This is a genomic window from Acinetobacter sp. 226 (genome assembly GCF_048147925.1).
GTDB lineage: Bacteria > Pseudomonadota > Gammaproteobacteria > Pseudomonadales > Moraxellaceae > Acinetobacter > Acinetobacter pecorum.
The window spans coordinates 57,672-115,342 of record NZ_JAYWYX010000008.1; the positions used below are offsets into that span (position 1 = coordinate 57,672).

Annotated in this window: 58 protein-coding genes and 1 pseudogene (2 of these 59 cut by a window edge); 17 read left to right on the top strand and 42 right to left on the bottom strand. The window is 43.2% G+C overall.

All coding sequences use genetic code 11. The features are described 5' to 3' along the window. The 4 genes from VXP95_RS05120 to VXP95_RS05135 form a co-directional block, all read left to right on the top strand. On the top strand, positions 1 to 534 hold the 3' portion of the coding sequence (locus VXP95_RS05120) for a LysR family transcriptional regulator (RefSeq protein WP_416711601.1). 357 nt of this gene lie to the left of the window's left edge; the window shows 534 of its 891 coding nt (coding positions 358-891); its start codon lies off the left edge, out of view; its stop codon occupies positions 532 to 534. A gap of 89 nt (positions 535 to 623) precedes the next feature. Then, positions 624 to 1,601, top strand: coding sequence for a transaldolase (gene tal / locus VXP95_RS05125; protein WP_064102706.1), 978 nt, complete (start codon positions 624 to 626; stop codon positions 1,599 to 1,601). Positions 1,602 to 1,676: 75 nt separating this feature from the next. After that, complete coding sequence (leuE, locus tag VXP95_RS05130) at positions 1,677 to 2,336, top strand: leucine efflux protein LeuE (RefSeq protein ID WP_416711602.1); 660 nt, start codon at positions 1,677 to 1,679, stop codon at positions 2,334 to 2,336. Between the two features lie 109 nt (positions 2,337 to 2,445). Beyond that, positions 2,446 to 3,621, top strand: a complete 1,176-nt coding sequence (locus VXP95_RS05135; RefSeq protein ID WP_064096669.1) for a benzoate/H(+) symporter BenE family transporter — start codon at positions 2,446 to 2,448, stop codon at positions 3,619 to 3,621. A gap of 39 nt (positions 3,622 to 3,660) precedes the next feature. On the opposite strand, the gene VXP95_RS05140 is transcribed toward VXP95_RS05135, so the two are convergent. Further along, the gene (locus VXP95_RS05140) at positions 3,661 to 4,005 is read right to left on the bottom strand and encodes an SMR family transporter (RefSeq protein ID WP_004645439.1); all 345 of its coding nucleotides are present in this window, start codon (positions 4,003 to 4,005) and stop codon (positions 3,661 to 3,663) included. 88 nt (positions 4,006 to 4,093) lie between these two features. Continuing rightward, positions 4,094 to 5,080 carry an alpha/beta hydrolase gene (locus VXP95_RS05145; RefSeq protein WP_416711603.1) on the bottom strand — a complete coding sequence of 329 codons (987 nt, stop codon included), beginning with the start codon at positions 5,078 to 5,080 and terminating at the stop codon, positions 4,094 to 4,096. A 267-nt stretch (positions 5,081 to 5,347) separates the two neighbouring features. Between VXP95_RS05145 and VXP95_RS05150 the strand changes: the two genes are divergently transcribed. Then, positions 5,348 to 5,791, top strand: a complete 444-nt coding sequence (locus VXP95_RS05150) for a universal stress protein (protein WP_064096545.1) — start codon at positions 5,348 to 5,350, stop codon at positions 5,789 to 5,791. Between the two features lie 146 nt (positions 5,792 to 5,937). Further along, positions 5,938 to 6,384, top strand: coding sequence for a universal stress protein (locus tag VXP95_RS05155; protein WP_064096546.1), 447 nt, complete (start codon positions 5,938 to 5,940; stop codon positions 6,382 to 6,384). Positions 6,385 to 6,422: 38 nt separating this feature from the next. Here the strand turns inward: VXP95_RS05155 and VXP95_RS05160 are convergent. Beyond that, positions 6,423 to 6,631, bottom strand: a pseudogene (locus tag VXP95_RS05160) (hypothetical protein). A gap of 207 nt (positions 6,632 to 6,838) precedes the next feature. Then, a complete protein-coding gene (gene pepN / locus VXP95_RS05165) occupies positions 6,839 to 9,445 on the bottom strand; it encodes an aminopeptidase N (RefSeq protein ID WP_416711627.1) in 2,607 nt (868 codons plus the stop codon). A gap of 360 nt (positions 9,446 to 9,805) precedes the next feature. Between pepN and VXP95_RS05170 the strand changes: the two genes are divergently transcribed. From VXP95_RS05170 to thiM, 3 genes are all read left to right on the top strand, one after another. Then, on the top strand, positions 9,806 to 10,063 hold the full coding sequence (locus VXP95_RS05170) for a hypothetical protein (RefSeq protein ID WP_064096549.1): 258 nt from the start codon (positions 9,806 to 9,808) through the stop codon (positions 10,061 to 10,063). Positions 10,064 to 10,223: 160 nt separating this feature from the next. Beyond that, a complete protein-coding gene (locus VXP95_RS05175) occupies positions 10,224 to 11,384 on the top strand; it encodes a hypothetical protein (RefSeq protein ID WP_416711604.1) in 1,161 nt (386 codons plus the stop codon). Positions 11,385 to 11,416: 32 nt separating this feature from the next. After that, on the top strand, positions 11,417 to 12,265 hold the full coding sequence (gene thiM / locus VXP95_RS05180) for a hydroxyethylthiazole kinase (RefSeq protein WP_416711606.1): 849 nt from the start codon (positions 11,417 to 11,419) through the stop codon (positions 12,263 to 12,265). A gap of 570 nt (positions 12,266 to 12,835) precedes the next feature. Here the strand turns inward: thiM and VXP95_RS05185 are convergent. Beyond that, positions 12,836 to 14,359: a TerC family protein gene (locus VXP95_RS05185; protein WP_416680696.1), complete on the bottom strand. Its 1,524-nt coding sequence runs from the start codon at positions 14,357 to 14,359 to the stop codon at positions 12,836 to 12,838. 746 nt (positions 14,360 to 15,105) lie between these two features. On the opposite strand from VXP95_RS05185, the gene VXP95_RS05190 reads away from it, so the two are divergent. After that, positions 15,106 to 15,570: a MarR family winged helix-turn-helix transcriptional regulator gene (locus VXP95_RS05190; RefSeq protein WP_416680698.1), complete on the top strand. Its 465-nt coding sequence runs from the start codon at positions 15,106 to 15,108 to the stop codon at positions 15,568 to 15,570. Between the two features lie 78 nt (positions 15,571 to 15,648). On the opposite strand, the gene VXP95_RS05195 is transcribed toward VXP95_RS05190, so the two are convergent. From VXP95_RS05195 to VXP95_RS05215, 5 genes are all read right to left on the bottom strand, one after another. After that, entirely contained in the window at positions 15,649 to 16,311 is a 663-nt protein-coding gene (locus VXP95_RS05195; RefSeq protein ID WP_416711608.1) for an SOS response-associated peptidase, read from the bottom strand. Between the two features lie 92 nt (positions 16,312 to 16,403). Continuing rightward, complete coding sequence (locus VXP95_RS05200; RefSeq protein ID WP_416711610.1) at positions 16,404 to 17,852, bottom strand: aldehyde dehydrogenase family protein; 1,449 nt, start codon at positions 17,850 to 17,852, stop codon at positions 16,404 to 16,406. A gap of 127 nt (positions 17,853 to 17,979) precedes the next feature. After that, a complete protein-coding gene (locus tag VXP95_RS05205) occupies positions 17,980 to 20,145 on the bottom strand; it encodes a malate synthase G (RefSeq protein WP_416711612.1) in 2,166 nt (721 codons plus the stop codon). A 365-nt stretch (positions 20,146 to 20,510) separates the two neighbouring features. Beyond that, a complete protein-coding gene (zapE, locus tag VXP95_RS05210; RefSeq protein WP_416711614.1) occupies positions 20,511 to 21,662 on the bottom strand; it encodes a cell division protein ZapE in 1,152 nt (383 codons plus the stop codon). Positions 21,663 to 21,746: 84 nt separating this feature from the next. Next, the gene (locus tag VXP95_RS05215; RefSeq protein WP_416680702.1) at positions 21,747 to 22,754 is read right to left on the bottom strand and encodes an AraC family transcriptional regulator ligand-binding domain-containing protein; all 1,008 of its coding nucleotides are present in this window, start codon (positions 22,752 to 22,754) and stop codon (positions 21,747 to 21,749) included. A 144-nt stretch (positions 22,755 to 22,898) separates the two neighbouring features. Between VXP95_RS05215 and VXP95_RS05220 the strand changes: the two genes are divergently transcribed. Further along, entirely contained in the window at positions 22,899 to 24,395 is a 1,497-nt protein-coding gene (locus VXP95_RS05220) for a flavin-containing monooxygenase (protein ID WP_416711616.1), read from the top strand. A 67-nt stretch (positions 24,396 to 24,462) separates the two neighbouring features. Then, complete coding sequence (locus tag VXP95_RS05225; protein WP_064096557.1) at positions 24,463 to 25,371, top strand: lysine exporter LysO family protein; 909 nt, start codon at positions 24,463 to 24,465, stop codon at positions 25,369 to 25,371. Positions 25,372 to 25,774: 403 nt separating this feature from the next. Here VXP95_RS05225 and pyrF read toward each other — a convergent pair whose 3' ends face one another. From pyrF to VXP95_RS05365, 28 genes are all read right to left on the bottom strand, one after another. Continuing rightward, positions 25,775 to 26,455 (bottom strand): orotidine-5'-phosphate decarboxylase, encoded by a 681-nt coding sequence (gene pyrF / locus VXP95_RS05230; RefSeq protein WP_416711617.1) that lies wholly within the window; start codon positions 26,453 to 26,455, stop codon positions 25,775 to 25,777. A gap of 249 nt (positions 26,456 to 26,704) precedes the next feature. Further along, positions 26,705 to 27,070 carry a lipopolysaccharide assembly protein LapA domain-containing protein gene (locus VXP95_RS05235; protein WP_064096559.1) on the bottom strand — a complete coding sequence of 122 codons (366 nt, stop codon included), beginning with the start codon at positions 27,068 to 27,070 and terminating at the stop codon, positions 26,705 to 26,707. Positions 27,071 to 27,091: 21 nt separating this feature from the next. Next, positions 27,092 to 27,397, bottom strand: coding sequence for an integration host factor subunit beta (locus tag VXP95_RS05240; RefSeq protein ID WP_064096560.1), 306 nt, complete (start codon positions 27,395 to 27,397; stop codon positions 27,092 to 27,094). 163 nt (positions 27,398 to 27,560) lie between these two features. Then, the gene (gene rpsA / locus VXP95_RS05245; RefSeq protein ID WP_064096561.1) at positions 27,561 to 29,237 is read right to left on the bottom strand and encodes a 30S ribosomal protein S1; all 1,677 of its coding nucleotides are present in this window, start codon (positions 29,235 to 29,237) and stop codon (positions 27,561 to 27,563) included. A 110-nt stretch (positions 29,238 to 29,347) separates the two neighbouring features. Beyond that, the gene (gene cmk / locus VXP95_RS05250; RefSeq protein WP_144723781.1) at positions 29,348 to 30,031 is read right to left on the bottom strand and encodes a (d)CMP kinase; all 684 of its coding nucleotides are present in this window, start codon (positions 30,029 to 30,031) and stop codon (positions 29,348 to 29,350) included. A 17-nt stretch (positions 30,032 to 30,048) separates the two neighbouring features. Continuing rightward, the gene (locus tag VXP95_RS05255; protein WP_416711618.1) at positions 30,049 to 30,480 is read right to left on the bottom strand and encodes an SRPBCC family protein; all 432 of its coding nucleotides are present in this window, start codon (positions 30,478 to 30,480) and stop codon (positions 30,049 to 30,051) included. Between the two features lie 60 nt (positions 30,481 to 30,540). Continuing rightward, complete coding sequence (gene tadA, locus VXP95_RS05260; protein ID WP_064102717.1) at positions 30,541 to 31,056, bottom strand: tRNA adenosine(34) deaminase TadA; 516 nt, start codon at positions 31,054 to 31,056, stop codon at positions 30,541 to 30,543. Positions 31,057 to 31,062: 6 nt separating this feature from the next. Continuing rightward, positions 31,063 to 32,184 (bottom strand): enoyl-CoA hydratase/isomerase family protein, encoded by a 1,122-nt coding sequence (locus tag VXP95_RS05265; RefSeq protein ID WP_416711619.1) that lies wholly within the window; start codon positions 32,182 to 32,184, stop codon positions 31,063 to 31,065. After that, positions 32,181 to 32,894, bottom strand: a complete 714-nt coding sequence (ung, locus tag VXP95_RS05270) for a uracil-DNA glycosylase (RefSeq protein ID WP_064102719.1) — start codon at positions 32,892 to 32,894, stop codon at positions 32,181 to 32,183. Before ung ends, VXP95_RS05265 begins: the two co-directional genes overlap by 4 nt. A gap of 46 nt (positions 32,895 to 32,940) precedes the next feature. Next, complete coding sequence (locus tag VXP95_RS05275) at positions 32,941 to 33,537, bottom strand: 6-pyruvoyl trahydropterin synthase family protein (protein ID WP_416680708.1); 597 nt, start codon at positions 33,535 to 33,537, stop codon at positions 32,941 to 32,943. 151 nt (positions 33,538 to 33,688) lie between these two features. Beyond that, entirely contained in the window at positions 33,689 to 34,660 is a 972-nt protein-coding gene (gspK, locus tag VXP95_RS05280) for a type II secretion system minor pseudopilin GspK (RefSeq protein ID WP_144723776.1), read from the bottom strand. A gap of 12 nt (positions 34,661 to 34,672) precedes the next feature. Beyond that, the gene (gene gspJ / locus VXP95_RS05285) at positions 34,673 to 35,308 is read right to left on the bottom strand and encodes a type II secretion system minor pseudopilin GspJ (RefSeq protein WP_191730584.1); all 636 of its coding nucleotides are present in this window, start codon (positions 35,306 to 35,308) and stop codon (positions 34,673 to 34,675) included. Next, positions 35,305 to 35,823, bottom strand: a complete 519-nt coding sequence (gene gspI / locus VXP95_RS05290; RefSeq protein WP_225215720.1) for a type II secretion system minor pseudopilin GspI — start codon at positions 35,821 to 35,823, stop codon at positions 35,305 to 35,307. Before gspI ends, gspJ begins: the two co-directional genes overlap by 4 nt. Continuing rightward, entirely contained in the window at positions 35,813 to 36,364 is a 552-nt protein-coding gene (locus VXP95_RS05295) for a type II secretion system protein (protein WP_144723775.1), read from the bottom strand. Before VXP95_RS05295 ends, gspI begins: the two co-directional genes overlap by 11 nt. Before the next feature lie 9 nt (positions 36,365 to 36,373). Then, the gene (locus VXP95_RS05300) at positions 36,374 to 36,988 is read right to left on the bottom strand and encodes a TetR/AcrR family transcriptional regulator (RefSeq protein ID WP_064102723.1); all 615 of its coding nucleotides are present in this window, start codon (positions 36,986 to 36,988) and stop codon (positions 36,374 to 36,376) included. 40 nt (positions 36,989 to 37,028) lie between these two features. Then, positions 37,029 to 37,802, bottom strand: coding sequence for a TatD family hydrolase (locus tag VXP95_RS05305; RefSeq protein ID WP_416711621.1), 774 nt, complete (start codon positions 37,800 to 37,802; stop codon positions 37,029 to 37,031). 27 nt (positions 37,803 to 37,829) lie between these two features. After that, on the bottom strand, positions 37,830 to 38,171 hold the full coding sequence (locus tag VXP95_RS05310; RefSeq protein WP_004645468.1) for a PilZ domain-containing protein: 342 nt from the start codon (positions 38,169 to 38,171) through the stop codon (positions 37,830 to 37,832). A 15-nt stretch (positions 38,172 to 38,186) separates the two neighbouring features. Further along, positions 38,187 to 39,167, bottom strand: coding sequence for a DNA polymerase III subunit delta' C-terminal domain-containing protein (locus VXP95_RS05315; RefSeq protein ID WP_416711622.1), 981 nt, complete (start codon positions 39,165 to 39,167; stop codon positions 38,187 to 38,189). Positions 39,168 to 39,181: 14 nt separating this feature from the next. Then, positions 39,182 to 39,943, bottom strand: a complete 762-nt coding sequence (kdsB, locus tag VXP95_RS05320) for a 3-deoxy-manno-octulosonate cytidylyltransferase (RefSeq protein WP_191730583.1) — start codon at positions 39,941 to 39,943, stop codon at positions 39,182 to 39,184. A gap of 12 nt (positions 39,944 to 39,955) precedes the next feature. Next, positions 39,956 to 40,960: a tetraacyldisaccharide 4'-kinase gene (gene lpxK / locus VXP95_RS05325; protein ID WP_280560451.1), complete on the bottom strand. Its 1,005-nt coding sequence runs from the start codon at positions 40,958 to 40,960 to the stop codon at positions 39,956 to 39,958. A gap of 3 nt (positions 40,961 to 40,963) precedes the next feature. Further along, the gene (gene msbA, locus VXP95_RS05330; RefSeq protein WP_064096576.1) at positions 40,964 to 42,691 is read right to left on the bottom strand and encodes a lipid A export permease/ATP-binding protein MsbA; all 1,728 of its coding nucleotides are present in this window, start codon (positions 42,689 to 42,691) and stop codon (positions 40,964 to 40,966) included. Then, entirely contained in the window at positions 42,691 to 43,113 is a 423-nt protein-coding gene (locus VXP95_RS05335) for an ExbD/TolR family protein (protein ID WP_064096577.1), read from the bottom strand. Before VXP95_RS05335 ends, msbA begins: the two co-directional genes overlap by 1 nt. Before the next feature lie 10 nt (positions 43,114 to 43,123). Further along, a complete protein-coding gene (locus VXP95_RS05340; RefSeq protein ID WP_064096578.1) occupies positions 43,124 to 43,762 on the bottom strand; it encodes a MotA/TolQ/ExbB proton channel family protein in 639 nt (212 codons plus the stop codon). 32 nt (positions 43,763 to 43,794) lie between these two features. Beyond that, the gene (locus VXP95_RS05345) at positions 43,795 to 44,682 is read right to left on the bottom strand and encodes a ParB/RepB/Spo0J family partition protein (RefSeq protein WP_416680718.1); all 888 of its coding nucleotides are present in this window, start codon (positions 44,680 to 44,682) and stop codon (positions 43,795 to 43,797) included. Continuing rightward, positions 44,679 to 45,461 (bottom strand): ParA family protein, encoded by a 783-nt coding sequence (locus tag VXP95_RS05350; RefSeq protein WP_416680720.1) that lies wholly within the window; start codon positions 45,459 to 45,461, stop codon positions 44,679 to 44,681. The genes VXP95_RS05345 and VXP95_RS05350 overlap by 4 nt, the downstream gene beginning before the upstream one ends. A 24-nt stretch (positions 45,462 to 45,485) precedes the next feature. Beyond that, positions 45,486 to 46,118, bottom strand: coding sequence for a 16S rRNA (guanine(527)-N(7))-methyltransferase RsmG (rsmG, locus tag VXP95_RS05355; protein WP_064096580.1), 633 nt, complete (start codon positions 46,116 to 46,118; stop codon positions 45,486 to 45,488). Positions 46,119 to 46,203: 85 nt separating this feature from the next. Beyond that, positions 46,204 to 46,893 carry an N-acetylmuramate alpha-1-phosphate uridylyltransferase MurU gene (gene murU, locus VXP95_RS05360; protein WP_416680722.1) on the bottom strand — a complete coding sequence of 230 codons (690 nt, stop codon included), beginning with the start codon at positions 46,891 to 46,893 and terminating at the stop codon, positions 46,204 to 46,206. Beyond that, positions 46,894 to 47,907, bottom strand: a complete 1,014-nt coding sequence (locus tag VXP95_RS05365; RefSeq protein ID WP_416711623.1) for an aminoglycoside phosphotransferase family protein — start codon at positions 47,905 to 47,907, stop codon at positions 46,894 to 46,896. A gap of 121 nt (positions 47,908 to 48,028) precedes the next feature. Between VXP95_RS05365 and VXP95_RS05370 the strand changes: the two genes are divergently transcribed. Continuing rightward, positions 48,029 to 50,482 (top strand): LPS-assembly protein LptD, encoded by a 2,454-nt coding sequence (locus VXP95_RS05370; RefSeq protein WP_064096583.1) that lies wholly within the window; start codon positions 48,029 to 48,031, stop codon positions 50,480 to 50,482. Next, positions 50,482 to 51,789, top strand: coding sequence for a peptidylprolyl isomerase (locus tag VXP95_RS05375; protein ID WP_064096584.1), 1,308 nt, complete (start codon positions 50,482 to 50,484; stop codon positions 51,787 to 51,789). The genes VXP95_RS05370 and VXP95_RS05375 overlap by 1 nt, the downstream gene beginning before the upstream one ends. 120 nt (positions 51,790 to 51,909) lie before the next feature. On the opposite strand, the gene hfq is transcribed toward VXP95_RS05375, so the two are convergent. From hfq to tsaE, 4 genes are all read right to left on the bottom strand, one after another. Next, positions 51,910 to 52,377, bottom strand: a complete 468-nt coding sequence (gene hfq / locus VXP95_RS05380) for an RNA chaperone Hfq (protein WP_416680726.1) — start codon at positions 52,375 to 52,377, stop codon at positions 51,910 to 51,912. A 90-nt stretch (positions 52,378 to 52,467) separates the two neighbouring features. Further along, on the bottom strand, positions 52,468 to 53,412 hold the full coding sequence (miaA, locus tag VXP95_RS05385) for a tRNA (adenosine(37)-N6)-dimethylallyltransferase MiaA (RefSeq protein WP_416680727.1): 945 nt from the start codon (positions 53,410 to 53,412) through the stop codon (positions 52,468 to 52,470). Positions 53,413 to 53,418: 6 nt separating this feature from the next. Further along, positions 53,419 to 55,386: a DNA mismatch repair endonuclease MutL gene (mutL, locus tag VXP95_RS05390; RefSeq protein WP_064096587.1), complete on the bottom strand. Its 1,968-nt coding sequence runs from the start codon at positions 55,384 to 55,386 to the stop codon at positions 53,419 to 53,421. After that, a complete protein-coding gene (gene tsaE, locus VXP95_RS05395) occupies positions 55,376 to 55,855 on the bottom strand; it encodes a tRNA (adenosine(37)-N6)-threonylcarbamoyltransferase complex ATPase subunit type 1 TsaE (protein WP_064096588.1) in 480 nt (159 codons plus the stop codon). The genes mutL and tsaE overlap by 11 nt, the downstream gene beginning before the upstream one ends. A gap of 126 nt (positions 55,856 to 55,981) precedes the next feature. Between tsaE and VXP95_RS05400 the strand changes: the two genes are divergently transcribed. From VXP95_RS05400 to VXP95_RS05410, 3 genes are all read left to right on the top strand, one after another. Then, complete coding sequence (locus tag VXP95_RS05400) at positions 55,982 to 56,890, top strand: pseudouridine synthase (protein ID WP_064096589.1); 909 nt, start codon at positions 55,982 to 55,984, stop codon at positions 56,888 to 56,890. Positions 56,891 to 57,004: 114 nt separating this feature from the next. Then, entirely contained in the window at positions 57,005 to 57,352 is a 348-nt protein-coding gene (locus VXP95_RS05405; RefSeq protein WP_064096590.1) for a type II toxin-antitoxin system RelB/DinJ family antitoxin, read from the top strand. Between the two features lie 96 nt (positions 57,353 to 57,448). Continuing rightward, positions 57,449 to 57,671, top strand: partial view of a GNAT family N-acetyltransferase gene (locus VXP95_RS05410; RefSeq protein WP_064096591.1) — the 5' portion only. It continues 221 nt past the right edge of the window; 223 of the gene's 444 nt are visible here — the first part of the coding sequence; it begins with the start codon at positions 57,449 to 57,451; the stop codon falls past the right edge of the window.

The following is a 57,671-nucleotide window of genomic DNA, read 5'->3' on the forward strand; positions in this document are numbered from 1 at the left end:
CCCTCACTGCAAATCAATGTCTTTAGTGCACCTCAGGAAGATGCACATCGTATGCTGTTTGAAGGTTCAGCACAGCTGGCCCTGATGTTTGAACGCGAACAACTGGAAACCCGTGAACAGTTTGTGGAAGTAAAGCGTGAGGTGCTGGTCGCTGTAGTCGCCAAACAGCACCCCTTAAGTCAGTTTGCTCAAGTCAGCTATGAACAGATTTTGCAAAACAGGCAGATTGTGGTGGCCAGTCGCGATCGCACCATCAAGCCAGAACTGCTCTTTTCAAGAAATTACTGGCGCACCGACAACCATCACTCGGCTTGCAGCATGATTCAGCAAGGACTGGGCTGGGGGGTTCTGCCACTCGAGATGCTGAATGAGCAGCCACATTTGCAAGATCAGTTACAGGTTTTAAACCTGCTCGATTTCACGCCAAAGTTTGCATATTTTGTTGATCTGGTCTGGAGCCGGGAAACCCGACTAAGCACAGCTGCTCATTTTTTGATTGATCACTTGCGCAAACAACGTCAAATCGGGCATTAATCACAGAAATTCAACGACAGTCTACTTGGTTAACCGGCTATTTATGATATATAAGAATGCATAAGCAATAACCATAGAACTAGATCGTAATGACATTAACTGCGTTAAACCAATTAAAAAACTTGACGACCATTGTGGCAGATAGCAGTGATTTAAGTGCAATTGAAAAATTTCGCCCTCTGGATGCGACGACCAATCCATCGCTGATTACTGCAGCAGCGAAACAACCTGAAAATCAGGCTTTAATTGAAGCTGCTTTTGAGCAGGCCCAGCAAGAAGGTTATGTGGATAATGCCCTGATCGAACGTACCATTGATATTTTGACGGTCAAATTCGGGGTTGAAATCTTAAAACTGGTTGAAGGCCGTGTTTCGACAGAAGTCGATGCTTCGCTCTCCTTTGATACCGAAGCTACGATTGCCAAAGCCAAAGAACTGCTGGCACTTTATGCACAATATGGAATTGATTCAGACCGCATCCTGATCAAGATTGCCTCTACCTGGCAAGGTATCCAGGCAGCAAAAGCGCTGGAAGAAGAAGGTATTCATACCAACCTGACTTTATTATTTGGCCAGCACCAGGCCCATGCCTGTGCGGATGCAAAAGTAACCTTAATCTCGCCTTTTGTCGGCCGTATTCTGGACTGGTACAAAAAAGCTGAAGGTGTTGAAGCTTACCCGATTGAAAAAGATCCGGGTGTACTTTCGGTCAAGCGTATTTATGAATTCTACAAGGCACACGGTATTCAGACTGAAATCATGGGGGCCAGCTTCCGTAGTATTGACCAGGTTTTAGGCTTGAGCGGCTGCGACCTGCTCACGGTAGCACCAAACCTGCTGGCCGAACTGGAAAATGATCAGCGTGAAGTGCAAGCGCAACTCTCAGCCAAAGATATTCAAGTTCAAGGTGAACTCAGTCCAATCAGCCATGCCGATTTTGATGCACAATTGAAACAGGATCCGATGGCCAGTGAATTATTGCAAGGCGGCATTGATGGTTTCATTAAAGCACGGGAACAACTGGCTGCTTTATTACGTGAAACTTTCCTGAGTACCACTGAAATTTAAAGAAAATTTAGCCAGTTTCTCCAAGCCGATGTTGCTATAATGCCGCATCGGCTTTTTTGTTCTTGCGAGCTTTTCGTGTTTGGTATCACAGATCTAACGACCTTTATCATTGGAACTACGTTGATTGTGTTACTGCCCGGACCGAACTCCCTGTATGTCATGTCGATTGCCTCTCGTTTTGGCATTAAAACAGGTTATATGGGCGCATTGGGGGTATATACAGGCGACCTGATTCTGATTATATGTACTGCACTGGGTGCGGCCTCGCTTCTACATGCCTTTCCGGTACTGTTTATCGCCCTGAAAATTATCGGAGCGATCTATCTTAGTTACCTCGGTATCAAACTGATCATTGCAGCCTATCAGACTTTCTTTCCGGCAAAATCGGCACAACGCGTCCAGATTAAAAAAACATCTTCCGATACTACTGAATCAATTAAGCCCTTTCGTACCGCGCTTACCATTAGCATCTTAAATCCCAAAGCAATTCTGTTTTACCTGTCTTTTTTTGTGCAATTTGTCGATCCTGCCTATCCTTACCCTGCCCTGACATTCACGATACTGGCTGTGATCCTGCAATTGATCAGTATGACCTATCTTTCAATCCTGATTTTTTCTGGTGTAAAACTGGCCTCTTATTTCAACCAGAATTATAAAGTGACCGCCAGTTGTGTGGCTGCAGTTGGGATCCTGTTTTGCGGTTTTGGCCTTAAACTGGCGACTTCAACTTTCTAGCAATGACCGGCTTCAAGCCAGCAGACCTCTGGATAAAATTGTTAAAAACATTGTTTTGATACATGAAAAGCGTATGATTTAAACGCATTTAGAAATAGTGTCATGGATGATGCCTAAACTTTTACAAGATCTCTCCTTTCCTGCCATCATGGCCGGTTTTATTACCTGCATGATTGGTATCAGTGTTTCTGCCGTACTGGTCATTGAAGCTGCGCAAAGTCTGGGTGCCAATGCTGCGCAAATCAGTTCTTGGTTATGGGCACTGGGTATAGGTATTGGAGTTTCCGGGTTTCTGCTTTCCTGGAAATATCGCTATCCAATTTCAACCGCCTGGTCAACTGCCGGGCTGGCACTGGTCATTGCTTCTGCCGGCCATTATAGTCTGGGTGAAGCAATTGGCGCTTTTCTGATTTCTGGTATCCTGATTGCCTGTTTGGGATTTTTTGGAATTTTCGAGCGAATTTTCCAGTTTATTCCACAGAGTTTGACCAGTGCCATGCTGGCAGGTGTGCTATTAAAATTTGGCATCTCGGTCTTTGGCAGTCTGCAACAGTCCTGGCCATTTGTACTTTGTGTACTGGCAGTTTATCTGGTTTCCAAAAAACTGAGTATGCGTTATAGCATCGTGATTACTGTCTTGATGGCTATCCTCCTATGCCCTTTCTTTATTGATTTCACTATTCCTGCACTGAACTGGAGTATTGCCCAGCCGGTCTGGACTACGCCTGAATTTAGCCTACAAGCCCTTTTAGGCTTGGCCTTACCCTTATTGGTGATTAACCTGGCATCGCAATACCTGCCCGGCTTGGCTGTGATTAAAAGTTATGGCTATCCACCCAAGGTCAATCCGATTTTAGGCTGGACGGGTATTACCCAGGCAATGTTGGCACCCTTTGGCTGTTTCAGTGTCAACCTTGCCGCAATCAGTGCGGCAGTCAGTCTGGATGCCCAAGCGCATCCTGATCCGGCCAAACGTTATATTGCAGGGATGAGCTGCGGCCTGTTTTATATTTTGATGGGTTTTTTTGCTGCGACCTTGACCAGTGTACTGATGACTTTTCCGGGGATTCTGATTACCGTCTTAGCAGGAATTGCCCTGTTTGGCACCATTGGCCACAATATTGCGCTGGCTTTTCAGGACAGTCACGACCGTGAAGCGGCACTGATGACCTTCCTGTTTAGTGCATCCAATATCCAGTTTTTTGGAATCGGTTCAGCTTTCTGGGGACTGCTACTTGGTTTGACGGTTTATTTGCTATTTAAACTTAAACCGCAAATGGCATAAGCTTATTGTAGAAATGAGGCAGCTACTTTGTCTGCCTTTTTAATGCCCTGCAGTTTGGGAAAACAGGTTAATCACCACCACACCGGAAATGATCAGTGCAATCCCGATAAAAGCTGGCAAATCCAGCGCCTGTTTAAATATGACATAGCCTACAATTGCCGTAAGAACGATACCTACTCCCGCCCAGATCGCATAGGCAATGCCTAAAGGAATTACTTTAATCACCTGAGAGAGTAAATAAAACGCAATACAGAATAAAATGACCACAGCTAGAGAAGGCCATAATCGGGTAAAACCTTCCGACTTCACCAGAAATGTAGATCCAGTTACTTCTGCAATGATGGCCAAAGCCAACAATAAATATGCCCACGAGACAGGATTCATCTCTTAAACTCCAAACTATTTTTTAATGATTTGTCGGGGCTATTGACTAAAACTAAACATAAGAAATTCATCCTGCTTAATCCCATCTTTAAGGGGAAAGCTGATGTAAAAAATCCAGCGTCTTGATAAAAGTTTCCTGACTTTCTTTCTTGCCCATAAAAAACTGATATTCATGAATCAGCCAGGCTTTAGATTCCGGATAAAACACTGCAGTCACCGGAATCTGCTGCTCCTTTAAGGCTTTCACAAAAGGCAAAGACTGGGTATCGGTCAGAAAGTCCTTATTGCCTCCACTGATGAACACCGGTGGATAAGACGGCGTAATATACTGAATCGGAGAAATATGCTTTAAAAATGTCGCATCATTCTTGCGCTCACCCGTATAAGCCTGAATCAGGTTATATACCCCCCACTCCACAATTTTCATTTCTTCAGGTGCAGTGCTGGCAAATGCTTCCAGATCATATATCCCGCAGTGCAGAATCAACCCCTTAAGCTGCCCGGGTTGCAGATAAGGCTGAATACCAGATTGCTCGGCAAATGCGGGATTAGTCAAAAGTGCGGCATAATGACTGGCGAGATTGGCTCCGGCAGAATCCCCGGCCAGATATAAGTTCTGGGCATCAATATGGTAGGTGTCTGCATAGGTATCTAGAAATTTGAGTGCCTGATTGATCTGGTGTAGCTGGCTAGGATAGGTAGCTTTAGGCGCAAACTGATATTGTACGGAGACTACATTATAACCTTGAGCGGCCAGAAGCTTGAAATATCCCCGCGCATGTTCTTTAGAACCTGAAATCCAGCCTCCCCCATGAATCCAGACAATAGTGGGGCGTGGGCCAATACTGGCAATATTCTGTGGCTGATACAAATCCAGAGACAAGTTTTGCTGCGGCGCATAGACAATATTTTGCTGCACGATGACAGCACCAGGCGCATAACGATCCATCACTTTTTGCTGCAAGCCCGTGGTCAGGTTAAAAGCACTGGCAATAACTTTACTGTTCTGTACAGTCTGGCAACCGGAGAGGATGACTGAACTTATTAGCAAAAGCTGAATAGCGAAAAACCTCAACACTGTCTCCTCTATATATGATCTAAAAACAGGCTACAGCAGTCTAAACCATCCTTGTGTAAACGAGGACCATTCATCCACTTTTTTTTAATCATTAAAACTGCTATCCCGAGTTTTTTACTCTGTTTTTTTCATTACTTTTACATTAAAAATATTTGTAATTTAATGAGTTTTTTCAATTTTACCGCTTTTTTGCAATTGCACCTATTACAGCACTATGCTATCAATAAACCAAGGCAAAAATTAAACAACCTGCGGAGAAAAGCCATGACCTATCAACATATTTTAGTCCCAGTGGACGGTTCAGAAATTTCCTTTTCTGCAGTAAGACATGCTGCCAAAATTGCCAAGGCATTCGGTAGTCAGCTTTCTCTGATCAGCCTGATTGCAGAAGATCCTTTTACCGAGGCTGATTTTTATTACAGCTCTTCTATCATGAAAGAATATTTTGTCGAGGCACATGCCAATGCCAAAAAGGCATTGAAAGAAGCTACTGCCATCGCAGCCGCTGAAGGTATTGAAGCAGATTCCCGCATTGTCACAGGTTTAGTCAATGCAGAGCATATTGCGCAAACCGCCAATGAAGTAAACGCGGACCTGATTGTCATGGGTTCTCATGGCCGCAAAGGCTTCCAGAAAATGATTCTGGGCAGCTTTGCACAGGATGTTTTGGGTGCAAGTGAAATCCCGGTATTGATCGTGAAAAAATAATCCAGTTACTGCGCATCTTCAAGATGCGCAGTACTTATTCATTTAGCTTTTCAGTTATTTTTGAAGTTCAAACAAGACATCCTGTAGCGATTGATTCGCTCAAGCCATATTTTCCCTTAGCACCATAATAAATATGAGGAAGCACCATGAATAACTATGATCATATTCTCGTAGCAGTCGATGAATCCCCGATTTCATATGCTGCCGCAGAGCATGCCCTCGAGCTGGCCAAAGTTTTTCATAGCCATGTTACTTTGCTCAGTGTGATTGCAGTGGACCCCTTCACCGGCGTAGATTTCTACAAAGTTGCTCCGGCAGTCACAGACTACTTTATGCATGCAGAACAAAATGCTCTTGATCGTTTAAACGAGCTAAAATTGAACTTTGTTCGTGATGGCATAGAGGTTACAACAAAAGTCGTACATGGCATGCCACCCTCAGAAGGCATTATGCAGGCTGCAGATGAATCATCAGCTGATCTCATCATCATGGGCTCACATGGCCGTAAGGGCCTGCAAAAACTGATGCTCGGCAGCGTAGCTCAGAATGTTCTGGCAATTTCTCCAATACCTGTACTCATCGTCAGACAATAATAGTACTGATCAAAGCAGAGCCTGCGTCATGCAGGCTTTTAACGGAGCTTTTGATTGAGTTCATTTAAGAAAATTTCAGCATCAAGTTGGCTTTGAAATACTTTTTGTATTCTCCGACCTGCTGAACAGAATGCGGCGTATATTGAATAGAAATTCCAAATAAACCATTTTCAGGATTCTTGCTGACATGTATGGCAATAATATGCTGGCTATTTAAATAAAAACCATCTTCAATTTTCACTAACATATCTTGGACAACCTCTAGTAAGCGAATCTGTAGATCCCTTTACCTAGCTTACAGCTTAATAAACAAATACTCTTTTCCGTATAATCATACTGTAACACCCTTTGATACTTAACTCGGCCTTTAGGGAAATTCAACTGTATTTAAAGACAGCATTTGAAAAAGTAAAAAAAACCGGATCATGTCGATCCGGTTTTTTAACAAGAAATATTATATGCTGAGCATACTATTAAGTGTCTCAGACACATTTTTAGATTTGACCAGTGGCTTTAAGGTTTCAAGTTGAGCTTTTACTTCACTACGTTGTGGTTCCGCCAAGGTATACCAGCGTGACAATACCTGTAGCAAACGTGAGCCTACAATCGGGTTTTTCTCATCCAGATATTTTGCCAGACCAATAAAATGCTGTACGCCAAAGCTCCAGGTATTGACTGGGTTGGCATTCAAACCGCCACTGACTGCACGAATACGGTTAGGCACCGCCAGATCATAATCCGGATGTTGGGTCAAATATGCAATCGTTGCATCCGTTGCTTTTGGATGTGCTGCCTGAACCATAAACCATTGATCCAAAGACAAGGCTTCGTCTTCAAAACGGCTGTAGAAATCGGCTAGCGCTTCTGGTGCTTGTGGCGCATCATTCCAGACCAAAACTTTCAGCGCCCCTAAACGTTCAGACATATTGCCTGTATGATACTGCTCATAGGCCAAGTCAAAGACAGATGCATCTCCCTGACGAGCCATCATCGTCAGCATGATGTTTCTCAGGGCACGCACCCCCATTGCTTGCGAGAAATCAGATTGCAAATCTGGATCCAGACTCAGATAAGTTTCTTTCGCTGTTTCTCCAAAGGCACGGGCCAGAGTATGCAGTAAAGCCTCACGCTTTTCCTGAATCATGGCTGGCTGATAATCCTGATCAATACGGCTGCCCAAGTAACCTTCAGATGGTACATCAAATAGACGCGATGCCAGCAGTGGATCTTTCTCGATCATATCCGGCAAGGTCTTAAGCATGGCCTGAATATAGATCTCGGCAGGTTGATCATCCAGCAGGATACGTTCAAGTAAGGTTTGGGTCGCCTGCCACTGGTTAAAACCATTGGTCTCATATTGCAACAGGAAAGCCAGTTCTTTTTCTGAATAGTCAAAGTCCAGATTTACCGGTGCAGAGAAATTGCGCAGCAAGGACACTACTGGTTTCGCTGCAACACCACTAAACTCGATCGTTGCCTCATCCTGATCAAACAGATACATACCATCCTTAACGCCATTTTCAAAGAGCGCCTTAGAATTTAGCGTTAGCTGTTCACCGCTTTCAGCATCAAACAGTGCTAAAGCAACTGGAATTGGAACTGCTTTCAGATTCGGGTATTTGGCATGCGGTTTCAGGCTTTGCTTGAAGTGAAGGCGATAGATTTGGGTCTCTACATCGTACTCAGCTTTTACTTGCAGTTTAGGCGTACCGGGCTGGTTGTACCAGGTCAGGAAGTTTGAAAGATCCACACCTGAACCTGCTGTAAGTGCGGCTACCCAATCCTCAACCGTTACCGCCTGACCATCATGACGGCGGAAATATTCATCAGTTCCTTGACGGAATTTTTTCTTGCCAAGCAAGGTCGCCATCATGCGGTTAATTTCCGCACCTTTTTCATAAACAGTGGCAGTATAGAAGTTGTTAATTTCTACAAAATGATCCGGACGCGGTGGATGTGACAATGGTCCTGAATCTTCCGGGAACTGATGCGCTTTCAGAACCGCCACATCATCAATACGCTGTACCGCAGCCGACTGCAAATCTTCCGAGAAAGACTGATCACGGAATACAGTCAGGCCCTCCTTAAGACATAACTGGAACCAGTCACGACAGGTAATCCGGTTACCGGTCCAGTTATGGAAGTATTCATGGGCAATGACTGACTGCACCCGCATGATGGCGGCATCAGTAGTGTACTCTTCATCGGCCAGCACGCATGAAGTATTGAAGATATTCAGACCTTTATTTTCCATGGCACCCATGTTGAATGCACTGGTCGCCACAATCATGTAGTTATCCAGATCATAAGGCAGACCATAATGCTCCTCATCCCAGCGCATGGAATGTTTGAGCGCTTCCATGGCGATTTTGCATTTTGGAATATCTTTTTCTTCTGCATAGATTTCCAGAGCCACATTGCGGCCTTCCGAAGTAACATAATGATCTTTCATCACGGCCAGATCACCAATCACACAGGCGAACAAATAGCTCGGTTTCTTGGTCGGATCCTGCCACACGGCATAGTGACGATTGGCATCTACTTCACCGGTTTCTAGCAGGTTACCATTCGCAAGCAAGACCGGATATTTCTTGTCTGCCTCTACACGCGTCGTAAAGACCGACAACACATCAGGACGGTCTGGATAGAAAGTAATTTTACGGAACCCTTCTGGTTCATTTTGGGTCACAAACAGATCTGAGCTGGCCTGATATAAGCCTTCCAGCATCGTATTACTTTCAGGATGGATTTTAACCACAATTTCAAGTGATACCTGATCAGGTGCATTGGCAATGACCAGCTGTTCAGCATCCAGGTGGTAGTCACTGGCATTCAGGGGTTGACCATTTAACCGGATCGATTGCAGTTCCAGATCACGGCCAAGCAGAACCAGATCGCCAGCTGTCTGACGCTGCATCTCGAGCTTGCTGCTGACCAGACTGTGGTCACTGTAGACTTGAATATTCAGGTCTACAGAATCGACGACAAAGGAAGGTTTTTGATAGTCTTTTAAATAAATGGTTTGATCCGCCTCGATCACCGGGTTTGCCGCAATATTCATGTCCTGTCCTAATCTTTTATCGTGTTCGACATTGTTCATGTCAAAATCATACGCCAAGTTTGAAACGCTGTCTGTGCATTTGTATTGTCAGATCTAATATGGGCATTTCATGCACCACTTTCAATGCATTCTGCCTAAATGGGCAGCACTCAGCTCTACATAAGAAATATCTGTGCCATAAAAATAGTCAGAATCATAATTTCTTACATTCTCATAAATAACTGATTTAAAAATACATAATTTTATTTTCAGAGTACCGCATAAATGCAGATTAAAAAATGAGCACACTTCTTGGTACAGTTAAACTGTGTTTTCCACACTTCCAATGAAAGAATAATGATAACGATGATGAGGTGAGTCATGTATTTAAAACAGCATGTAATACGGATTGAAAATATTAAAACTTTGCAGACTCTGGACCAGGCCAATATTGACCATAAAGTGATTGCGCTCTTGATGAGCTGTGAAGGCATTCCGCTTCAGGCCCATGAAGTGACTGCCATTCTCAACACCTACGATGCACTCGGTGCCAAAAAAGTTCCTTCTAAAAAGGTTCAGGCCTTAATTCATGCCAAACATCGCGGAGAGCAGGACGATACTTTACCCTGCCCGGTTTAAAAAGTGTCATTTCATGTTTTAAAATCAGAGCTACTTCGGTAGCTCTTCTCCTGTTTGTGTGGCTGTTTTTGATTATAAAAAATTGCGCCAGTCCACTACGTTTGCATCTCATCAGCCGTGTATAATCAAATGCCCGTCCATTCTAGAGTTGCTCGCGACCATGGTATTCAGTGTTCTGCAAAAACAGCTTGATGAAAGTACTCACTGCCCATTGTGTAAGGCATCGATGTATTGGATTGAGGCAGAACAATATGATCAGGAGCTGAGCTATCATGAATGTAGCCATTGCCAGCATCAGCTTTATTCCGATCAAAAGCACAATTGTTATTGTGAACACTGTCTGGCGCAACGTAAACGTATGCTCAAGGAAGTCCGTTTACAGGAAAACCGGCAATATCATAAAAAGCAGGATCGACCGGTTCTTGAGCTCAATCAGCTCAGTTTTATCAATAAACTGTTTTTACTCGCGATTCTGGATGAACAGGTGCAGGAATATAGCCAGCACCGCGAATATATTGACTGGCATCAAATTCGATATTATTCCATCAGTCCCAACTATCTGTTCCAACATGGTCTGGTGAAAAGCCTGATCCGGGATCAGGTGCTGATTCCCAAAGATGTCCAGCAGGAAAACCAGCACTATTATATTAATGTGCGTCTGGATGGCTATTCTGAACCCACCCTGTTCAGCATTACCCAGCAGCTGCGCAATTGGTTTTATCAAAACCTGGGCCAAGGTGTGCCCTTTAAAAGTGCAGATGAAGTCAAAGATGCACTCTATTGCCTGCTGTATGAAGAAATCATTCAGTTTGCCCAATTCTATTGCCGTAGCTGGAATGTGCAGATTGCCGGAAATCAGAGCTTTCAGACTTTTTGCTATCGTCTTTTGGATGTACTGGCTGTGGGACAGATTTATTATCTGGTACAAACAGGACTGGAATACCTGTACAAACAAAAAGCCCTTAAGCCACGCAATGAAAATTTTATTAATACCAATCTGCTAAAAAAAACCTTGCAGCAGTACCGGGAACGTTCCATCACGGAAAAATGGGAAACCTCTACTTTGCCTCGCCCACCTCAACTGGCATTTAGCAAGATGAGCGAAATCCTGTTTTACCGTTTTCTGGGCTATGATGAAAATATCTTCTTTCAGCCAGTGTGGCGTTCTTGGCACAAGATCGAACCCCGCCTGAAATTTTATTCCCAGAAACGCTGTATGCACTGCGGCTCACAGGAACTATCGGTGGATTATGATGCCAGTGACTATGTCAGCCTGTTCTGTCGTAGCTGCAAGCATCAAGACCATTATTTTACCCGCTGACCGAATAGACAACTTATCTTCCACTTTTATAAATGACCATGATGACGACTTCGATGCAAGCATTACAGCAAACACTTCTGGACCAGATCTGTGAAGGCTGGTTGAAACTTCAGCAACAGCAGCCCCTGGTGCATATCATGACCAATACGGTGGCCAGCAACTATGTCGCCAATATTGTACTGGCTGCACATGCGTCTCCGGCCATGATCGACAATCCGTTTGAAGCTGAAAGTTTTGCCAGGATTGCAGCAGCCATCAGTCTGAATCTGGGTACACCGACGACAGAACAGGTTCAGGCGATGCAGGTTGCTGCGGAAACTGCACATCAGCTGCAAAAACCCTGGGTGCTTGATCCGGTCGGTTATGGAACAGTTCTGCACTGGCGTTCAGGCATCGCAGATCAGTTGATGCATTTCCATCCTGCCATTTTGCGTGGCAATGCCTCTGAAATTGGTGCTTTGGCCGGCAAGCAAATCGAATCCAAAGGTGTGGACAGTACGGTAGACAGTGCGGATGTTTATTTACAGGCGCAAAGTTTGCTGGATTATTGTGAATGTATCGCGATCTCCGGTGAATCCGATTACATTATTTCTAGAGACTATCCTGTGATACAGGTGTCAGGCGGTTCTGCTTTACAGCCCCGAATCACGGCGATGGGATGTGCGCTCGGTGCACTGATTGCTGCATATAGCGCAGTAACGTCTCCCGCCGTTGCTGCATTAACGGCACATGTACATTTTGCCATTGCCGGTCAATTGGCATTTGAACGCGCACAACAGTTAGGCAATTTTAATGTCGCCTTTCTGGATGAAATCCATCAACTCAATACTGAAACAATCCGACAATACGCAAGCTTCAAAATTCTGCCGGAATCCATTTAGTTTATTGGCTACTTTACGGGGTGTGTAGGTTTAAATAGGTGAACACGCCCCTATCTAGTTTACCTACTTCTTTTATATCCATATCGATAGAAATCTTCTATTTGAGTCTTATGTGCCAAGCATTTTGATAAATGCTTTGCTTGATGAGCAGAGCTTCATGAAATTTATATATCGATTTCCTTAAAAAGCATATCTTCTTTAATTAAGATATCTTTGCATAAGGTTAATTTAGTTCATGTGAATTGTAGTTTATTTTCTTATTCCTATTTAAATAGGACTTTTAAGTTTTGATTAACAGGCTGTATGAATCCACACCCAATGCCTGATCATGCTTATTTTTAACGATCGATTTGACCTCTTTTGGCTTGAATTTTTTAGTCTAATACCAGCATATTTAGCTCAATTTGGAACTTGAAATATAGTATGAATAAACTGATAAAAATCAGTTTAAACAAAGGCTCATATTATTTTAATAAACCAGATTCAACAGACATACATTAAAAAAAGCCAGCTGCCACTCAAGCAACTGACTTTTAGAATTTGAACAAATAACGTGTTTAAAACACCTGTTTAACCTGCGTAATGAATGCTGACCGACTTGATACGATTGCTTTCAATTTCAGTGACTTTGAACTGCACACCTTGATAATTTAACTCGGTGCCCACTTCAACCGTACTGTTGGTTTTATCTAGAATCAGACCTGCCACACTAATATAACCAGCATCTTCATCAATCAGATCAATCATGCCAAGTTCCAGCTCAAGCTGATACAAGTCTAACATGCCCGATGCGATCCAGTGCGTATCATCGATTTTAACTAGATCTAGCTGCTCATCAGCATCCGGGAATTCACCGGCAATTGCTTCAAACACATCCAGCGGTGAAATCAGACCCTGTACATTACCAAATTCATCGCTGACCAGAACCAAAGAACCCTTAGAAGTACGCAAGGTATTGATCGCATCAATAACTTTCATTCTTTCAAAGATATAAATTGGACGATGACGTTTGATCAGTGCTTTTAATTCTTCCGGCTCTTCCAGTACATCCAGTAATTCTTTTGCACGTACTACGCTAATGACCTTATCCAGGCTACCGCGACATACCGGGAACAGGCTGTGTGGAACGGAAAGAATTTTTTCACGGATCTCTTCTGGACTATCTTCCAGATCGACCCATGAAATCTGGCTTCGGGGCGTCATGATCGAAGCGACTGAACGCTCTGCAAGGGTAAGAACCCCACCAATCATATAACGTTCTTCATCTGCAAAGGTTTCTTGTGCCTCATTATTTTGAGTATCAGTCGTCTCCAGCTTACCGCCCATCAATTTCAGAATCGAGTCAGCCGTACGATGACGCAAAGGGATCTTCGATTCATGTTTAGCAGCATTACGCTGACCGAACTGGTTAAATGCTTCGATTATGATCGCGACACCAATACCTGAATAGATATAGCCTTTTGGAATATGGAAGCCAAAACCTTCTGCAATCAGACTGATACCAATCAAAAGCAGGAAGCTTAAACACAGAATCACCACGGTTGGATGACGGTTCACAAAGTTGGTCAATGGTTTCGATGCCAGTAGCATCACGCCCATTGCGACAATCATAGCAGCCATCATGACATAAATATTGTCGACCATACCAATTGCGGTAATCACTGAATCTAAAGAGAAAACAGCATCTAAAACAACAATCTGTGCAACAACGGCAGTGAAACTTGCATATACCACGTTGGTAGATACTGTGACTTCAGGTTTGCCTTCAATTTTTTCATGCAGCTCAGTAACGGCCTTATACACCAGGAACAAGCCACCAAATAACAAGATCAGGTCCCGACCGGAGAAGGTCCAGTCAAACACAGTAATCAATGGTTGTGTCAAAGTGACCAACCAGGCAATGGCAAATAACAGGCCTAGACGCATGAATAATGCGAGTGACAAACCGACAACACGCGCTTTATCGCGTTGTTCAGGAGGAAGTTTTTCAGCCAGAATGGCAATGAAGACTAGGTTATCAATACCTAAAACAATTTCGAGAATAATAAGAGTAATTAAACCTACCCAGATTCCGGGATCTAATAAAAATTCCATTAGAGAATTACCCCGTTCGAGTAAGCTAAAAATAGAGATGGAAGATCAACGCACGGCGAGGGATCCATTAAAATAAAACCTATGCAACTTAAGACCATTCCATTATGCATAAACTGAATAATTTGTAATGTATTAATTTACAAAAAAATTACATGGTCATAGGGTTACAGCGGCTTTTTAACTACCTAGCAGATGCTGAAATTGATTAATTTCAATTTTTTCTACATAACTTATTATAATTTAATGAAAACTTATCATAAGTTAACTATAGATAGTTTATCCCTCTTATTTTTAATGTGATTTAAGAAGTGAACTATAAAATATTTTTTCATTGAAGGAACAATCACTTAAAAGTTTAGCTTCGAATGAGCAGTCTAACGAGTTCACTAAACCACTTTACTGTCCTCTACTCTCGATCAGTTAATTTATTAAAATACAATATTTTATAGGAAAATTTATTTGGAGCGCCTGATGAGTAATCATCAAGTGTCCTACAACACTTTTCTACAAGCCAAATATCCAATGAAGAATTAAATTTTAACAAAATGTTATCGCCTTTTATCTGATTTTAATGAGCAATCCCTACTCCTGAAAGGGCTGACGTGCAGAACTCGTCAATATCTTGGGCTGTTAAGCAAAACTAAAAAGTGTCAGGACCTTAACATTTTTAAAATAAAGGTTGAAACATGCATAAACTTTTTCATAAAATGAACGGGCCCTAGAACAATAAATACAAGGAACATTTCATGACTAAAAAATATGCAAAATTTTTGCCGTGTACGGAAGAATTTAATTTAGAAAACTTTCCATATTATTGGGTAACTCAGGTTCATGCTCAATACGTCCTTAATGTCGACCATGCACTAAAAAAGTATGGTGTTGACAATTCCCGTCGCCGCATTCTTCTTGCCTTAAGATCCAAACCGCATGCCAGTGTTTCTGACTTATCAGAGATGGTTGTCTCTAAAATGTCGACCACGACGAAAATTGTTTACCGCTTAAAAGATGAAGGTCTGGTTGAAACCTATTCATGTGAGGATGATGCACGGATTACCCGAGTGATTTTGACCGAAAAAGGCACACAAATGACCCATAAGATCAATGACCTGACCAATGTTGTACTGGAACAGTCATTTGAAGGTCTGACACCTTTGCAAATTGAAAAAACCATGGAAAGTTTACGTCATATTTTTAAAAATTTAGCTCGTTAAGAGTCTCATTTTTTATTTTAAATAGACGCTGGCGAATTTCTTACATGCTTTTAATAATAAATAATTCGCCAGAGCTTTCTAAGAATCAAAAAAGTTTAGTTGCGCACTGACTTTTTTGATTTTTTCTTTAGGTACATGTGAACATTCAAACTCTTCTACCGGAAAACCCTCTACAAAGCTGTGAATAGCTGGATAACTTAGTGTTAGCCATTCTTTTAGGCGATCTTGAGGAATTACAATCACCGATCGTTTGACATTACCCGGCTCATGAAACTCTTTCATCATTGGATGGCCAATTGCATCCATGGTTATCATGCTGGCCGAGCGTATTATTTCTCCTTGTACCCGAGCAATCTCATAGAGCGCCGCAATAAAAGTCGCTTGACCATCTTTACGTCTTATGCCCCAACGTTGCGGTTTATTGTCGAAATATTTGGACTCATAAAATTCTGATACCGGGATGACACCAAAATGACACTTGGCAGTAGCTTCAGCAAAGGTAGGCTTTTCAAGTAAAGTTTCATTTCTGGCATTATAGGTTTTGGTTCCTATTTTTTTATCTTCTGCCCATTTCGGAATAAGACCAAAGTTCACCAACCGCCACTCTGGTCCTTGAGCTGAATGAAATAAAAGTGGTGTGGCATAATTGGGATAGACCTCTTCTGGATATTCAAAAGAAATTTCTGGCAACTCCAGATTATGCAACTGCTCTAGGGTTAAAGGTTTAAAATTGGCGCACATGCTTCATCAGATAAATCATTTGATTTACAGATTATAACTTGGCGCCTGCAGTGAACCTGTATGGATTATAGGTAAGTTTATATTATTTACTATTATTCACTTGGAACCGTCAGCCAGTGCGTGCGGGTAAATTCTTCAAAAATCCAGCGTCCATTAAAACGTCCCAGTCCTGAATTTTTCTCCCCCCCAAAAGGTGCGTTCGGCTGGTCTGCAACACTAATCCCATTAATATGCGTCATACCAATATCCAGTTGTGCCGCAAAAGCAGTGCCTCGCTCGATGTTTGAAGTACATACGGCACTGGACAAACCAAAATCGGTTGCATTGGCCAGCTCTAAAGCATGTGCTTCATCACGGGCTTTTAGGATAGGTAAAATCGGTCCAAAGCTTTCTTGTTGTGCCAGATCGGAATTTTCAGCGACATCAATAAAAATATGCGGAGAAACCAGATTTCCTTCAATGCCTCCTTCATAGACCAGTTGCGCGCCCTGCTCGCTGCCCGTTTGAATGATCTGCTGATGTTTTTTGACCTGACTCTGATTAATGATTGGTCCGATCACGGTATCTTCCAGATTTGGATCGCCCACCGGAATCATTTTGACCCGATCCAGAAGCTTGTCTATATATGCATCATGGATAGAGGCATCGACAATAACCCGGTTGGTACTCATACAAATTTGCCCCTGATGCAAGAAACGCCCCATCAAGGTCAATTCAACAGCTAAATCAAGATCAGCATCATCCAGAATGACCAAAGGTGCATTGCCACCCAGCTCCAGCGCCAGACGCTTGATTCGGGAACTGGCTAAAGCTTTGCTACCGACACTTTTTCCCACTTCAGTCGAACCGGTAAATGAAATCATTTTAGGTACCGGATGCTCAACAAAATAATCCCCGATTTCACTGCCAGCACCCGCAACAATGTTCAGCGCACCTGCAGCCAATCCTGCTTCTTCAAAGAGTTTGCCGATTAATGTACCGCCAGTCACCGGAGTATCACTGGCTGGCTTCAGTACCACTGTATTGCCACAGGCAATTGCTGTTGCCACTGAGCGTAAAGACAAATGAAATGGAAAGTTCCATGGGCTAATGACAGCAATTACACCTAAAGGCTTACGCAAAACTAAACTTTTACGTGCCGGATCCTTACTTTCCAGCTGTTCTGTTTGGATCCGGTCTGGAAAAGCCAGACTTTCCTGAATAATGCCTAAAGCAGCATTTATCTCAAGGCCTGCTTTAATACGTGTACTACCGGATTCAATGATCAGCCAGTCAATGATTTCGTCACGACGCTGCTGAATAATTGAGATCACATTTTGCAGCACTGTTTTACGTACTTCAATGGATTTTAAGGCACCTTGCTGGAAAGCCTGCGCTGCTGCTGTATAAGCACTGTCTACATCAACAGAACTGGCCGCTGGCATACTAAAAATTTCACTCTGGGTATAAGGATTGATATTTTTTATAATTCTAGTTGAAGTACCGGCTTGCCACTGGCCATGAATAAACTGCTGGTCTAAATTTTGATATACCGTCATCATTTTATTGTTTCCTGGAATACTTTTCCTCACTTTAAGAGTTCGGCTAGAAAATTTCCAGTCAGGACGACAACGGCTTACCATTAGACAATAAAAAAGCCTCCGAAGAGGCTTTTTCAATTAGACAGGATTAGTCACCTGTATAACCTTTCAGTTTTAAACGCGCTGCATGTAAAAGTGGTTCGGTATAGCCTGATGGTTGCTCACCACCTTTAAAGATCAAGTCAGACGCTGCCTGGAATGCAATATTATTGGCAAAGTCATTAGACATTGGCGTATAAAGTGGATCATTGGCATTTTGCTCATCCACAATTTTTGCCATACGTTGCATAACTTCTTCTACCTGCTCACGACTTACGATACCGTGACGTAACCAGTTAGCAACATGTTGTGAAGAAATACGGAGTGTCGCACGGTCTTCCATTAAACCGACATCATTAATGTCTGGCACCTTAGAACAACCCACACCTAAGTCTACCCAACGCACGACATAACCTAGAATACCTTGACAGTTGTTTTCAAGCTCTTTGAGCTTCTCTTCTTCTGTCCAGTTGGTATCTTTTGCAAGCGGTGGCGTTAACAAGTCATCAAGTGGCAATGCTTCAGTCGCAAGAAGCTCTTTCTGACGGTTTGCCACATTAATTTGATGATAGTGAATCGCATGAATCACCGCACCTGTTGGAGAAGGTACCCATGCACAGCTTGCGCCCGCTTCAGGATGCTCGGTTTTGGTCTTGTACATGTCAAGCAGCATGTCTGGTTTTGGCCACATGCCTTTACCAATTTGTGCTTTACCACGTAGACCTGCTTGCAAACCAATCATCACGTTACGGTTTTCGTATGCTGGGAACCATACCTGGCCTTTGATCTCGCCCTTACGTACAAAGGGACCTGCTTCCATTAAGGTATGGATTTCATCACCCGTACGGTCCATGAAGCCTGTGTTAATGAAGATGGTACGATCTTTGGCTTGAGCAATACAGTTCTTCAAGTTCACAGAGGTACGGCGTTCTTCATCCATAATCCCGATTTTTAATGTCTTCGCGGGTAAGCCAAGTGCCTGTTCAGCACGCTCGAACAGTTCAACTGCAAATGCAACTTCTTCAGGACCATGCATTTTTGGCTTCACGATGTACATTGAACCCTTACGTGAGTTCTTGATCGTGTTTTCACCACGAATGTCAGCAATAGTAAGCAGTGGAGTCACCAAAGCATCCATGATGCCTTCATAGATTTCTTCGCCATCTACCAGAATTGCCGGGTTGGTCATCAAATGACCCACGTTACGAAGTAACATCAATGAACGACCGTGAACCTTAGTTTCACCGCCTTCAACATTTTTGAAAGTACGGTCTTCATTTAGTTTACGTGTAACAGTTTTGCCATTCTTTTCGATGGATTCTTCCAGCGTACCGCGCATCAGGCCTAACCAGTTACGGTAACCTTCAACTTTCTCTTCGGCATCTACTGCTGCAACCGAGTCTTCCAAGTCTTGAATGGTGGTTACAGCTGCTTCAAGTACCACATCTTTTACGCCAGCAGCGTCAGTTTGACCAATCGGGCTAGTGGCATCAATTTGAATGATGGCATGCAGGCCGTTGTTTTTTAAAACAACCTCTGTTGGTGCAGAGGCTTCACCGTTATAACCTACAAATTTAGACGCATCTGCAAGCGTTGTGGTTGAACCATCTTTCAGGGTTACAACCAGTTTACTGCCTTCAACCGCGTATTGAGTCGCATCGGCATGTGAGCCTTGCGCCAGCGGGAAAGTTTCATCCAAGAAGTTTTTCGCAAATGCGATAACTTTCTCACCACGTTTCGGGTTATAGCCTTTGCTTTTTTCCGCACCATCTTCTTCAGAGATCACATCAAAGCCATAAAGTGCATCGTACAATGAACCCCAACGTGCATTCGCTGCATTCAGGCAGTAACGTGCATTACGTACTGGTACGACCAACTGTGGACCTGCCAATACTGCAATTTCTTCGTCTACATTTTCAGTGCTGATTTGAAAATCTTCTACTTCTGGTAACAAGTAGCCAATTTCAGTCAAGAAAGCTTTGTAAGCTTGTAATTCAAATGTGTTATTGCGGTGCCATTCATCAATTTTTGCCTGAATGTCATCACGCTTAGCCAAAAGTGCTTTATTTTTAGGGCTAAGATCAACAACGACTTGTTCAAAGTTCTTCCAGTATGTTTCGCTGTCCAAACCAGAACCTGGTAGTGCTTCATTTTCGATAAAATCGTAAAGTTCTTTAGCAATCGCTAACTTGCCTTTTTGAATACGTGCAGTCATTGTCTTTCCTGATATTGCTACTTTTTATACAAGAGATTCTAGTATACCGATTAAAATCTAGCTGAATAGTATTATCACATTGCTAAATACTGAGCATTTTTTCCAATATGAATACCCTCATAAACATATTTGATTCAGCTCAGCCACAATTAGATATCATTATGCTAAATACCCTAATGACAGTGTATAAAGTTTTCGAAATGTAGAAATTAGACTTAAGTTCAGATTTTCGAGCAAAAATTATGCATTCCAGTTATACACGATCATATTTAGATCAAGATTAAGCCATGTTTGATCAGGCTTGTCGATAATTTAACTACCTATTTTTATAAAAAAGCGCCAGTAAATAACCAGCGCTTTTATTGTTATTCTTCGTTTAAAGAGACTATTTTCTCGATCTGACGATGTTCTGAATTCAGGTATTCATCCGACTGCATTTCCAGCAAACGGGAACGGGTTCGTTCAATTTCAAAAGCCAGCTTCTCTCCCTGATAAATATCCACAATATTATCTTCCGAGGTCAAGAGCAACTTGACGCCGCGGTCATAAAACTCATCTACCAGATAAATAAAACGGCGCGTGCCATCACTCAGAAAATCGGTTAGATGGGGAACATTGCTGACCAAAACAGTATTATAAATATTGGCGATTTCAATAAAATCAGCCGGGCTACGTGGTTTTAAACATAGCTCAGAGAATTCACACCACAATACATCTTCGGTATGCGCTACGGTTTCAACAATACGGTTGTTGATAATAATCGGTTCTTCAGAGCGTGTTTGAGCCTGGGTTAAAGCATTAAAGCGCTGCGCAATCCAGTTTTTATGATCATGTGTTAACGGGAATTTAAACAGTTGTGCCTGTTTTAAAACCCGTAAACGGTAATCGACTCCGGCATCGACATTTAATACCACACAATTTTTCTTGACCAGTTCAATCGTTGGCAAGAAACGGTCGCGGTGAATCCCGTTTTTATATAACCCGTCTGGTGCAATATTCGAGGTAGCGATCAAGGTAATGCCGCGCTCAAACAACTTCTGGAATAAATCGCTCAAGATCATTGCATCTGTCACATTCGATACAAAAAACTCATCAAAACAGATGACGACTGCTTCTTTATAAATCCGGTCCGCTACGATATCTAGCGGATTACGCTGCCCGGATAACTTATTTAATTCACGATGCACATGCTGCATAAAATGATGAAAATGCATCCGGGTTTTACGGCGAAACGGAATGGAATCATAGAACTGATCCATGAGCCAGGTTTTGCCACGCCCCACCCCACCCCACATATATACTCCTTTCGGAGATGTCTGACGGCGAAAGCGGCGGAATGCTTTTTTCGATGCCTTAAATCGCTGAATCAATTCCAGCCAGACACGATTCAGTTCATGTACTGCCATCGCTTGTGCTTCATCGGGCATAAACTGTCCAGAAGATATTGCTTGTGCATAACGTTCTGCAGGAGAAATCGGACTAAAGGCGGTGCTGTGCTGTGAATTAAAATCGGACATAGAATTTCGTACTATTTGGGATCAATTTAATTATAACGGAGTTTAATCAACACGCTATAACACTTTGGCATAAACAAACTTAGGCTATTTTATATATTGCCGAGGACTTTGCCCAAACCAGCGTTTAAAGGCATGGTTAAAAGCGGCCGGCTCGGAATAGCCCAATAATTCTGCAATCATTTCAATCGAATACTGCTTATATTCAATTAATCGCAAAGCTTTATCTTTAATAATCTCTTCACGAATCTGCTTATAACTGGTATCACATTGCTGTAACTGATGCCGCAAGGTCCGTTCGGGAATATTCAGTGCCTGTGCAGTTTCAGCCATACTTGGCATTAGACCGCTTTGGATTTCCAGATAATCCTGCACCCGCTGCACCACAGTCGGTGTCTTTTCGTCCTCCTGCAACCGCTCTAGCTCAGCCAGACATTTGGCTTCATAGATTGCAAAAGTTTCCTCATCCTTCGAGGGAATTTTAATATCCAGAACCGCTTCATCAAACCAGAATGCCGCCCGAGGTGCATCAAACTGTACCTGATTCCCATAATAATCATGATAGATCTTTAAGGTATTCGGATTTGCCGGATAGGCAAATGGCAACTCAATCCGCAAATCAGGTTTGGATAAACCCATCATTTTGTAAATTTCCCGGATAAACTTAAAAGTTCCGGAAATCTCCGCCTGTGCCAGCAACCTTCCCAAATGGTCATCTAGCTGCTTGGCTCGATAACATAGCGCACTATAATGTTCGCTATGCTCCAAAGCCAATTGACCGGTCAGATGCGTCAACTGCTGAAAACGGATCACCTGATTCAGTGCATCACGTACCGTAGGGCTCGTCACCAGCAACATGAGTAAGGGACCATAGCCTGCCAAGGCATAATGCTGGCCAATCAACAATCCTTGTTCAGGCTGAATTTCCTGCCCCACCACCTTGAGCACATCATTTTCCAGACTCGGATGGATAATCGAGCTTGGATCAAAGGCATCTACACGCAGCCCAATGTTTTGCAGTTTCTGATCGACCTGCATACCAGCCTTACGCATCCCTTGAATCAAATACATCAGACTGAGAACAGAACGTTTCATAACCATACAAGTACAATGTGATTTCTCTAGTTGTACTATAAAAATAATATGCCGGCTATTGCCGTTTAGATCAATTTTCTGTCTAATCACTAAGGAGCAGATTACGATAAATATCCCACATTAAAATAAGCAAGGAATGTACAAATGCTAGATCACGCCACTGCTACAGGCTCCCATCCCCATACCAAAGTTGCCATTATTGGAGCCGGTTTCGGCGGTATTGCCATGGCAATACGTTTACAGCAACAGGGTATTTATGACTTCGTTATTCTGGAAAAAGGAAGTGATTTTGGTGGGACTTGGCGAGATAACCAATATCCGGGAGCAGCCTGTGATGTGCAATCACATTTGTATTCCCTGTCATTTGCTCCAAAAAGCAATTGGTCCAGACGTTACGCTGAAGCACCAGAAATATTTTCTTATATTCAGGATCTGGTAACTGACTATAATCTCCGTGCTTTCTGCCGTTTAAATACTGAAGTTCTGGCTGCACATTACCAGGCAGATCGCTGTCTATGGCAATTACAGCTTCAGGATCAAAGTATCCTTGAAGCCCAGTTCGTTATCTTCGCTTCTGGGCCATTGCATATTCCCCAAATCCCACATATACCCGGTATTGAGAAATTTCAGGGCAAAGTCTTTCATTCCGCACAATGGGATCACACATATGACCTGAATGGCAAAAATGTTGCTTCAATCGGGACAGGTGGTAGCGCGATTCAATATATTCCGGAAATCGCTCCACAATGCAAACAACTTTACGTCATGCAACGTACAGCGGCCTGGATCATTCCTCGTGATGAACGTATCTACCCCGACTTTGAAAAGAAACTATTTAAAAAATATGACTGGTTTCGAAAGTTACATCGCACCCGCCTGTATTGGTCAAATGAATCGCGTGTCGTACCGATTGTCAAACCTGGCATTATGAAATTCACCCAAAAACTGGCAGAACTGCTGATTAAATATGAGGTTAAAAATCCTGAATTGGCCAAACAACTGACTCCCGATTACATCATGGGCTGTAAACGCATTCTGGTTTCAAACCGCTACTTTCCGACTTTTAACCGCCACAATGTAGAACTGGTGACCGAGAAGATTCAGGAACTGACTGAACACAGTGTCATTACCCAAGATGGAAAAGAGCGGCCGATTGACTGTCTGATTTATGGTACCGGATTCATTACAGATCCACGTATCTATATGAAGAATTTTCAATGCACCGGACTCCATGGTGCAGAGCTGAATGACGTCTGGAAACAAGGCGCTGAAAGCTATTATGGAATTTGTGTAAAAGATTTTCCAAACCTGTTTCAGTTATTGGGACCCAATACTTTATTGGCGCACAATTCTGTGATTTTTATGATCGAGGCGCAAGTTGAGTATATCTTGCAACTAATAAAACTAGTCGATCAATCTCATAGTGATGCCATCATGGTCAAAGAGCAGGCGCAAGATACATTTAATCAGCAGGTGCAACATATGTTTGAAAAGACTGTTTGGCAATCTGGCTGTGTAAGCTGGTATCAGCAGGAAGGTGGTAAGAATTTCGCCTTGTGGCCGACTTATACCTGGAAATACTGGCTAAAAACCAAAAAAATCAATGCTGCAGATTATCAATTATTCAATAAACTTACCTAAAAGACTTTAGCATCCGATATCAAGCGATGGCATAATTTAAAGGTAAATTTTTCAATCCATTAAACTTATGCAATCGCTCTGGCTCATCTTTCAGCTTCTATTCTGTCTAGCACTCGGTTTTGCTATGGCAAAACGAATTCCGCAACCTATTATTAAAATCTGTTTCAAGCTATTGCCCTATTTTAGCTATGTATTATTGATTGCAATTGCCTTTGAATTTTCACAGCTTGTCGATGAATTACAGCATCCTCTCCAGATTCTGAGCACCTCGATCAGTATTGCCTTTCTGACTTCACTCGGTGCTTTTGCATTTTGTTATCTTCTATTTAAATGGGCAGGTTATCTTCCTAGTTCCGGTCGAGTATCCGTCGACCTGGTGCTTAAATCCCTACTGAACATGAGCTATGCCTTTTTGGCTCTCGCCGGCGGATACTTTTTACATGCAGGCTTGAGTCTATTTGATCTGTCCCTGCAAATCAGCACCTGGCATTTATTACTGGTATTTATGTTCATGATTGGCCTAGATCTGGCCAACTCACCCTTAGATCGATCCTGGTTAAATTTTAAAATTCTACTGGTCCCGATCGGTTGTATTTTTGGTTCATTATTTGCAGTCATCGCATATTCATTCTGGAATACCCAGATGGATCTGAAAGATTTGATCATGCTGTCACAAGGCTATGGCTTTTATTCGATGTCAGGCGTCGTTGTCACGGAACTTCGTAACGCTGAACTCGGCAGTATCGCCCTGATGAATGACCTGTTTAGAGAAATTTTTGCCATTTTACTGATGTATTGTATGGGCTGGAGATATCCAAGATCTGCGATTTCAGCAGCGGGTGCAACTGCAATGGATGTGACTTTACCGATGGTTAAACAGGCGTGCGGGCATGATTTTATTCCGCATGCTATGGTCAGCGGTTTCATTTTGTCACTGTTAGCACCAGTCATGGTAAGTGTACTGGCAGTGATTTAATTACTTTATCGCTTTCTCACTCTCTTCCCTGAGTCAGTTTTAAAGCAGGGTTTTAAAACGAAACACAAACAAGGAGGCTGAGAGGGCTGACTAAAAACTTAAATCAATATCACTTAAGGCATCGCCTACTGTTTCAACAACATCCGAAACCAGACTGATAGCATCAGATGCCAAACTGACCACATCAATTCCCGCTGTCCAATCTGTTGAGCTTGCCTGTTATTGCTACTGTTCTTGTTGCTGAAGCTGTTCCGCCTGTTGAACACTTTGAATCAGATCATTCTGTTCCTTTTCTGAAGGTAATTCAGATGTATTCATAGGTTTTCCTTTAATTATTATTGATATTTTCTGAATATATAAAAAAAGCCTTTCATTGGAAAGGCTTTTTGTTGGTCAAATCATATTACAAGGTATCTAGAATATCTTTTAAGGTTTGGCGCATATTTTTAGACTGGGTAATCGGACGACCAATCACCAGATGCGTTGAACCATCTAGCATCGCCTGTTTTGGTGTTACAATACGTTTCTGGTCATCTGCATTTGACCCTTCTGGACGAATGCCGGGTGTCACTAATGCAAAGTCTTTTCCAATCGTTTCACGCAACATTTTTGCTTCTTGAGCTGAGCAGACCACACCATCTAGACCACTGTCTTTGGTCAGCTGAGCCAGACGTTTTACATGCTCATTGGGTTCAATATCCAGACCAATATCCTTTAAGTCTTCACGGCCCATCGAGGTAAGAACTGTGACGGCAATCAACTGAGTCTTATAATTACCTGCTTTTAACCGCTCTACACAGGTTTCCATCATTTTACGGCCACCTGAAGCATGTACATTGACCATCCACACTCCCAGATCTGCTGCCGCGCATACTGCCTGTGCTGTTGTATTTGGAATGTCATAAAATTTCAGATCCAGAAATACATCAAAACCTTTATCTTGAAGTGCTTTGACAATGATTGGCCCCTCATGGGTAAATAACTCTTTGCCAACCTTTACTCGACATAAAGCAGGATCTAGCTGTTCCGCAATCGTTAAGGCATCAAATTGGCTTTTAGCATCCAGTGCAACGATGATACTCATGAGTAGACCCTTCAAATTGACAAAATTAAGATATTATACGGACTAAGCTCATGCCGACCAAGAATATTTTCACAAAATATACTTGGTAATTCAAACTAAGTTATTTATTTATATAATTTTAAATATTATTTTAGCTATAATTATATATAGATAAATAATAAAAAACGCCTTTAAAGCTAAGTTAAAAGGCGTTTAATTAAAATTGGCAATATAAAATGTTTAAAAACAACTTTTGCCTGGCACTTTCACCTAAAGTGGTGTCGATGGTCGGTCATTAGAATTAATATCTAACACAGTTTTTTCATGCCGGGTATGGACGGCTGCTTCAGCAGCCATTAACTTGGCTGAATTCAATTGTTCTTTACGTAGGTGTTCAATGTCTTTACGAAGCCTTTTAATTTCCCAATTCGCCTGAAAAACCCTGAAGATCTGAACACCTAATAACAGGCCCAAAACTACACCCAAAGATAAAGTGAGGAGAAGTAATAATCCCAGGCGCATTGCTGGAACTTGAGTAAATAACAAGTCCACTGACAATTCAGTACCATTTTGCAGAACTAAAGCTAATGAATAACCAAACAGTACTAATAATAGAATGACCAGAACGTAACGCATGAGCACCCCGTATATTTACAATTATTTTTGTGCAGACTCGTTTACCGCATCACGAAGTGCCTTACCTGGTTTGAAGTGCGGAACTGCTTTTGCAGCCACTTCTACTGATTTACCAGTTTTAGGGTTACGCCCTACGCGCGGTTCACGGTGATGCAATGCAAAACTACCAAATCCACGAATCTCGATACGATTATCAGATGATAAAGCCTCTATCATTTGATCGATCATGATTTTAACTGCTTCTTCCACTAAGGGTTCAGCCAAATGCGGATTTTTTAACGCAATACGCTCTATTAAGTCAGACTTATTAAGTGCTTCAGTAGTCATCTGCGACCTCTTTAATTATCAAGCTACTTGGGATCTATTTCCAGATAATAACCTGTTTAAATACAAAACGGTAGCGCAATAATTAAATACTACGCTACCGTTTACAGTATTTGTATAAAAAGTATTAGTTAATTTACATTAACAATACAATTCAGACGCTTACTTAGTTGCTCATTTGCGCCTTGATCAGGTCACCAATAGTTTTAGGACCATTGTCTTGACCAGCTGGTGCTGTTTTCAAGTTAGCAACTGCTTCTTTCTCTTCAGCTTCGTCTTTCGCTTTGATAGACAAGTTGATTGCGCGAGATTTACGATCAACGTTGATGATCTTCGCTTCAACTTCTTGACCAACTTCAAGGAACTTAGTTGCATCTTCAACGCGATCGCGATTGATTTCAGATGCTTTCAGAGTCGCTTCAACTTCGTCAGCCAACTTAACAGTTGCGCCTTTAGCATCAACTGCAGTTACAGTACCTTTAACCAAAGCACCGCGTTCGTTAGCAGCAAGGAAATCATTGAACGGATCGTTGTTCATTTGTTTGATGCCAAGGCTGATACGGTTGCCTTCAGCGTCTACAGAAAGGATAACCGCTTCAACAGTGTCACCTTTCTTGTAACGACGAATTGCTTCTTCGCCTTGTTCGTTCCAAGAAATATCAGACAGGTGAACTAGACCGTCGATACCGCCTGGTAAACCGATGAAGATACCAAAGTCAGTGATAGATTTGATCGTACCAGAAACTTTTTCGCCTTTGTCGTGCTCTTTAGCAAACTCTTCCCATGGGTTAGCACGAGTTTGTTTGATACCAAGAGAAATACGACGACGCTCTTCGTCCACTTCAAGAACCATAACATCAACTTCGTCACCAATCTGAACTACTTTAGATGGGTGGATGTTTTTGTTTGTGTGGTCCATTTCTGAAACGTGTACTAAACCTTCAACGCCTTCAGCGATTTCAGCGAAACAACCGTAATCAGTCAGGTTAGTTACGCGCGCTTTAACGATTGAACCTTTAGGGTAACGGTTCATGATCGCTAACCATGGATCTTCGCCAAGTTGTTTAAGACCTAGAGAAACACGGTTACGTTCGCGGTCGAATTTAAGTACTTTAACAGTAACTTCTTGACCCACTTCAACCACTTCTGAAGGATGCTTGATACGTTTCCAAGCCATGTCAGTGATATGAAGAAGACCATCAATACCGCCAAGGTCAACGAATGCACCGTAGTCAGTAAGATTTTTAATAGTACCAGTAACTGTTTGACCTTCTTCAAGCTGAGCAAGAAGAGCTTCACGGTCAGCTGAAGATTCAGCTTCCATAACAGCACGACGTGAAACAACAACGTTGTTACGTTTAGCGTCAAGTTTGATTACTTTAAATTCTAACTCTTTGCCTTCTAGGTGAGTAGTATCACGAATAGGACGAGTATCAACTAAAGAACCTGGAAGGAACGCACGTACTGGACCGATGTCAACAGTGAAACCACCTTTAACTTTACCAGAGATAACACCAGTAACGATTTCGCCGTCTTCAAAGATTTTTTCAAGTTTAGTCCAAGTTTCTGCGCGTTTAGCTTTTTCGCGAGAAAGAACTGTTTGACCCATACCGTTGTCAAGTGCTTCAACAACTACGTCTACAGTGTCGCCAACTTGAACTTCAAGTTCACGTTGTTCATTTAAGAACTCAGCACGGTCAACAACGCCTTCAGATTTAAGGCCAGTGTCAACAGTTACCCAATCAGAGTCAATGCTTACTACAACGCCCTGGATTACTGCACCCTTTTCAACGTTGAGGTTTAATTCGCTTGCTTCAAAGAGGGCTGCAAAAGATTCGGTCATGATATTTCCGATAAAGTCAGCGGTCTTGGATCAGACAAGGCCGGTTTAATTAAGCATCTACATAGTCCATATAAAACTGATCAAGCTATGCGTTTGCTGATAAAATTGGGTTAATTTGCTAACTGCTGATCTACATAAGTAGTCATCAGCTGGAATACTTCATCGATGTTCAAATCTGAACTGTCGATAATGTAAGCATCATCGGCAGGCTTGAGCGGAGCGACAGTGCGTTCCATATCTCGTTTATCGCGTGCAATGATATTAGCTAAAATGTCGTTTATTTTAACATCCAGCCCCATACCCTGCAACTGCTTTACACGTCTTTGCGCGCGCGATTCAGCCGAGGCAGTCAAATATATCTTGGCTTGGGCGTTAGGAAAGATGCTGGTTGCCATATCACGCCCGTCCGCCACCAAGCCCGGCGCCTGTGCAAAAGCATGTTGACGTGAAACCATGGCGGTTCTAAGCTCAGGAATTGCTGCGACTTTTGAAGCAAATTCCCCCACCCGCTCAGTACGAATGGTTTGGGACACATCTTCGCCATCCAGCCACACCTGCACCCCGGTGTCTGTATTCACAAACTGGATATCCAGATTTGTTGCGATTTGTACGCATTCTGGCAATTTGGTATCCAATGAGTCCAGCAAATCATGATGATGCAATGACAAACCCAAAAGACGGTATAAAGCACCAGAGTCTAATAAATGAAACTGATAATGCGCAGCCAGTTTCGCTGCCAACGTACCTTTGCCCGACCCACTTGGACCATCAATGGTAATAATTTGAACTGTCATTGCTTTCCCGTTGTTGTTTAAACAGATTTTGCGAGTTTTATCAGGCCTAGTTTAATCGCTGCCCGTAACTGTGCAAGGATTAATTTACTCACAAAAGGTGCTCGTGCCTGCAATTCAATCGTATAAGTCACTAGTGTTTTATCATCAGTCAGCGCTTCAAATTCAATAATACCCAAATGATGCTTGATCAGCGGATTTTTAATAATCTGGTATTCGATGCGGCTATTCGGCTCGAACAGAGTAATTTGTTCTTTCAGCGGCTTCACTGGCCCCACCCCCATTGCACGCACTGAACCCAGCCCATCTGGATATTCAACATCTGCAGAATCCTTGATTCGCTCAACCTGCATCGGTGCAAAAGCCACATTATAGGTGGCATGCTTGGACATCAAATTAAAGACATCATCAATTGCTGCCGGAAATTCTTTTTTTACTTGAATACTGTTCATTATTATTCCTGAAAATTACAGATATTTGAAAGTGAGCAAATTCTAGCGGATAAGCTAGAATTATTTCTGCGTATTTAATGACTTTTCTTGTAACTTGAGTTGCCGTTTCTGTTCACGACGCACTTTAAAAAATACACTTAACTGTTCCGAGCATTGCTGCTGCATACAACCCGCCTTGAAAGGAAACACATGATTATAATAGCCAGTTTCAAACAGTTGGCGTGCGCTCACCAGTGAGCCTGCTTTCGATTCAAATGCCCCAAATACTACCCGTGAAACCCGTGAATGAACCAGTGCGCCGACACACATGGTGCATGGCTCGAGGGTTACATACAGTACCGCATCTTCAGGTAACCGATAATTTTGAATGTTTTGACAAGCATCCCGCAGTGCAACAATTTCTGCATGTGCAGTCGGATCATTTAATGTGATCGGCGCATTAAACCCTTGGCCAATGATCTGATTCTGGCTGACAATAATCGCACCCACGGGAATTTCACCCTGTGCAGCAGCAAGTGCAGCCTGCTCGTAAGCATGCTGCATCCAGTATTCATCTGTAAATTGTGTTTCGGACATTGAGACTTAAATCACACCATACTGCTTGAGCATGTCATTCCAGCTTTCAATAGTCGTAACTGGAGGATTTTGAGATAAGATTCCTTTCAAGCTCATATCTGTACCCTTTTTCCATTCAGGAGAAAGATCTTTATCGACCAGACGTGCTCGTACACCCTCAACAAAATCATGATGACGAATTTTCCAGTCTGATATCTGAACTTCCAGTTCAAAAACTTCCTTCCAGGAATGTACCTGCTTACCCCATTGCCATAATAGCCAGGTCAAGGCTGCAGTGGTGGGTGAACCTTTTTTAAGGTTTTCACTGGCCTGACGTAACCAGTCACTGCGTGCGTCACTGAGGCCAATAATTGACTCATAATCATGCTCAAAGTTGATACCACGACAAACACTATGAATGACATCCAGGGAGTTTTGCAGCGGTCCTGGACCTACCGGACGGTGCATACTGTTCAGGGTGTCATCAATGGCACGAAAGTCACCTGCAGGATAATGACCCCAATCGATATTAACGACTTTATGCAAAACTGAATCACGCTGTGCATCACAAATATGGGTGGCCCAGCCAATCCCGTAAGCGCCGGCAGCAGTCATAATAGAACCGGTCAAGCCTGTGAATAGACCTAGTGCACCACGATCCGCCAAGAAACGGGTTGCACCTACATCTGGATATAAACCGATATTAATTTCAGGCATCGCCAAACGCGAATACGGTGTCACTAAACGGAAAGGCGCCGCCATAAACAGGCCCAAACCACCACCCATTACATAACCCTCGCCCCAGACTAAAACGGGTTTGGCATAATTATGCAATAACAGATCGAGCGCGTATTCCTGCTCAAAGAACTTATTGGCAGCCGCCACTTCATCATTAATAACCAGTTGACGCAGCTTACGTACATCCCCACCTGCGCAGAAAGCTTTCGGTGTGGTTGAATCAAGCCAGATGGCTTTGACGCTGTCATCATGATGAAAATCCTGAAATACTTCCAGAAGTGCGGAAGCAATCGATTCATCGAGAGCATGCAAAGATTTTGGTCGATTCAAGCGAACGATACGCCAGCCATTGTTCGCTTCTTCAACAATCAGATCCGGATGGTAAGGTTTAGTTACAGGAGAATATGTCATGCGTCCAGCTGCCAATCTATAGGCTCAATGCCATGTTGTTTGAGATAATTATTTGTTTTCGAAAAAACTTTACAACCAAAAAAACCACCCCGGTTAGCCGACAAAGGCGACGGATGCGCTGCTTTTAATACCAGGTGTTTATTTTGGTCAATGCGCTGTCCTTTACGCTGTGCGTATGCGCCCCAAAGAATAAATACAATATGTTCACGCTGTTCATTCAATACATCAATGACGTGATCAGTAAAATCTTCCCAGCCACGTTTCTGATGTGAAGTTGGTTGAGCGGCTTCCACTGTCAGTACAGCATTCAGCAAAAGTACGCCCTGTTCCGCCCAGTGCGTCAAGTCACCATGCTTAGGAATCTTTATGCCTAAATCATTGTGCAACTCGTGAAAGATATTACGTAAAGATGGGGGCAATGCAACCCCTTTTTGCACTGAAAAGCTTAAGCCATGTGCCTGATTTGGACCATGATAAGGATCCTGACCAATAATTACGACCTTGACCCGATCTAGCGGCGTAGTATTCAAAGCATTAAAAATCAGGTGATTCGGTGGATAAATGACTTTATCCGCTTTTTTTTCTTCAAGGAGAAATGCTTTTAATTCATCCATTTTCGGACTGAGTAAAAAATCACTCAATCCGTATTTCCAGCTTTCATCCAACTGAACTTTATTCAGTTTGGCCAGTTGCTGTTCATTTAAAGACATTCTTCAATCCTAAATCTATGTCAATCGATTTAAAGTCATGCAGACTCTAGATCTGTACCTGTAAATCTACTGCAGGGTTATGAAATGGCACACCCTGTTTCAGCTTGGCAAACATGTCCGGATCTGCCCATTCAGCCTGCACCTGCTCCGAGAACTCGATCTGGTCAAGACTCAAAACACCCATCTGTTCATTTTGAATATCTTCTAGAAAACTCTGTGCATAGCCTGTGTCGGTTTCATGCACAATCACAGAATAGACTTCAACATCACCCTCGCCATTTTGCGTCACCGTCGATACCAGCACCTGCTGTGCCAGAAAGAAGAAAATGCGAGAAAACTGTTCTGCAGATGGCGAAACCGGCAAAGAAACCCAACGCGCACTAAAATTCTTGCAAGCCTGAATATATTCAGGATCATCTTTTTGCCAGAAGCAGATTGCATGGTCAAATGAATCAAAGAAATCCTTAATCACCCCTTTGAGCAGACCAAAATCATAAACCATCTGGCCATGATCCAGCTTCGAGGCTTTCAGCAATAACTCGACTTTATAGCTATGGCCATGGATCGAACGCTTACAGCGATCTGACGTGCAGTTACGCACAATATGAGCATTCTCAAACTTAAATAACTTACGAATTAACATATGCCGTAATGTCGTCAAAAAATAGGTGAATTAATTATGATTATAAAGCAAAAGTAGAGCTTTGAGGATTAATTTTGCTGTTTAGCATGATAGGGAAAAGGCATCAAGCCATATTCAGATCCATTCGATTTGTATAATTTATAAACTATACTTAAAAGGGCGCCATGCTGCGGTAAGCGACATAAACCTGTTTATCCCGACGCACCAGCTCACTGCTAAACTGACGCTTGCGCTCACTTAAAACCACTTCAATTTGGGCTTTAAAATAATTGGATTGCACTCCAAGCAGACTGTTCAACACATTTCGCTTAGCTGCCTCGACCTGAGCAAAAGGCTCAAGCGCCCATAACTCAGAAACATTGGAAAAATGCTCCAAATTGGCCTGACGCTGATCCAGTAACTGCTGCACTGCATTCACATCAAGCTTTTCATCCATACTGGCCAGAAGAAAAGCCGAGGCTGTATTGATATTGACTGTACTGTCCTGCATGGGTGCGGCACTGAGATAAGATTCAATCAGTTTATATTTATTTTCTTCAAAGCCGCGAATCAGTTTTAATTCTTCCACACTATGAAACTTTGCGTTTGGGGGCAAAGCCGCATTGGGCAAGCCTTGATAATAATTAGATTCAGCACCCATCGAACCGCTGGGAATCTCATTTTCATCCTGCCAGTCAATGACTGCTTCACTCAGCTGTGCGGGTAAACCGGCGCGCTTTAAGATCAGCTCAAACCATACCTTGGCATTTTCATTCACCGTACCTTCAGCAGTGACCAGGCTATTTAAATTAAACTTGCCCGATTCATCCTGTATTATTCCTGAGACATACCCGTCTTCTACCGGAAAAGCCGGCATGGGCTGCGCCCAGGTTTCCTGTAAATGATCAACCTCAGCGGCATTTTCGGCATCATCGACCAAGAGTTCTGAAAAAAAGGCCTCAGCACTTTTGGCATATATAAGAGACTGATTTTGGCGCATCAGATAAGCAGTACTTTCTGCTGTGGCAGCCTGACGCTTTGCAATTGTGGCAGCGAGAATAGTCGCCAATGCCACCATCACTAAAATGGTAATCAGTGCAATGCCTTGTTGCTGTTTGATCATGATCGCTTTTTTCATTTTCATTTCTTATTATTCTTAGCCTGGTTGGCCTGTATTCTGAGCATCAAGCAAAAAATCTGTGTTTAACAAACTAAATATCCATTCATAGCTAATAGCATTTACGGTTAAATTGATTTTAATCCCTTTGGGCAAACGTTGCTTCTGCTCTAACTGGTTCAGATCCACAGAGGCATCCGGCCATTGCGTGAGTTCATTCGGATTAAGCACCACAATCTGAAATTGTTCAACTTCCGACAATAAAACACTAGATTCCGGCTGGTCTTGGCCGGTTTGATTCAGGTTCCGGTATTTCAGGCGATAAAGTTTCTGCTCATCAGGCCGGTATTGATATTCAATGCGCTCATCGGGAGAAATTCCTTCTTGCAAAGGATCAGTTACCCCGGTTTTACTGAAATTAAAGCGTCCGTTCTGCAACACCAGAGCCGGCTGTATATCTCCATTAATGTTGGCCGTTAAGGGCACTGCCTGTACGGTATCTCGTAGAATTTGCTGATATGTTTCCTGTAACTGCCCTAAACGCTGTTCATGAATCACATTCTGATCTTTGGTTTTGACAATATAATCAAAAACTTTCCAACCTAAAGCAGACAATACTGCAAAGATCGCAATTGCGACCAATAATTCAACCAGGGTAAATCCTTTAGGTTTCATGGAGTATTGTTCATGCGATGATTAAAGAACGTCAGGCTGCTGATACCAGATTCTACCTGACCATTGTCCGGGTTGATCAGACTGACCTGCAACTCAATTCGTTGTACGTTGGGACTTACTGTCGGTTCACTGCGTTTATCGATTTTCCAGGTTTCACCTTGCTGGGTCAGCTGTTTAGAAGCCGTCCCTTCCATCCATTCCTGATTAATTTCCATTTTTGCCACTTCATTTAAAGCAATAAACTGCGCCTTAGTCCGCAAAATAGCATTTGAGGTCGACTGGGTATATTGCATTGCGACTTTGGTCAAGGTCATGGCTGCTGTCGCAAAAATTGCCAGGGCCACCATGACTTCCAGCAAGGTAAAACCTGAGCGAGGATAAACGAAACAACGTTTCGTCCGAACGCAAGACGAAGTCCTATGCTCGCAGTACACATGATCAAATCCATAAACACTGGGCTTAAACGACTTGATAACATCCGAGCCAGCATTCTGCTTGAAATATCTAGATTTCATTGATTTTACCCAGATGGTCAACTTCAATGGCAGCTCCTATTTCACGCTCTTCGAAAAAGAACTGAATCCGTACCGGTTTAACCTCACCATTGCCGAGCCAGATTAACTGAGGAGAATTTGCCTGAGTCAGATCACGGTTTTTTGCATTGGCAAAACGCTGCTGCTCCAAGGTCTGAATCTGGAAGGAAACATGATCAGGCAAACTGCGCAATTTAAAATCTGCATAACTTTGCCATTTCTCATTTTGCAGGTTCTGACCGCTCTGCTCTGCTGAACGATACTCTATAATTCCATAACGAAATGGCGTGACATCTGTCGCAGTCTGAACATCAAGCGCGAGTATCCTGGACTGGTCATTGGCTTCTCGTAATACCCGCTGCAAGTCCATTAATAAAATTTCACGCGCCTGCATGGCCTTACGCTGATCGACACCACTGGTATTTAACAGCACCAAAGACGCCATGATACCCATGATCACAATCACCACCATCAATTCGATTAAGGTAAAGCCACGAACTGCGCTGTGAGGTGATCTGATCATAGGACGACCTTAGGCAAACTGCTCGGCAGGATGTACCTGCTTGGGCAAAGCCAGTGCCTGATCAATATAGGCTACACGCAAGGTATCTCGTGAACCCAGATAACGCTGATAGAAACTGGAATTGAGAATTGCTGCAGCACCATGGGTCAGCGACCAGATCGAAGCCAGATAATCGCGTACTGACATATGGCTGTTGATGGATGCCAGATAAGTTTCTGTCATACGGATAATCAGACGTAAGCGCTGTTTACGTACCTGATAAAGTTCGCTAAACAGGTGCTGAATTCCAACGCCAGTTGTTGACAGGCGTTCTTCAATCTGGTGAAACAGCACGGTACGCTCAGGATGATGCAAATGATGCAGCATAAAGAAGGCCAGATGTTCAGGAAAAGCTTTCTCGCTATCCTGAATCATTTCCAGCAACATGCGCTCATTACGGATAATCAGCAGCATGTACAGCTCATCTTTACTCTGGAAATGTTTATAAAGTGTCCCTTTGGCCAGATCAAGCTCGGCAGCAAGCGCATCTAGCGTCATTCCCGCTTCACCATTTTCCAGCAGGAGCTGTTCTGCAACTTGAAAAATCAAGGTTTCTCTTGCTCGAAACTGAGCCTGACGATCCATCTTCACCCTATAAACTCTCTTGTACTTTATATAACTTTATTTACTTTAAATTCAGAAGATTTTCAAAGTTCTGCTTTGTGATATAAGCCATTTCTTCTATTGACTTATCATATACATCGCAAAGCGCTTTGGCTACATAAGGAACGTATTTAGGCTCATTAGATTTACCACGATACGGCATTGGCGCAAGATAAGGACTATCGGTTTCAATCAGCACACGATCCAGCGGAACCTGCTTGGCGACATCACGCAAATCTTGCGCATTCTTAAAGGAAACAATTCCGGAAAATGACACATAATAACCGCAGTCCAGTACTGCTTTTGCAGTTTCCCAGTCTTCGGTAAAACAGTGCAAAATCCCGTGAGTCGATTTTTCCGCCCGGATAATATCGACAGTATCATGCTTAGCGGAACGAGTATGAACGACTACAGGTTTTTTCACGATTTGTGATGCATGGATATGCCGGGCAAAGCAGGCTTTCTGTTCTGCAATAAAATCGGTACTGTGATAATAGTCCAGACCGGTTTCACCGAGCGCCCAGACTTTTTCCGGTTGCGCCAGCTCGACCAGATATTCAGTTGTGGCACGCGCCATGGTGGCAGCATCTTCGCAAGGATGTACGCCAACGGTATAACCGACATCTGCATGACGCGCGGCAATTTTGGCCAGCTCGATATGATCATCCAGATCGACCGAGATACTCATGAATTTGGAAACACCGGCTTCACGAGCCTGAGCCAATGCCTGATCCAGATCACCATAATATGGTGTCAAATCAAGCAGGGTTAAATGACAATGAGTATCTACAAACACAATGCGTTCCTATCAAGGGTAAATTAACTACATAGTGTAACTTTTACGTCCTTCAGATTTAAGACCTGCAACCAGACGATCTGCTTCATTTTTGAAATAAACGCCTTTTTCACCGCTTAACTGGATGCCAAAGCCTTGGGGCTTGATGCCATTCTGCTTTTGCGAGACCCAGATGACTTTACCAGTTAAAGGAATTTTCTGGGTCTGGTCAGGCAAAGTTGTCAATACAAAAACTTCTTCGCCCAGTTTGACCGGCTGCTTGGAAGGAATAAAAAGCCCACCACCCACAACATAAGGCATATAGCTGGCAAACAATGTTTCGATGTCAGGAATAGTAGCCTGAATAATACCGCCCATACGTGGTTGCATGTGATTTCCCCTTAATTAAAGATTCATCAGCTTGATAAACAATTCATCAATGACCAGATTGCTCTGGACATTCTGTTCAAGGTATCGCTTGGCTTGCTGAAAATCCTCATAAATTTTAAAAAGTGCTTCTAATGAATATTGTTCGGCAAGTACATTGAATTCAAGGTCAATGTTTTTCACCGTCTGATTTAGCTTGACACAAATTAAATCGGACAACAAGTATTCAAACATTTGAGCAAAGTCACTAAAATTCAGGTTTTTATTCCATTTGGTCGCAATTGCCAGTGGCATATTTTTTTGCATGACCAGTTTTTGCCAGTCTTGCAGAAAGTCCTGACGCAGTGGCAGCCAAGCACTTTGTGCAACCTCTAATGCCTGTAATGGCATCTGATTAGACAGGTTCATCAATAACTGTTGTTGGCTAGCACCTGCATCCGGGAGCTGATTCTGGACATAATCGCTAAATTGTTCTGCAGAAATCCGGTCTAAAGCAAAATGCTGCAAACGACTGCGTATGGTCGCGGGCAATTTTAAATAATGATTCGCCAGTAAAATAATGACTGTATTATCACCGGGTTCTTCCAGTGTTTTAAGCAAGGCATTGGCAGAAGCAATATTCAAGGCTTCTGCCGGTTCAATCACAATCACGCGCCAGCCATCTACAGTCTGTTGCACAAAAGGCAATAAATCACGAATCTTCTCAATCTTGATTTTGGCATTCTGTTTTTTATTGTCGTCATCGGTACTGATATGCACATAGTTGGGATGGGTGTCTGCCTTTAACCATTGACAGCTACTGCATTCACCACATGACCCCACAGGCTGACGATTCAGGCATAACACCCAAGCCAGAAACTGTTGGGTAAACGCTTCTTTGCCACAGCCTTTTTTTCCATAAAACAATAAACCATGCCCAAGCTTGGGAAAGCGCCCGGTCAGGGTTTCCCAAACCTGTTGCTGCCATGGATAGATATGTGCATTGACATCAAAAGGCATGTATTTGACTCTTTTTAGGCAAAATGGGAAAGATCCATCTGATTCAGGCGATCCAGATCTTCCTGGGTATCCACCCCTGGCGGCAAATTGGCTTCAGCCACCGCAATAGCAATACGGTGTCCATTTTCCAGAACCCGTAACTGTTCTAGAGATTCCAGTTTCTCCAGCACACCCATTTCCCAGGTCACATATTCTTGCAACAGTTTGACCCGATAGGCATACAGGCCTAAATGACGATAGGCTTGATCATGCAGTTTTGGTTCAGCCAGTTTCGCGCCATCACGGTCATAAGGAATGGTGGCACGGCTAAAATACAGTGCCTGCTGGTGTTTTGACATGACGACTTTCACAATGCTGTCACGCTTGAATTCATCCAATTGATGGATCGGCTCACATAGCGTCGACATGGAAGATTCAGGCTGATCTTCTAGAAGTTGAGCCACCTGTTTTACCAGTTGCGCCGGCAGTAAAGGTTCATCCCCCTGTACATTGACAATAATGTCATCACTGGCCCAGCCTTTAATTCGAGCCACTTCACTCAAGCGGTCTGTGCCGGAAGGATGATCCGCTGAGGTAATCACCACATCAATGCCTTCAGTACGGCAAACAGCGGCAATACGTTCATCATCAGTTGCCACACACAGATCGTCAAAACCTTGCACTTTTTTGGCTTGATCCACTACCCGCAGAATCATGGGACGACCATGAATTTCCAGCAACGGTTTACCCGGCAGACGTGAACTGGCGAAACGTGCAGGAATAACAATGTGTTTCATAATGAATGAGCCTTAAGAAATTTGAATACCGTATTGTTGTAACTGTTGCTGCAAGACTGTATAGCAGGCTGGCGATAGGACTGCATCGACTGGCACCACCCAGATATCCTGTTTAAAATCTGGATATTGTTTAAGTAGCGCCATAATTTTTACTGCGTCCTTTTCAGTCGTAATGATCGGATTACTATCATCAAACTGTAAATCCTCAATATCATAGTCATGATGGTCTGGAAACTCATGACACTGAAATTGTTCTATGCCTAAATTTTGCAAGGTCTGATAAAACCGCTGTGGAAAGCCAATGCCGACCACCGCATAAAAAGCCGCTTGAGGGTTAAAGATTTTAGTGCTGTCCTGATTGAGCAAATAAGGCTGTGATGCAGCCAGATGCATATTCAGTTCAGAACCTGGATGGGCTGCATGCTCAATTACGGTTCCCGTTTTCAAACGGGTCACTGGTTCACGTAGATAACCTTCTGGAAGCAGTTTCTGATTGCCCAGACCGCGATTATTATCCAGCACAATCCACTCAATCTGGCGGTTCAAGGCCCAGTGCTGCAGGCCATCATCACAGATAATCAGATCCAGTTCATGTTTGTGCAGCAGCAACTCGATACTTTTCTGCCGGTTGGGACCAACTGCCATCGGCACGCCTGTTGCCTGTACAATCAAGGCAGGCTCATCTCCGACAATCTCCGGCAAGGTATTAAAGTCGACATAGGCAGGAAATGGACCTTGGCCGCCATAGCCTCGACTGATCACGCCTACCCGAACATTTTTCTCGGTTAAATAATCCACCAGATGAATCAGCAAAGGTGTTTTCCCGCTACCACCGACTGTGATGTTACCAATCACCATAACGGGAATCGGCGCGCTATAACTTTTTTTAATGCCTTTTTGATAAAGCCAGTGATTGCTGATAAAACCCAGGCGATACAACCATGACAAAGGACGCAGCACCACCAGCCACTTTGCCTGTGCATTCCAAGCATCCTGAATGATTTGTGCCAGTGCCATAAGTTACTGTTCCTCAAAGTTACGCTGATGCAACTGATAATAAGCACCATGTAGCGCAATCAGTTCGGCATGACTGCCCTGCTCAACAATACGGCCCTGATCCATAACCACAATACGGTCAGCATTTTCAATCGTCGATAAACGATGTGCAATCACAATCGTCGTACGGTCCTGCATGGCTTTATCAAAGGCACGCTGAATAAAGTATTCCGACTCATTATCCAGCGCACTGGTCGCTTCATCCAGAATCAGGATAGAGGCATTTTTCAAAATTGCGCGTGCGATGGCGATGCGCTGACGCTGGCCACCAGACAGGTTTAAACCCTGGGCACCCAGCTGAGTATCATAACCTTGCGGCAATGCCATAATAAAATCATGCGCATAGGCTGCCTTTGCTGCCGCGATAATATCTTCATCGGAAGCACCTTCGAGCTGACCATAAGCAATATTTTCCCGCACGGTTCGGTTAAACAGTACTACTTGCTGGTTCACCATGGCAATCTGGGTTCGCAAGGCGGTAATTTCAAAATCTTCAATCGGTTTCTGATCCAGCAGGATCTGCCCCGAAGTCGCATCCTGATAACGCACCAGCAGATTCACCAGCGAGCTTTTACCGGCCCCAGAACGACCGACCAGCGCCACTGTTTCACCGGCCTTCACCTTTAAATTAAAATCATGAATGGCATGATGACCATCATCATAAATCAGGTTGACATCTTTAAATTCAATGTCGCCTTTTAAGCTATCAGTCAACGTCCCGGTATTTTTTTCTTCAGGCATATCCAGCAATTCAAATACTGAATGCGCTGCGGCCATACCACGTTGAATTTTTTCATTGATATCCGTCAAGGCTTTGATTGGTCTTGCCAGCATACCCGCCGCAGTAATATAAGCGACAAATTCACCCGCAGAGGTATCACCCAGAATTTGCGGACGCAAGGCAATAAACATCACAATACTCAGTGAAATCGACATGATCAGCTGAACCACAGGACTATTCAACTGTTGTACAGCAACCATTTTCAAGCCACGACGCAAGTTTTCCAGCGAGTTCTGTTTAAAGCGTTCCTGCTCGTAGTTTTGTCCACCAAAGCCCTTGACGATCAGGTTGGCATTCACCGTTTCCTGCACCACATGGTTCACATCACCCATGGTGTCTTGTACTTGCTGCGATAATTTACGCATCCGTCTTGCAGCTTTACTGATAATAAAACCGATGACGGGTGCAAAAATCAGGATACACATGGTCAGACGCCAGTTGGTATACAACAGGTAGCCTAATAATGCCAGAGTGATCAAACCTTGTTGCAACAAGGTTCTTAGGGCTTCAGTTGAAGCGGCGGTTAGCTGCTCCACGTTATACATGATTTTGGCAGTAATATGCCCGCTGGTATTGTCCAGATAATACTGGGACGGTAAACGCAGCAATTTTGCAAAAACTTCCTGACGGATATTGAACACCAGATTCCGGGAAATCACCGCAGTAAAATACCCCCCCATGAACAGACCCAAGCCCCGGAAGAACATGAGTATGACCACCAAAAATGGGAAAAGTGAAGTGAAACTCTGGTCTTTATTTTGAATCGCCTCAATAATATATTCCAGCAATTTGGCGACAGAAACTTCTGTGGCCGCATTAATAGAAAAACCTACCAGGACAAGTAATGCGATGCCCCAAAATGGTTTTAAATAACTTAAAAGGCGAAGGTAGACCTTAAAATCGTGCTTCACTAATAACCTCGGGTAGGTACTTTGGTACTGATATTGATATTCACAAAGCCGAGCTGCCCGGCCACATCCATGACACGAATCACGTCCTGATGACTGGCTTTTGCGTCAGCTGCGATGACAAACATTAAATCACGGCGTTCATTTGAAATCTGTTTAATTGCAGTACTTAAATCCGCAACTTCCTTGCTGACCAAGGATTGACCGTTGACTGCATAATGACCATTAGCATCCACAATCACTTCAACTTTCTGATCATAGCTTTTAGGCGGTACCCCTTGCGCATCAGGCAAGGTCAGATTCATTCGGCTCATTTGACTAAAAGTCGTCGACAAAAGCAAAAAGACCAGAATAAACAGCAGACAATCAATCATTGGTGTCAGATTAATATGTACATCTTCCACCTGGTTGCGTTTGAATTTCATCATCCGCCTCCTAGCTGGCTTTTTGCATATCTTGGTCTATGTCTGCATGATTGCGATAAAAAAGATCCGCATGAAACAAAGTCGCTTGCTGCTCAAGTTCAGCCACATATTCCTGAACAAGACGCTGAAAATAACGGTGCGCAAACAGTGCAGGAATTGCAATCAGCATACCGGCTGCTGTGGTAATTAAAGCCTTGGAAATACCGGGCATCATCAAGACCGGATCACTTCCAGTTCCCACATCGATCATCAGGAAAGATTCAATAATCCCAAGTACAGTCCCCAACAAACCGAGTAAGGGTGCAACTGCACTCAGCGTACCCAGAAAATTAATATTTTTTTCCAGATACCCGATTTCCTGTGAAGCCACTACTTCCATCTGCGCGCGAGCATACTGCTCACCCTGCTGTTTAGTCGCATAACCTGCGGTAAATACCCGACCCAAAGTACTACGCTTTAAGGCCGCACTTTGATTCATTTTTTGCATGACTTGTGCAGCATTTTGCGACGAACCCATTAACAGAGTCAACGGAAGTACTGCGTTCTTTTTCAGGCGAATCAGGCGTTCGATCGAAATCGCCAGCATAAAGATAGAACACAAGACCAGTGGCAGCATGAGCCAGCCACCTGCTTTAACCAATTCCCACATCTAATTTATTCCCCAATAAAAAATAGATAAATTTATTCATCTTCTAAAATAGACAGAATGCCATCAAGTTCTTCTAAAGAGTGATAGCTAATAACCAGTTTTCCTTTGCCTTGCTTGTTATAGTCAATTTTAACATCTGCACTGAAACGCTCCGAAAGGCGCTGAGTCAATTGTTGAATATCTGGTGCTACTGCTTCTTTTACTTTTTCTTGTTTAGGTGTATTGAAATCGCGGACTAACTGCTCGGTTTGGCGCACAGACAGACTTTTTTCAATCACAATATCCGCTACTTTAAGCTGATCTTTAGCTTTTAAGGTTAAGATCGCACGTGCATGTCCCATATCCAGCAAACCCTGCTGCATAAAGTCTTTTACTTCTTCAGCCAGGCTGAGCAAACGAAGCAGGTTGCTCACTGTTGTGCGGGCTTTACCCACTGTATCGGCAATTTCCTGATGGCTTAGGCCAAATTCTTCATGGAAGCGCTGTAAGGCCAGCGCCTGATCAATCGGATTCAGATCTTGACGCTGGATGTTTTCAATCAGCGCCAGTGCAATGGCAACCTGATCATTCAGATCCCGTACAATCGCAGGAATTTCAGTTAAACCCGCTAACTGTGCCGCACGCCAGCGACGCTCACCTGCAATAATTTCATACGGATAGCGCTCATCATCAACCGGTCGGATCACGATTGGCTGCATGATGCCATGCTTCTCAATCGATGCCGCCAGTTCCTGCAAATCCTGCTCGTTAATATAACGGCGTGGCTGGTATTCACCGCGCTTGAGCAAGTTTACATCGATCTGTTTCAGCTGACCATGATCAATGCCTTGGGCTTCGAGTTGTAATTTTTCTTTTTGAATTGATCCCAGCAAGGCATCCAAGCCACGACCTTTGGCGAGTCCACGTTTCTTGACGGTCATGCTTTACTTCCTTTTTTCACTTTGCTTTTCTTTAATACTTCAGCTGCCAGATTTAAGTAGGCAACTGCACCCTTTGAGCTTTTTTCAAAATAAATCACTGGCAAACCGTGCGCCGGCGCTTCAGCCAGACGTATATTTCGTGGAATCACGGTTTCATACAGTTTTTTACCAAAATATTGTTCCAGTTCTTCAGATACATCACGGGTTAAGGCATTGCGTGCATCGTACATGGTGCGTAATACCCCAACAATCTGCAGCTCCGGATTAAGTGCTTGCTGAATCCGGTCGATGGTCTGGGTCAGATCTGCCAGACCTTCCAGGGCATAGTATTCACATTGCATTGGAATGATCACACCATCCACGGCAGCCAAAGCATTCACCGTAATCAGGCTTAAACTTGGCGCACAGTCAACAATAATATAATCATATACAGATTCAATTTCCTGCAGGGCTTCACGCAAAATGAACTCGCGCCCTTCCTGTTCTGCAATTGCCAGCTCCACCCCAGCCAGATCCCGGTTGGCCCCCAGAACCTTGTAGCCAACTTCCGCCTTAGAGATCGCCGTTTCAATCGGCACTTCACCCAGCAAGACATCCGTGACCGAATACAGCAGGTCATTTTTCTGAATTCCCGACCCCATGGTTGCGTTGCCCTGAGAATCCATATCCACCAGCAGAACGCGTTTTTTTAACACAGCTAAAGATGCCGCCAAATTTACTGCGGTTGTGGTTTTACCGACACCACCCTTCTGGTTAGCAATCGCAATAATTTGTGCCATGTTGACCCCGATTTTCCAAAAATTTTAAATACGTTTTAATAGAAGTAAATGACGTTGTTCGTCCAGGCGCGGAACTTTCAGTTCAATAATCTGACAGCTAAATTCATCTTTTAATGCAGCCACTTCATCTGCAGGGATTAAACCTTTCATGGAAGCAATAATAGTTTGCTCATGCATATAAGGTTTAGCTGCATTGACAAAATCGGTCAATGAAGCGAATGCTCGACTGGTAATCACATCAAACTGGCCCAGCTCGTTAATACTGTCTTCATTCTCTACACGGGTTTGTACTGCAATGACATTTTTTAATTTCAGGTCAGCAATAAACTGCTTCAGGAAACGAATTTTTTTACCATTCGAATCCAGCAATACACATTCGCGTTCAGGCTGACATAAAGCAATGATCATGCCCGGCATACCACCACCCGTACCGATATCGAGCAAACGGCCTGCTGGTAAATCTTTCAGAATGCTCAGACTGTCGAGCAGATGCTTGACCAGCATTTCCTTAGGATCACGGATTGCGGTCAGATTATATGCTTTGTTCCACAGCACCAAAGCATCCTGATACTTGAGTAATAAATTTAAAGCCTCGTCAGATAGCTCTAAACCCAAAGCCTGGCTACCCTGCTTTAGTTCTTGAAAAAACATATGCATAAACAATCTACGCTCGAAAAAGTTAGGTGGAAGTATACCGTTTTCTCTATATTGGCACAGTAGGCAGTGCTTAGTGAATATTCACTTAAGCAGACTTCCCTTCACGGATTGCCAAATCCAGTGCTGTCAAACGCTCGGGGGTTCCTACATCAACCCAAATACCTGTCAATTTTGAGGCAGCAACTTCATTATTCAACATCGCAGCCTTTAATAAAGGCGCCAGAGGACGCTTTCCAGCTCCCAGGCCTGCAAACATTTTCGGATCAAGTACGGATATACCGCTAAACGTCAGATTTTCACCATCGACTTTCTGATCAAAAGTATAGGCTTTCCCATCTGCAAGCGTAAAATCACCTTCAGGATGTTGTTGTGGATTCTCGACCAGAACCAGATGTGCCAGATTATCTTCCAGTTCAATACCCAGTAAAGGTGCAAAATCCATACTGGTCCAGACATCACCATTTAATAAAATAAAAGGTTCATCACCGAGTAACGGCAAGGCATTGATAATTCCGCCTGCTGTTTCCAGGCCTTCACCTTCATGTGACCAAAGGATGTGCACGCCAAATTGCGAACCATCACCCAAAGCTTCTGCAAGTTTCTCACCCAGCCAGGCCGTATTGATCACAATTTCAGTGACACCGATTGCAGCCAGTTTTTCTAGATGCCAGACGATAAGTGGTTTGCCACCGACTTCAAGCAAGGGTTTCGGGGTATGCAAAGTTAACGGGCGCATACGATTGCCAAGACCTGCGGCCAAAATCATCGCTTTCATTTAGGCAGCCACCTCATATGAGCCATATTTGGCTTCAAAAACCGGCATCACTCGGTCACGGATAAACTGCATGAATGGCTGAAGTTCAGTATAAGCTTTTGATTCCTCGAGCAGATACCACATCACACGTGGTAAGTCCTTGAGATAACCTGACTTGCCATCACGTTCAAACAGACGCACAAAAATACCTAAAATCTTGATATGACGCTGAATCGCCATCATGTCGGCATCTTTTTTAAACTGTTCAAAGTCACGCTCTTCTTTAGCAGATGCTGGCAATAACTCATAGAAATTTTTGAACCAGCGATACACACGGTCGGCATTCCACTGCACATAGGCATCACGGGTAATCGAAATCAGGTCATAAGTATCCGCACCAATCACGGCATCCTGAAAATCAATCACACCGAGTTCGGTTTCATTTTCGATTTTCATCAAATTCCGGCTATGAAAATCACGATGCACAATGACCTGAGGTTGTGCCAAAGCAGCATTGGCCAGAATTGCAAAGGTACGCTTGATCAAGGCTGATTCTGCCTCTGTGGGCTGTACCTTTAAAGCCGGCAGCATCCAGTCGGTCAGCAACTCCATTTCCGAGATCAGCTTTTCATAAGAATAGGCGGGGAATTGCCCTTCTCCCGGAATGGATTGCAGCTGAATCAGCTGTTTAAAGCTTTGCTCATAATAGGCATCTACAGTCTCATCATTCAGCAGATTAGACAGCAGGACATCACCAAAGTCTTCCAGAAGTAAAAAACCATTCTTCAAATCTTTTGCGACGATATGCGGAACACGCACGCCATGAGCATCAAAAAATTCATCAATCGTCACAAAAGGCACACAATCTTCTTTTTCTGGTGGTGCATCCATCAACATAAATGTTTTATTATTCAGCTTGATTCGTGCATAACGACGAAAGCTGGCATCACCTGCTAAAAAATGAGTTTCAAATTGATCTGAACCGAGTACAGAGGCAATCCAAGATTGTATCAATTGTTCGCGTTGTGTATTCATTTGCAATTAATTCTAATACAGGCTGAGTTTTTAAAGTGCTAAGTGTAGCTACTTATCAACTTTTTCTCTATGATGCGACAATAATTAATTGCGATAAAAGCATGATTGGTTAATGAGACAAATGAAGCATCACTTTAAAATAAATCCTCTAGCGACTGCGATCTTAACCCTTTTATGTGGCAGCTCAGCCTCCAGCTTTGCTGCATCAAATGTCTCGTCCGATGTAAATGCAGAACAGCTTAAACAGCGCATTAATGAGACCTATCCAGGCGAAGCATTCTTCTCGCAATATTATGTCGACAAATCCTCTGCTGAAGCACAGCAACGTCAGGGAAAATATTTAAGCTCTGCCTACTGTAAAGGTGCCTGGGTCACTCCGATTGCCCCCGATGCAGAAACCGTTGCGCCAGATCAGGCTACCTCAACCATTAGCGCCGATTATGGATATTATGATCCGACGGGTGATTCTTTCCTGCAAGGAAATGTGGTAATTGACCAGCAAGGCCGTCAAATCCGTGCAGAGCGAGTCACCATCGATCAGAGCCAGACCTATGCCAAGGCAGAAGGTAATGTGCAACTTGCGCAAGGTGGATTAATCTCGCAAAGTGACGATATAAATTATAATTTAAAAACCCAGCAGGGTGATTTATATAACAGTTTCTACATTGCAGAACAGCAGCATGCTCACGGTCGTGCTGAAAAAATTGCCAAGACCTCTGACAATACTCTTGAGTTGGAAAATGCCACTTACTCCACCTGCCCGCCTGATCAGAAACCTACCTGGAAAATTCAGGCAGAAAAGATCAAGCTTAATCAGGAAACCGGACGTGGTGAAACCAAAAACACCAAGCTTTATGTTAAAGATGTTCCAGTATTAGCAGTTCCTTATTTTAATTTCCCGATTGATGATCGCCGAACCACCGGTATTTTGACACCGATTTTTGGCTTTACCAATGATGGTGGATTTGAACTTGGTGTTCCTGTTTATCTGAATTTAGCACCACAATATGATGCGACAATCACGCCGCGCTATATTGGAGACCGTGGTTTAATGCTGGAGGGCGAGTTCCGCTATCTGACTGAAGATTATGGATTAGGACGGATCTGGGGTGGCTATTTACCTTCAGATAGAAGCTATGACAATAGAGACCGCAAAGACTTACACTTTTTGCATGCCTGGCAAATCAACGAGCAGTTTTCCACCAATCTGGAATATAATTACGCATCAGATAAAGATTTCTTTGCCGATCTAGATAACAACCCGAACTCAAAAAGTGATTTAAACCTGCGCCGTGCCTGGGAAGTCAATTATAGAAATGGTATTCCCGGCCTAAAAGCACAATTTAAAGTTGAAGATTTCCAGACCCTTGACCCATCTGTTCCGGATGAAGATCGTCCTTATGCACGTTTACCTCAGCTTTTAGTGCATTATAAAACTGGCAATCCATTAGGGTTACAGTATGAATTTAAAAATGACACAGCTTATTTCCAAAAAGACCTGAAAAATTTTGTTGATACGGGTTCAAATGATGAAAAGGTATATCAACCAAGTGGTACGCGGATTTATAACGACTTTTCTGTAAGTTACAACCATTTTACCCCTTGGTCTTTTTTCATCCCTAAAGCATCATTACGTAACATCAATACCTTCTATGATGAAAAAACCCAAAACCGTAGTGCATCCAGTGAAAACAGCTCAATTGTAGTTCCACAGTTCACTCTGGATACCGGCTTGATCTTTGAGAAAGAAGGAACTTATCTACAAACCCTGACACCTCGCCTCTTCTATGCCTATTCGCCATATGAAAACCAGCAGAATCAACCTAACTTTGATTCCGTAGTAGCTTCGATCAATTACGACCAGTTATTTAGTGCACGCCGTTTTTATGGTAATGACCGTTTGGAAGACAATAATTTTGCCTCCCTCGGCCTCAGCTATAGCCTATTCAATGAAGAAGGTCTGGAGCGTTTACGTGCCAGTATCGGACAGAGTTTCTTTTTTGAAGACCGCCGGGTAACACTGGAAAGCGATGCAGATGAATTTGATCGTGAAAGTCATACCGGACCAGTGATCCAGCTCACCAGCCAGCTCTCCAATAATGTGTATATAAATCTAAACTCAAGCTGGATGTCAAATGGTGATAATGCTGAACGCGATTTGCAGGTCTATTACACGGGTGATCAAGGCAACCTGTACAACTTAGGCTATTTCTACCGCAAAAATATTCCAGACCGTCAGGAACGCTATGATCAGATCGTTGGCTCATTTATCCAGCCGATTGCCAACAACTGGCGTCTAGTTGGACATGCCCAGTTTGATCTCAACAATAGTGTCGCACGTGAATATTTACTTGGCGTAAACTATGAGTCATGCTGCTGGGGAGTATCTGTTTATGGCCGCTCATATTACAATGACTTAGATGATGTTAATGATTCAAACGTCAAGCCTAAACGAGCTATTTTGGCCGAAGTCAGCCTGAAAGGCTTAGGTGGGTTAAGCAGTAAACTCGCCTCATTACTAGAAAATCGTATTCTAGGTTTTAACAATATCAATCAAATTTGGACAGAACGTTAATGAAGACAAAACAGTTAAAACAAATTTTTAAAGCAACCGCTCTTGCGCTATGCCTTTCTTCAGCGATGACGACATTTGCTGTTGCCCAACCTAAAGATGAAGTTGTAGCTGTAGTCGACAATAGTGTTATTCTGCGTAGTGACCTAGCTCAAGGTGTAGCCGAAATTTCACATCAGCTGCAAAAACAGAAAAAGACAGTTCCACCACAACAATATCTTGAACAGCAAGCCCTAGAACAACTCATTATTCGCCAAGCACAGCTTGAGCAAGTAAAACGCTATAACATTCGTCCAGATGAAAAAGCCTTAAATGAAGCAGTTCTGAAAGTTGCCCGTAATGCTGGTTCACCAACTCTGGAAGCCTTCCAGCAAAAACTGGATGCTATGGGACCAAATACCTATGCTTCTTTACGTAATCGTATTGCTGAAGATCTGGCGCTAAACCGTTTACGTCAACAAATTGTGACTTCACGGATTCAAATTACAGATCAAGATGTTAAAAACTTCCTGAATACACCACAAGGTCAGGCTTTGCTCGGCAGCCAGGTGCATGTGCTGCATATGCGTATAAGCGGTGCAAATGCTGAACAGATTGCGAATCAGGTAAAGCAAGAATTAAATAACAGCAATGATATTCAGGCAATCAGCAAAAAATACAGCAAGAGTGGCATTAAAGTCGAAGCTGCTGACATGGGGGTAAGAAACCTGTCAGAAATTCCGGCTGAACTGGCTGCTCGTGTGACCACCCTGCAACCAGGTCAGACTTCTGAACTGATTCCTGTTGCCGATGGAGTACATGTCCTAAAACTTCTGGAACGTAAAGGTGGTGAACAGAAAGCTCTTGTTACTCAGTATTTGACGCGGCATATTTTGATTCAACCTTCTGAAGTGGTAAGTCCAGAAAATGCCAAACAGATGATTGATAGTCTGTATAACCGCCTGAAACAAGGTGAGGATTTTACTGTTCTAGCTTCAACATTCTCTACTGATCCTGGCTCGGCACGTGATGGTGGAAGCTTGGGTTGGGTCAGCCCAGGAGTAATGGTGCCTGAATTTGAACAGCAAATGAAAAGCACCCCAGTAGGTCAGTTTAGCAAACCGTTTCAATCCCAGTTTGGATGGCATATTCTTCAAGTGAGTGAAACACGTCAACAAGATATGACACAGGAATATCAGGAACGTATGGCCCGCCAATTATTAGGTGAACGTCAATTTGATGCGGAGCTGGACAGCTGGTTACGTGAAATACGTAATAACGCTTATGTTGAAATTAAAGACCCACAACTCGATCCTAAACGTAACCGTTAAGCTCCTTGAGCTACTAATAAAAAGCCAGCAATATATTGCTGGCTTTTTAATTCAACTTTTCGAAACATGCACATATAAAAAAACCTCTCCAGGAGAGGTTTTTTTATTTTTCAGACTTGATTAACGATTGTTTTCATCTTCTGACGAGTCGTCAAATTTAGTATCGTTATCAAAACCAGCGCCTTGACCGGCACCGAAGCCACCTTGACCACCGAAGCCACCTTGACCACCGAAGCCACCTTGACCACCGAAGCCAGCGCCTTGACCGCCACCGAAGCCACCTTGACCACCGAAGCCAGCACCCTGACCGCCACCAAAGCCACCTGCAGCACCTTGACCGCCAAAACCAGCACCTTGTGGACCAGCAGGCGCACCAGCAGGACGTGGATTACGTGCAGGTACTACAGTTGAAATTGCATGCTTATAAACCATTTGGCTTACTGTGTTTTTTAATAAAACCACGTATTGGTCAAAAGATTCGATATGACCTTGTAATTTAATACCGTTTACCAAGAAGATAGATACTGGGATACGTTCCTTACGGAGAGAATTCAAGAATGGATCTTGCAAAGTTTGACCTTTAGACATGTTATAACTCCAAAAAATTAAAAATCAGCGCAAAAACTATCTCTATTTTTCAATTAAAAATTATAAAAAAGATAGTCTCTAAATTTTGCTTTATCCGTGACAGTTTCGCAAGTCTTCTTGAGCCTGCTGTAGCGTAAAATATGTTGTAAATTTATGCTTTTCTTGCAAAGACCTTAACCACGTATATTGACGTTTTGCAAGTTGTCGTGTGGCAAATAAAGCCTTATCCTCCATTTCCTGTTGCTTTTGCTTGGTTTTATCGCCATTTTTTAAAAATTCTATGGCTTGTCGATAACCCACTGAACGCATGGAAGGTAAATTTTCATTAAAATCGTATTTTTCAATTAAGTTTGCAACTTCATTTAAAAAACCGCTTTCCCACATAATTTTCAGACGTTGTTGAATACGCCCATGTAATTCTAACCGATCAGGCATAAGAGCATAATTATGGAAACTGTAACGATATGGTAAGTTTTTAGGTTGTTCTGCCTGTAGTTTTGTAATCGGCTCTCCAGTCAATTTAAAAACTTCCAAGGCACGAATAATACGCTGTTTGTCACTGACCTTGAATTTTTCACCGGCAATCGGATCGACTGCACATAATTCTGCATAAACCGCTTCCCAACCCTCCTGCTCACCTTTCGCCTCAATCTCTGCCCGTATAGCATAATCTGCACTGGGTAGATTATCTGACAGACCTTCGAGCAAAGCTTTAAAATACAGCATGGTTCCACCGACCAGAATCGGAGTCTTACCACGGGCATGAATATCATCAATTAAACGGCTAGCATCTTCGACAAAGTTGGCCGCAGAATACACTTCGAGTGGACTGATAATATCAATCAGGTGATGCGGATAACGCGCCAATTCCTCTTTAGAAGGCTTGGCAGTACCAATGTCCATTTCCCGATAAACCAGCGCAGAATCGACCGAAATCAGCTCAAAATTTCCTTGCTCATATAGCTCACATGCCAAAGCAGTTTTGCCACTTGCAGTTGGCCCCATTAAATTGATGACCGGCAATTGATTGGACATGTAAAACTACTCTCCTCGAGCAAAAAGTTTATCTAGTTGAGCCAATGGAAAGGCGCGCCAGGTTGGACGGCCATGATTACATTGACTGGCAAATTCGGTTTGTTCCATCTGACGCAATAAAGCATTCATTTCCGACAAACTCAGGATACGATGCGCTCGCACTGCACCATGACAGGCCATACCTGCCAGAATCTGGTCACGCTTCTGCAATAGACTTTGTGCCTGATCACCCGGATCTAAATCATTCAATAATTCAGGAATCAGGGCATCAAAATCGGCCTTGTGTAGAATAGCCGGTACACCACGTACAATGACCTGCTCATCACCATACTGGTCAATTTCCAGACCCAAACGTGCTAGTTGCTCCTTAAGTTCTTCTACCCGCATCGCCTGCATCCGGCTAATGTTTACGACCTTTGGAATCAGCAGTTGCTGTGACGTCCAGAATTCAGGTTTATCCCAGGCTGATTTCATCTGCTGCAAAACGATACGCTCATGCGCCGCATGCATATCGACAATAATCAGACCTTCGGTATTTTGCGCCAGAATGTAGATACCATGTAACTGGGCAATGGCAATACCCAATGGATGCTCATCCACTTTGGCCTTTACATGTGTCTGAAAAGACTGCTCAGGACTGAATACTTCAGTTTCCGACCTTTCTCTCAGCGGAGCTAAATAATTTTGCAAGGCATTATTCAGCTGCTGTGAACCCGAATAAGATTTACGGTAATCTGGGGAATAATGCACCGTTTGTGGACCTGAAGATGCAAAATCGGTCAGTACATCTGAAGTTTCATTTTCACTTAAGGCAGATGTCGTTCTCACCACCTGCGGCTGAGAACGCGCAGTCTGATGCAGACTGAACTGTTCCTGATAACGTGGTTGCGGGGCCGTCAAGCCAGGCTGCTGATCCTGTTTCATTGCTTCGGCCAGATCCGCAGTTGCGGTCTGGAATTGTGCCAGCGTTTCTTTGGCATAATGCCGCACAAACTCATGTACTTCACGCTGATTCAGGAAGCGAATTTCATGCTTGGTCGGATGGACGTTCACATCCACATTTTCTGGATCAACTTCTAAAAACAGTAAATAAGCCGCATGCTGATGCCCATGCAAGATGCCGTCATAGGCCATCCGCAAGGCATGAGAAATGGTTTTGTCTTTGACAATCCGGCCATTCACATAGACATACTGCAAATCAGCCTGTGCACGTGCATCTGAAGGATGGCCAAGCCAGCCAGACAAACGCATGTTGATACTGTCTGCATCGATCCAGTAGGCATTTTCAGTAAACTGGCGGCCAAGCAATTGCTGTACCCGTTGAAAACGCAAAGCGCCGCTATCCGCCACGGGTAAATTCAGCTTGATGCTTTCATTATGTTCCAGCACAAACCGGATATCAAAATGCGTTAACGCCATACGGCGCACAATTTCTTCGATATGACCAAATTCAGTGCCCGGTTTTTTCAGGAATTTACGCCGTGCAGGCACATTGAAAAACAAATCCTGAACCCGGATATGTGTCCCTTTCGAAGCTGCGACCGCTTGAATTTCCTGATGATCAAAAGCCGTGCCATTGACTTCGACCTGATAACCGATGCCCTCGTCATTTTGACTGCTGATCATGGTCAGGCGAGAAACTGCAGCAATCGACGCCAGTGCTTCGCCACGAAAGCCCAGACTGCTAATCGCATACAGCTCGTCAGCGCTCTGGATCTTGCTGGTAGCATGGCGCATCACGGCCAAAGCTAGATCTTCGGAATGAATTCCGCGTCCATTGTCGATGATTTCAATTAAAGTACTACCACCCTGTTCGACCCGAATGATCAGTTCCGTCGCACCCGCATCAATCGAGTTTTCCAGTAATTCCTTGACCACAGAAGCCGGACGTTCAATGACCTCACCTGCGGCAATCTGGTTGGCAAGTGCAGGATCAAGGGCACGAATACGGCGCAGACTTAAATCATTCGACATGTGAGAATTGGCGCTCCAGAGCTTCTCGTAAGGCAAGATTCGATGAAATCAGACTTGCAGTACGGGTGAGCTCATCTTCAGATTTTAAAATTTCAATAATCAGGTCAGCTTGCGGAATTTCATCGCCACCTTTGGACGGCCATTCAAATAAAAATAGCGCATTCGGTGTTTCCAGATAATCCCGGATGCCCATCAATTCCAGCTCATACGGGTCATTCAGACGATACAAGTCAAAATGAAAAATATCCTGACCATTGATTTGATAGGGTTCGACCAATGTATAAGTTGGACTTTTCACTGAACCTTTATGACCCAGCTGTTGCAAATAATAACGCGTTAACGTCGTTTTTCCTGCCCCCAGGTCACCAATCAGATACACGACTCCCGCAGGGAAATTTTCCGCCAGAACCTTGGCCAGTTTTTGGGTATCGTCTTCATGATTTAAAGTGACACTAAATGAATAAGGCATATTACTCACGACATGATGCAAAAGAATAAATATGATAGCATCGCCACGCTTTAAAAGCCTATTCACCCGTGTGAGAAACTGTATTTTTTCACAGCATCTGTTCCTTAAGAGGTTAATCTGCCTGCCATGCAACCGACTGTTGAATTTAACCCGCCCATGCTGAATGGAGTCAGTGCCAGTAAAGTGTTTTTGCCAGCCAGTCCGGATGCGCCCCTGACAGTTTTTGCTTATTTATGCACGCAATTTGCGCATATTACAGCAGATGAATGGCGGTCCCGTTTCAACGAGGGACTGGTCTATAATGCCCAAGGCAATCAATTAACAACAGAAAGTCCATTTCAAGCCAATAGCCACTGTTTCTATTACCGCTTTTTGGCACATGAAGTGCATGTTCCTTTTCAACATCAGATTTTATTTGAAAATGAGCATTTCATGGTGGTCGATAAACCGCATTTTTTGACCATGAGCCCGACCGGACAATATGTGCAGGAAACGCTACTGGTTCGTCTTAAAAAGCAAACCGGCAATGAGCATTTAACGCCCATTCACCGGCTGGACCGTGAAACGGCAGGTGTGGTCCTGATTTCCAAATGTGTGGAATCACGTGGCCTGTACCAGCAGTTATTTGCTACACGGCAGGTGCAAAAAACCTATCATGCAATTGCGGCGTATAACCATAGTTTAAAATTCCCATTGGTCACACGTTTGAGAATGCAAAAAGGTCAGCCTTTTTATACCATGCACGTGCTAGACGGAACGCCAAATAGCGAGACAGCGATTGATCTGCTGGAACACAACACAGAATGGGCCAAATATGAGTTGAAACCGCATACTGGCAAGCAGCATCAATTACGGGTGCACTTGAATCATCTGGGTATTCCGATCCGTCATGATCCCTTTTATCCACAGGTAGTGCACAAGGCGGAAGATGATTTTTCTGCACCTTTAAGTTTATTGGCTAAACATATTCAATTTATCGATCCGATCACGCAAAAAAGCCTAAATTTCAGCTCGCAACTTGAATTGACACTGTAAATCGCTTGTCATTACAGATTATTTTCTAAAATCGGTCGCTTTAAGATTGAATTTCAAACATAATTGATTAGAATAAAGGCGAAAAGTTAAGTAATTTAAAGCTTTAAAAATATTATGAGAAAAACTGAAGTTTATCAAATTCGCTTGGACTCGCAAGAGAAGAAACAAGCCTTTGCAGTATTTAAGCAATTGGGGATTACGCCAGCTCAGGCTGTGCGTCTTTTTTTCAAGCAGGTGGTGATTACCAAATCGATCCCCTTCTCGATTGAAAACCAGAATATCAATCTGGAACAGCTGATCCGACTACGTAAGCTGAAACAAAACGAAGCTAAAACCGAGCAAAATGCGCTTTCCAGTTCTGCCATGAATCTACTGGATGATCAGGAGATTGCATTGGATGATGATCATCTTGATTTATTTGAAGAACTGAATGCTATTTTGGGTGAAAGCGACAAAATTTAACATTGTTGCATTTCCAAACAATTTCTAAAGCCTGCCACTCACAAACTTCGCTATGCTTGATGCTGATAATCAATAAAAAATTAGCTGGAGTATGCAATGCTCGTACGACGCGCCCAGTCAGCAGACCTGAATCAACTGGCGATATTATTTGATGAATATCGACAGTTTTATGGTACGTCTTCCAATCCTGAACTCTCTTACCAATTTTTAAAACAGCGTTTTGAAGATGGACAGACTGTTATTTTTATCAATACCAAAGATGATACCTTTACCGGCTTTATTATCCTGTATCTGGGTTTTTCTTCGGTGGCCTGCTCGA

What these genes read in the sequence shown, in the direction of transcription:
- tal (WP_064102706.1), top strand. Translation starts at nt 624, where the DNA reads ATGACATTAACTGCGTTAAACCAATTAAAAAACTTGACGACCATTGTG.
- VXP95_RS05135 (WP_064096669.1), top strand. Translation starts at nt 2,446, where the DNA reads ATGCCTAAACTTTTACAAGATCTCTCCTTTCCTGCCATCATGGCCGGT.
- VXP95_RS05140 (WP_004645439.1), bottom strand. Translation starts at nt 4,005, where the DNA reads ATGAATCCTGTCTCGTGGGCATATTTATTGTTGGCTTTGGCCATCATT.
- VXP95_RS05150 (WP_064096545.1), top strand. Translation starts at nt 5,348, where the DNA reads ATGACCTATCAACATATTTTAGTCCCAGTGGACGGTTCAGAAATTTCC.
- VXP95_RS05155 (WP_064096546.1), top strand. Translation starts at nt 5,938, where the DNA reads ATGAATAACTATGATCATATTCTCGTAGCAGTCGATGAATCCCCGATT.
- pepN (WP_416711627.1), bottom strand. Translation starts at nt 9,445, where the DNA reads ATGAATATTGCGGCAAACCCGGTGATCGAGGCGGATCAAACCATTTAT.
- VXP95_RS05170 (WP_064096549.1), top strand. Translation starts at nt 9,806, where the DNA reads ATGTATTTAAAACAGCATGTAATACGGATTGAAAATATTAAAACTTTG.
- VXP95_RS05175 (WP_416711604.1), top strand. Translation starts at nt 10,224, where the DNA reads ATGGTATTCAGTGTTCTGCAAAAACAGCTTGATGAAAGTACTCACTGC.
- thiM (WP_416711606.1), top strand. Translation starts at nt 11,417, where the DNA reads ATGACCATGATGACGACTTCGATGCAAGCATTACAGCAAACACTTCTG.
- VXP95_RS05185 (WP_416680696.1), bottom strand. Translation starts at nt 14,359, where the DNA reads ATGGAATTTTTATTAGATCCCGGAATCTGGGTAGGTTTAATTACTCTT.
- VXP95_RS05190 (WP_416680698.1), top strand. Translation starts at nt 15,106, where the DNA reads ATGACTAAAAAATATGCAAAATTTTTGCCGTGTACGGAAGAATTTAAT.
- VXP95_RS05195 (WP_416711608.1), bottom strand. Translation starts at nt 16,311, where the DNA reads ATGTGCGCCAATTTTAAACCTTTAACCCTAGAGCAGTTGCATAATCTG.
- VXP95_RS05200 (WP_416711610.1), bottom strand. Translation starts at nt 17,852, where the DNA reads ATGATGACGGTATATCAAAATTTAGACCAGCAGTTTATTCATGGCCAG.
- VXP95_RS05205 (WP_416711612.1), bottom strand. Translation starts at nt 20,145, where the DNA reads ATGACTGCACGTATTCAAAAAGGCAAGTTAGCGATTGCTAAAGAACTT.
- zapE (WP_416711614.1), bottom strand. Translation starts at nt 21,662, where the DNA reads ATGTCCGATTTTAATTCACAGCACAGCACCGCCTTTAGTCCGATTTCT.
- VXP95_RS05215 (WP_416680702.1), bottom strand. Translation starts at nt 22,754, where the DNA reads ATGAAACGTTCTGTTCTCAGTCTGATGTATTTGATTCAAGGGATGCGT.
- VXP95_RS05220 (WP_416711616.1), top strand. Translation starts at nt 22,899, where the DNA reads ATGCTAGATCACGCCACTGCTACAGGCTCCCATCCCCATACCAAAGTT.
- VXP95_RS05225 (WP_064096557.1), top strand. Translation starts at nt 24,463, where the DNA reads ATGCAATCGCTCTGGCTCATCTTTCAGCTTCTATTCTGTCTAGCACTC.
- pyrF (WP_416711617.1), bottom strand. Translation starts at nt 26,455, where the DNA reads ATGAGTATCATCGTTGCACTGGATGCTAAAAGCCAATTTGATGCCTTA.
- VXP95_RS05235 (WP_064096559.1), bottom strand. Translation starts at nt 27,070, where the DNA reads ATGCGTTACGTTCTGGTCATTCTATTATTAGTACTGTTTGGTTATTCA.
- VXP95_RS05240 (WP_064096560.1), bottom strand. Translation starts at nt 27,397, where the DNA reads ATGACTACTGAAGCACTTAATAAGTCTGACTTAATAGAGCGTATTGCG.
- rpsA (WP_064096561.1), bottom strand. Translation starts at nt 29,237, where the DNA reads ATGACCGAATCTTTTGCAGCCCTCTTTGAAGCAAGCGAATTAAACCTC.
- cmk (WP_144723781.1), bottom strand. Translation starts at nt 30,031, where the DNA reads ATGACAGTTCAAATTATTACCATTGATGGTCCAAGTGGGTCGGGCAAA.
- VXP95_RS05255 (WP_416711618.1), bottom strand. Translation starts at nt 30,480, where the DNA reads ATGAACAGTATTCAAGTAAAAAAAGAATTTCCGGCAGCAATTGATGAT.
- tadA (WP_064102717.1), bottom strand. Translation starts at nt 31,056, where the DNA reads ATGTCCGAAACACAATTTACAGATGAATACTGGATGCAGCATGCTTAC.
- VXP95_RS05265 (WP_416711619.1), bottom strand. Translation starts at nt 32,184, where the DNA reads ATGACATATTCTCCTGTAACTAAACCTTACCATCCGGATCTGATTGTT.
- ung (WP_064102719.1), bottom strand. Translation starts at nt 32,894, where the DNA reads ATGTCTTTAAATGAACAGCAACTGGCCAAACTGAATAAAGTTCAGTTG.
- VXP95_RS05275 (WP_416680708.1), bottom strand. Translation starts at nt 33,537, where the DNA reads ATGTTAATTCGTAAGTTATTTAAGTTTGAGAATGCTCATATTGTGCGT.
- gspK (WP_144723776.1), bottom strand. Translation starts at nt 34,660, where the DNA reads ATGAAAATGAAAAAAGCGATCATGATCAAACAGCAACAAGGCATTGCA.
- gspJ (WP_191730584.1), bottom strand. Translation starts at nt 35,308, where the DNA reads ATGAAACCTAAAGGATTTACCCTGGTTGAATTATTGGTCGCAATTGCG.
- gspI (WP_225215720.1), bottom strand. Translation starts at nt 35,823, where the DNA reads ATGAAATCTAGATATTTCAAGCAGAATGCTGGCTCGGATGTTATCAAG.
- VXP95_RS05295 (WP_144723775.1), bottom strand. Translation starts at nt 36,364, where the DNA reads ATGATCAGATCACCTCACAGCGCAGTTCGTGGCTTTACCTTAATCGAA.
- VXP95_RS05300 (WP_064102723.1), bottom strand. Translation starts at nt 36,988, where the DNA reads ATGGATCGTCAGGCTCAGTTTCGAGCAAGAGAAACCTTGATTTTTCAA.
- VXP95_RS05310 (WP_004645468.1), bottom strand. Translation starts at nt 38,171, where the DNA reads ATGCAACCACGTATGGGCGGTATTATTCAGGCTACTATTCCTGACATC.
- VXP95_RS05315 (WP_416711622.1), bottom strand. Translation starts at nt 39,167, where the DNA reads ATGCCTTTTGATGTCAATGCACATATCTATCCATGGCAGCAACAGGTT.
- kdsB (WP_191730583.1), bottom strand. Translation starts at nt 39,943, where the DNA reads ATGAAACACATTGTTATTCCTGCACGTTTCGCCAGTTCACGTCTGCCG.
- lpxK (WP_280560451.1), bottom strand. Translation starts at nt 40,960, where the DNA reads ATGGCACTGGCACAAATCATTCAGGATGCTTGGAATGCACAGGCAAAG.
- VXP95_RS05335 (WP_064096577.1), bottom strand. Translation starts at nt 43,113, where the DNA reads ATGAAATTCAAACGCAACCAGGTGGAAGATGTACATATTAATCTGACA.
- VXP95_RS05340 (WP_064096578.1), bottom strand. Translation starts at nt 43,762, where the DNA reads ATGTGGGAATTGGTTAAAGCAGGTGGCTGGCTCATGCTGCCACTGGTC.
- VXP95_RS05345 (WP_416680718.1), bottom strand. Translation starts at nt 44,682, where the DNA reads ATGACCGTCAAGAAACGTGGACTCGCCAAAGGTCGTGGCTTGGATGCC.
- VXP95_RS05350 (WP_416680720.1), bottom strand. Translation starts at nt 45,461, where the DNA reads ATGGCACAAATTATTGCGATTGCTAACCAGAAGGGTGGTGTCGGTAAA.
- rsmG (WP_064096580.1), bottom strand. Translation starts at nt 46,118, where the DNA reads ATGCATATGTTTTTTCAAGAACTAAAGCAGGGTAGCCAGGCTTTGGGT.
- murU (WP_416680722.1), bottom strand. Translation starts at nt 46,893, where the DNA reads ATGAAAGCGATGATTTTGGCCGCAGGTCTTGGCAATCGTATGCGCCCG.
- VXP95_RS05365 (WP_416711623.1), bottom strand. Translation starts at nt 47,907, where the DNA reads ATGAATACACAACGCGAACAATTGATACAATCTTGGATTGCCTCTGTA.
- VXP95_RS05370 (WP_064096583.1), top strand. Translation starts at nt 48,029, where the DNA reads ATGAAGCATCACTTTAAAATAAATCCTCTAGCGACTGCGATCTTAACC.
- VXP95_RS05375 (WP_064096584.1), top strand. Translation starts at nt 50,482, where the DNA reads ATGAAGACAAAACAGTTAAAACAAATTTTTAAAGCAACCGCTCTTGCG.
- hfq (WP_416680726.1), bottom strand. Translation starts at nt 52,377, where the DNA reads ATGTCTAAAGGTCAAACTTTGCAAGATCCATTCTTGAATTCTCTCCGT.
- miaA (WP_416680727.1), bottom strand. Translation starts at nt 53,412, where the DNA reads ATGTCCAATCAATTGCCGGTCATCAATTTAATGGGGCCAACTGCAAGT.
- mutL (WP_064096587.1), bottom strand. Translation starts at nt 55,386, where the DNA reads ATGTCGAATGATTTAAGTCTGCGCCGTATTCGTGCCCTTGATCCTGCA.
- tsaE (WP_064096588.1), bottom strand. Translation starts at nt 55,855, where the DNA reads ATGCCTTATTCATTTAGTGTCACTTTAAATCATGAAGACGATACCCAA.
- VXP95_RS05400 (WP_064096589.1), top strand. Translation starts at nt 55,982, where the DNA reads ATGCAACCGACTGTTGAATTTAACCCGCCCATGCTGAATGGAGTCAGT.
- VXP95_RS05405 (WP_064096590.1), top strand. Translation starts at nt 57,005, where the DNA reads ATGAGAAAAACTGAAGTTTATCAAATTCGCTTGGACTCGCAAGAGAAG.